At 66.5% G+C, this 57,111-nt stretch carries 50 protein-coding genes, 1 tRNA gene, 1 other RNA gene and 1 riboswitch (1 of these 53 only partly in view); of the genes, 29 read left to right on the top strand and 23 right to left on the bottom strand.

Annotated elements, in window-relative coordinates:
- The 8 genes from rpsA to gyrA all read right to left on the bottom strand — a co-directional run.
- A protein-coding gene (rpsA, locus tag BCO18175_RS38685) for a 30S ribosomal protein S1 (protein WP_174988934.1) crosses the window boundary here: on the bottom strand, positions 1-1,599 show its 5' portion. The gene continues 114 nt to the left of window position 1, outside the view; the window shows 1,599 of its 1,713 coding nt (coding positions 1-1,599); the start codon lies at positions 1,597-1,599; its stop codon lies off the left edge, out of view.
- 141 nt (positions 1,600-1,740) lie between these two features.
- Positions 1,741-2,427: a (d)CMP kinase gene (gene cmk, locus BCO18175_RS38680; RefSeq protein WP_039343267.1), complete on the bottom strand. Its 687-nt coding sequence runs from the start codon at positions 2,425-2,427 to the stop codon at positions 1,741-1,743.
- A gap of 13 nt (positions 2,428-2,440) precedes the next feature.
- Complete coding sequence (aroA, locus tag BCO18175_RS38675; protein WP_174988932.1) at positions 2,441-3,745, bottom strand: 3-phosphoshikimate 1-carboxyvinyltransferase; 1,305 nt, start codon at positions 3,743-3,745, stop codon at positions 2,441-2,443.
- A 13-nt stretch (positions 3,746-3,758) separates the two neighbouring features.
- Entirely contained in the window at positions 3,759-4,685 is a 927-nt protein-coding gene (locus tag BCO18175_RS38670; RefSeq protein WP_174918093.1) for a prephenate dehydrogenase, read from the bottom strand.
- Between the two features lie 191 nt (positions 4,686-4,876).
- Complete coding sequence (gene pheA, locus BCO18175_RS38665) at positions 4,877-5,959, bottom strand: prephenate dehydratase (RefSeq protein ID WP_166957487.1); 1,083 nt, start codon at positions 5,957-5,959, stop codon at positions 4,877-4,879.
- A 33-nt stretch (positions 5,960-5,992) separates the two neighbouring features.
- Complete coding sequence (gene serC / locus BCO18175_RS38660) at positions 5,993-7,075, bottom strand: 3-phosphoserine/phosphohydroxythreonine transaminase (RefSeq protein WP_174988930.1); 1,083 nt, start codon at positions 7,073-7,075, stop codon at positions 5,993-5,995.
- 155 nt (positions 7,076-7,230) lie between these two features.
- Positions 7,231-7,830, bottom strand: a complete 600-nt coding sequence (locus BCO18175_RS38655) for a DUF2059 domain-containing protein (RefSeq protein ID WP_059236858.1) — start codon at positions 7,828-7,830, stop codon at positions 7,231-7,233.
- 83 nt (positions 7,831-7,913) lie between these two features.
- Positions 7,914-10,517 carry a DNA gyrase subunit A gene (gene gyrA, locus BCO18175_RS38650; protein WP_174988929.1) on the bottom strand — a complete coding sequence of 868 codons (2,604 nt, stop codon included), beginning with the start codon at positions 10,515-10,517 and terminating at the stop codon, positions 7,914-7,916.
- Between the two features lie 541 nt (positions 10,518-11,058).
- Between gyrA and ompA the strand changes: the two genes are divergently transcribed.
- The 4 genes from ompA (at position 11,059) to ssrA (ending at position 13,700) form a co-directional block, all read left to right on the top strand.
- Positions 11,059-11,730: an outer membrane protein OmpA gene (ompA, locus tag BCO18175_RS38645; RefSeq protein ID WP_174918090.1), complete on the top strand. Its 672-nt coding sequence runs from the start codon at positions 11,059-11,061 to the stop codon at positions 11,728-11,730.
- Between the two features lie 154 nt (positions 11,731-11,884).
- On the top strand, positions 11,885-12,583 hold the full coding sequence (gene ubiG, locus BCO18175_RS38640) for a bifunctional 2-polyprenyl-6-hydroxyphenol methylase/3-demethylubiquinol 3-O-methyltransferase UbiG (RefSeq protein ID WP_011351326.1): 699 nt from the start codon (positions 11,885-11,887) through the stop codon (positions 12,581-12,583).
- A gap of 13 nt (positions 12,584-12,596) precedes the next feature.
- Positions 12,597-13,313, top strand: a complete 717-nt coding sequence (gph, locus tag BCO18175_RS38635) for a phosphoglycolate phosphatase (protein WP_174988927.1) — start codon at positions 12,597-12,599, stop codon at positions 13,311-13,313.
- A 17-nt stretch (positions 13,314-13,330) separates the two neighbouring features.
- Positions 13,331-13,700, top strand: a transfer-messenger RNA (tmRNA) gene (ssrA, locus tag BCO18175_RS38630).
- 275 nt (positions 13,701-13,975) lie between these two features.
- On the opposite strand, the gene BCO18175_RS38625 is transcribed toward ssrA, so the two are convergent.
- The 3 genes from BCO18175_RS38625 to BCO18175_RS38615 all read right to left on the bottom strand — a co-directional run bounded on the left by BCO18175_RS38625 (position 13,976) and on the right by BCO18175_RS38615 (position 16,186).
- On the bottom strand, positions 13,976-14,329 hold the full coding sequence (locus BCO18175_RS38625) for a DUF4148 domain-containing protein (protein WP_174988925.1): 354 nt from the start codon (positions 14,327-14,329) through the stop codon (positions 13,976-13,978).
- A gap of 379 nt (positions 14,330-14,708) precedes the next feature.
- Positions 14,709-14,978, bottom strand: coding sequence for a hypothetical protein (locus BCO18175_RS38620; RefSeq protein ID WP_174988947.1), 270 nt, complete (start codon positions 14,976-14,978; stop codon positions 14,709-14,711).
- A 101-nt stretch (positions 14,979-15,079) separates the two neighbouring features.
- Positions 15,080-16,186, bottom strand: coding sequence for a substrate-binding domain-containing protein (locus tag BCO18175_RS38615; protein WP_174988923.1), 1,107 nt, complete (start codon positions 16,184-16,186; stop codon positions 15,080-15,082).
- A gap of 129 nt (positions 16,187-16,315) precedes the next feature.
- On the opposite strand from BCO18175_RS38615, the gene BCO18175_RS38610 reads away from it, so the two are divergent.
- The 4 genes from BCO18175_RS38610 to BCO18175_RS38595 are packed head-to-tail and all read left to right on the top strand — an operon-like array spanning position 16,316 to position 21,618.
- Entirely contained in the window at positions 16,316-16,816 is a 501-nt protein-coding gene (locus BCO18175_RS38610; RefSeq protein WP_174988921.1) for an NAD(P)H-dependent oxidoreductase subunit E, read from the top strand.
- Entirely contained in the window at positions 16,813-18,390 is a 1,578-nt protein-coding gene (locus tag BCO18175_RS38605; RefSeq protein ID WP_174988919.1) for a formate dehydrogenase beta subunit, read from the top strand. Before BCO18175_RS38610 ends, BCO18175_RS38605 begins: the two co-directional genes overlap by 4 nt.
- A gap of 17 nt (positions 18,391-18,407) precedes the next feature.
- A complete protein-coding gene (gene fdhF, locus BCO18175_RS38600) occupies positions 18,408-21,359 on the top strand; it encodes a formate dehydrogenase subunit alpha (RefSeq protein ID WP_174988917.1) in 2,952 nt (983 codons plus the stop codon).
- Between the two features lie 7 nt (positions 21,360-21,366).
- The gene (locus BCO18175_RS38595) at positions 21,367-21,618 is read left to right on the top strand and encodes a formate dehydrogenase subunit delta (protein WP_174988915.1); all 252 of its coding nucleotides are present in this window, start codon (positions 21,367-21,369) and stop codon (positions 21,616-21,618) included.
- Between the two features lie 8 nt (positions 21,619-21,626).
- On the opposite strand, the gene BCO18175_RS38590 is transcribed toward BCO18175_RS38595, so the two are convergent.
- A complete protein-coding gene (locus BCO18175_RS38590) occupies positions 21,627-23,270 on the bottom strand; it encodes an FAD-dependent monooxygenase (RefSeq protein ID WP_174988913.1) in 1,644 nt (547 codons plus the stop codon).
- A 413-nt stretch (positions 23,271-23,683) separates the two neighbouring features.
- On the opposite strand from BCO18175_RS38590, the gene BCO18175_RS38585 reads away from it, so the two are divergent.
- Positions 23,684-25,522, top strand: a complete 1,839-nt coding sequence (locus BCO18175_RS38585) for a tetratricopeptide repeat protein (protein ID WP_438820532.1) — start codon at positions 23,684-23,686, stop codon at positions 25,520-25,522.
- An 83-nt stretch (positions 25,523-25,605) separates the two neighbouring features.
- Here the strand turns inward: BCO18175_RS38585 and BCO18175_RS38580 are convergent, their stop codons facing one another.
- Positions 25,606-26,901, bottom strand: coding sequence for an MFS transporter (locus BCO18175_RS38580; protein WP_174988909.1), 1,296 nt, complete (start codon positions 26,899-26,901; stop codon positions 25,606-25,608).
- Here BCO18175_RS38580 and BCO18175_RS41140 point away from each other — a divergent pair.
- Positions 26,900-27,301: a hypothetical protein gene (locus BCO18175_RS41140; RefSeq protein ID WP_438820531.1), complete on the top strand. Its 402-nt coding sequence runs from the start codon at positions 26,900-26,902 to the stop codon at positions 27,299-27,301. The two genes, BCO18175_RS38580 and BCO18175_RS41140, sit on opposite strands and share 2 nt — an antisense overlap.
- 78 nt (positions 27,302-27,379) lie before the next feature.
- Here the strand turns inward: BCO18175_RS41140 and BCO18175_RS38570 are convergent, their stop codons facing one another.
- Both BCO18175_RS38570 and BCO18175_RS38565 read right to left on the bottom strand, forming a co-directional pair.
- On the bottom strand, positions 27,380-28,072 hold the full coding sequence (locus BCO18175_RS38570; protein WP_174988892.1) for a DUF2968 domain-containing protein: 693 nt from the start codon (positions 28,070-28,072) through the stop codon (positions 27,380-27,382).
- 116 nt (positions 28,073-28,188) lie between these two features.
- A complete protein-coding gene (locus BCO18175_RS38565) occupies positions 28,189-29,379 on the bottom strand; it encodes a gamma-glutamyl-gamma-aminobutyrate hydrolase family protein (RefSeq protein WP_174918078.1) in 1,191 nt (396 codons plus the stop codon).
- Between the two features lie 280 nt (positions 29,380-29,659).
- On the opposite strand from BCO18175_RS38565, the gene BCO18175_RS38560 reads away from it, so the two are divergent.
- The 8 genes from BCO18175_RS38560 (at position 29,660) to BCO18175_RS38525 (ending at position 37,755) form a co-directional block, all read left to right on the top strand.
- The gene (locus BCO18175_RS38560; protein ID WP_174988890.1) at positions 29,660-30,340 is read left to right on the top strand and encodes a GntR family transcriptional regulator; all 681 of its coding nucleotides are present in this window, start codon (positions 29,660-29,662) and stop codon (positions 30,338-30,340) included.
- A 6-nt stretch (positions 30,341-30,346) separates the two neighbouring features.
- Positions 30,347-31,723 (top strand): amidase, encoded by a 1,377-nt coding sequence (locus tag BCO18175_RS38555; RefSeq protein WP_174988888.1) that lies wholly within the window; start codon positions 30,347-30,349, stop codon positions 31,721-31,723.
- A 139-nt stretch (positions 31,724-31,862) separates the two neighbouring features.
- Entirely contained in the window at positions 31,863-32,375 is a 513-nt protein-coding gene (locus BCO18175_RS38550; protein ID WP_085039729.1) for a disulfide bond formation protein B, read from the top strand.
- Between the two features lie 685 nt (positions 32,376-33,060).
- Positions 33,061-34,071 (top strand): xanthine dehydrogenase accessory protein XdhC, encoded by a 1,011-nt coding sequence (xdhC, locus tag BCO18175_RS38545; protein ID WP_174970242.1) that lies wholly within the window; start codon positions 33,061-33,063, stop codon positions 34,069-34,071.
- A gap of 18 nt (positions 34,072-34,089) precedes the next feature.
- Positions 34,090-35,115, top strand: a complete 1,026-nt coding sequence (locus BCO18175_RS38540; protein WP_174988886.1) for an adenosine deaminase — start codon at positions 34,090-34,092, stop codon at positions 35,113-35,115.
- Between the two features lie 27 nt (positions 35,116-35,142).
- Positions 35,143-35,496: a hypothetical protein gene (locus BCO18175_RS38535; RefSeq protein ID WP_174988885.1), complete on the top strand. Its 354-nt coding sequence runs from the start codon at positions 35,143-35,145 to the stop codon at positions 35,494-35,496.
- Positions 35,493-36,809 (top strand): guanine deaminase, encoded by a 1,317-nt coding sequence (guaD, locus tag BCO18175_RS38530; protein WP_174988883.1) that lies wholly within the window; start codon positions 35,493-35,495, stop codon positions 36,807-36,809. Before BCO18175_RS38535 ends, guaD begins: the two co-directional genes overlap by 4 nt.
- Positions 36,810-36,966: 157 nt before the next feature.
- Positions 36,967-37,104, top strand: a riboswitch (yybP-ykoY riboswitch).
- 78 nt (positions 37,105-37,182) lie between these two features.
- Positions 37,183-37,755, top strand: coding sequence for a TMEM165/GDT1 family protein (locus BCO18175_RS38525; RefSeq protein WP_046545165.1), 573 nt, complete (start codon positions 37,183-37,185; stop codon positions 37,753-37,755).
- A gap of 52 nt (positions 37,756-37,807) precedes the next feature.
- On the opposite strand, the gene BCO18175_RS38520 is transcribed toward BCO18175_RS38525, so the two are convergent.
- Positions 37,808-38,506, bottom strand: a complete 699-nt coding sequence (locus tag BCO18175_RS38520; protein ID WP_174988881.1) for a DUF4136 domain-containing protein — start codon at positions 38,504-38,506, stop codon at positions 37,808-37,810.
- 187 nt (positions 38,507-38,693) lie between these two features.
- Between BCO18175_RS38520 and pepN the strand changes: the two genes are divergently transcribed.
- The 7 genes from pepN (at position 38,694) to BCO18175_RS38485 (ending at position 46,566) form a co-directional block, all read left to right on the top strand.
- Complete coding sequence (gene pepN / locus BCO18175_RS38515) at positions 38,694-41,387, top strand: aminopeptidase N (RefSeq protein WP_174988879.1); 2,694 nt, start codon at positions 38,694-38,696, stop codon at positions 41,385-41,387.
- Positions 41,388-41,666: 279 nt separating this feature from the next.
- On the top strand, positions 41,667-42,680 hold the full coding sequence (locus BCO18175_RS38510; protein ID WP_174918068.1) for a class 1 fructose-bisphosphatase: 1,014 nt from the start codon (positions 41,667-41,669) through the stop codon (positions 42,678-42,680).
- Positions 42,681-42,887: 207 nt separating this feature from the next.
- Positions 42,888-42,963: transfer RNA gene (locus tag BCO18175_RS38505), tRNA-Thr, on the top strand.
- A 169-nt stretch (positions 42,964-43,132) separates the two neighbouring features.
- Positions 43,133-43,942 (top strand): helix-turn-helix transcriptional regulator, encoded by an 810-nt coding sequence (locus tag BCO18175_RS38500; protein WP_174988877.1) that lies wholly within the window; start codon positions 43,133-43,135, stop codon positions 43,940-43,942.
- Between the two features lie 164 nt (positions 43,943-44,106).
- Complete coding sequence (locus BCO18175_RS38495) at positions 44,107-45,840, top strand: FAD-dependent oxidoreductase (RefSeq protein WP_174988875.1); 1,734 nt, start codon at positions 44,107-44,109, stop codon at positions 45,838-45,840.
- The gene (locus tag BCO18175_RS38490; protein ID WP_174988873.1) at positions 45,837-46,049 is read left to right on the top strand and encodes a hypothetical protein; all 213 of its coding nucleotides are present in this window, start codon (positions 45,837-45,839) and stop codon (positions 46,047-46,049) included. Before BCO18175_RS38495 ends, BCO18175_RS38490 begins: the two co-directional genes overlap by 4 nt.
- Positions 46,050-46,311: 262 nt before the next feature.
- On the top strand, positions 46,312-46,566 hold the full coding sequence (locus BCO18175_RS38485) for a GlsB/YeaQ/YmgE family stress response membrane protein (protein ID WP_059235555.1): 255 nt from the start codon (positions 46,312-46,314) through the stop codon (positions 46,564-46,566).
- Positions 46,567-46,645: 79 nt separating this feature from the next.
- Here the strand turns inward: BCO18175_RS38485 and BCO18175_RS38480 are convergent, their stop codons facing one another.
- The 4 genes from BCO18175_RS38480 to BCO18175_RS38465 all read right to left on the bottom strand — a co-directional run bounded on the left by BCO18175_RS38480 (position 46,646) and on the right by BCO18175_RS38465 (position 51,269).
- Positions 46,646-47,128, bottom strand: coding sequence for a TlpA family protein disulfide reductase (locus tag BCO18175_RS38480; protein WP_174988871.1), 483 nt, complete (start codon positions 47,126-47,128; stop codon positions 46,646-46,648).
- The gene (locus BCO18175_RS38475) at positions 47,125-48,393 is read right to left on the bottom strand and encodes an exo-alpha-sialidase (protein ID WP_174988869.1); all 1,269 of its coding nucleotides are present in this window, start codon (positions 48,391-48,393) and stop codon (positions 47,125-47,127) included. The genes BCO18175_RS38480 and BCO18175_RS38475 overlap by 4 nt, the downstream gene beginning before the upstream one ends.
- The gene (locus BCO18175_RS38470) at positions 48,381-50,753 is read right to left on the bottom strand and encodes a TonB-dependent receptor (protein ID WP_174988867.1); all 2,373 of its coding nucleotides are present in this window, start codon (positions 50,751-50,753) and stop codon (positions 48,381-48,383) included. The genes BCO18175_RS38475 and BCO18175_RS38470 overlap by 13 nt, the downstream gene beginning before the upstream one ends.
- A gap of 126 nt (positions 50,754-50,879) precedes the next feature.
- Positions 50,880-51,269 carry a DUF2946 domain-containing protein gene (locus tag BCO18175_RS38465; RefSeq protein WP_174918061.1) on the bottom strand — a complete coding sequence of 130 codons (390 nt, stop codon included), beginning with the start codon at positions 51,267-51,269 and terminating at the stop codon, positions 50,880-50,882.
- Between the two features lie 197 nt (positions 51,270-51,466).
- Here BCO18175_RS38465 and BCO18175_RS38460 point away from each other — a divergent pair, with 197 nt between their 5' ends.
- Complete coding sequence (locus tag BCO18175_RS38460; RefSeq protein ID WP_006756195.1) at positions 51,467-51,613, top strand: hypothetical protein; 147 nt, start codon at positions 51,467-51,469, stop codon at positions 51,611-51,613.
- Between the two features lie 223 nt (positions 51,614-51,836).
- Complete coding sequence (locus BCO18175_RS38455) at positions 51,837-52,430, top strand: chorismate mutase (RefSeq protein WP_174970230.1); 594 nt, start codon at positions 51,837-51,839, stop codon at positions 52,428-52,430.
- A gap of 34 nt (positions 52,431-52,464) precedes the next feature.
- Here BCO18175_RS38455 and BCO18175_RS38450 read toward each other — a convergent pair whose 3' ends face one another.
- The gene (locus tag BCO18175_RS38450) at positions 52,465-53,604 is read right to left on the bottom strand and encodes an exonuclease domain-containing protein (RefSeq protein ID WP_174988865.1); all 1,140 of its coding nucleotides are present in this window, start codon (positions 53,602-53,604) and stop codon (positions 52,465-52,467) included.
- A 141-nt stretch (positions 53,605-53,745) separates the two neighbouring features.
- Positions 53,746-53,949 carry a cold-shock protein gene (locus BCO18175_RS38445; RefSeq protein WP_011351289.1) on the bottom strand — a complete coding sequence of 68 codons (204 nt, stop codon included), beginning with the start codon at positions 53,947-53,949 and terminating at the stop codon, positions 53,746-53,748.
- 392 nt (positions 53,950-54,341) lie between these two features.
- Between BCO18175_RS38445 and BCO18175_RS38440 the strand changes: the two genes are divergently transcribed.
- Together BCO18175_RS38440 and BCO18175_RS38435 are read left to right on the top strand one after the other, a co-directional pair.
- Complete coding sequence (locus BCO18175_RS38440) at positions 54,342-54,620, top strand: hypothetical protein (protein ID WP_174918058.1); 279 nt, start codon at positions 54,342-54,344, stop codon at positions 54,618-54,620.
- Between the two features lie 501 nt (positions 54,621-55,121).
- Positions 55,122-56,267 (top strand): porin, encoded by a 1,146-nt coding sequence (locus BCO18175_RS38435; protein ID WP_174988863.1) that lies wholly within the window; start codon positions 55,122-55,124, stop codon positions 56,265-56,267.
- Positions 56,268-56,350: 83 nt separating this feature from the next.
- On the opposite strand, the gene greB is transcribed toward BCO18175_RS38435, so the two are convergent.
- The gene (gene greB, locus BCO18175_RS38430) at positions 56,351-56,911 is read right to left on the bottom strand and encodes a transcription elongation factor GreB (RefSeq protein WP_174918056.1); all 561 of its coding nucleotides are present in this window, start codon (positions 56,909-56,911) and stop codon (positions 56,351-56,353) included.
- Positions 56,912-57,111 lie beyond the last annotated feature (200 nt).

The following is a 57,111-nucleotide window of genomic DNA, read 5'->3' as shown; positions in this document are numbered from 1 at the left end:
CGAATCCTTCGCCTTGATCGACAGGTTGATGCCGCGCGACTTGCGATCGATGTTGATCACCATCGCGTTGACCTTGTCGCCTTCCTTCAGCACGTTGCGTGCATCTTCGACGCGATCCTGTGCGATTTCCGATGCGCGCAGGTAGCCTTCGATGTCGCCCGTCAGCGTGACGACCGCACCCTTCGCATCGACCGACTTCACGACGCCGTCGACGATCGAGCCCTTGTCGTTCATTGCAACGTAGTTGCTGAACGGGTCGCCTTCGAGCTGCTTGATGCCGAGCGAAATACGCTCCTTCTCGACGTCGATACCGAGCACGATTGCTTCGACTTCGTCGCCCTTCTTGTACTTGCGAACGGCTTCTTCGCCGGTTTCGCTCCACGACAGGTCCGACAGGTGGACCAGGCCGTCGATGCCGCCCGGCAGACCGATGAACACGCCGAAGTCGGTGATCGACTTGATTGCGCCCGTGATCTTGTCGCCCTTCTTGAAGTTGCGGCTGAAGTCATCCCACGGATTCGGCTTGCACTGCTTCATGCCGAGGCTGATACGACGACGGTCTTCGTCGATCTCGAGGACCATGACTTCGACTTCGTCGCCCAGCTGGACAACCTTCGACGGAGCAACGTTCTTGTTGGTCCAGTCCATTTCCGATACGTGGACAAGGCCTTCGATGCCCGATTCCACTTCGACGAATGCGCCGTAGTCGGTGATGTTCGTGACCTTGCCGAACAGGCGCGTGCCCGACGGGTAACGGCGCGAGATGCCTTCCCACGGATCGTCGCCCAGTTGCTTGATGCCCAGCGAGACGCGGTTCTTCTCTTGGTCGAACTTGAGGATCTTCGCGGTGACTTCCTGGCCAACCGACAGGACTTCGCTCGGGTGACGCACACGACGCCATGCGATGTCGGTGATGTGCAGCAGGCCGTCGATGCCGCCGAGGTCGACGAACGCGCCGTAGTCGGTGATGTTCTTGACCACGCCGTTGACGATCGCGCCTTCCTTCAGGGTTTCGAGCAGCTTCGCGCGCTCTTCGCCTTGGGTTGCTTCGATCACTGCACGACGCGACAGCACGACGTTGTTACGCTTGCGATCGAGCTTGATCACGCGGAACTCGAGCGTCTTGCCTTCGTACGGGGTCGTGTCCTTGACCGGACGCGTGTCGACCAGCGAACCCGGCAGGAACGCGCGGATGCCGTTGACCATCACGGTCATGCCGCCCTTCACCTTGCCGGTGATCGTGCCGGTGACGAGTTCGTTGTTGTCGAGAGCCTTTTCCAGCGACAGCCACGATGCAAGGCGCTTCGCCTTGTCGCGCGACAGGATCGTGTCGCCGTAGCCGTTTTCGAGTGCGTCGATCGCGACGGACACGAAATCGCCCGACTGCACCTCAACCTCGCCCTGATCGTTCAGGAATTCCTCGATCGGAATGTAAGCCTCGGACTTCAGGCCTGCATTGACGACCACGAAGTTGTGGTCGACGCGCACGACTTCGGCGGAAATCACTTCGCCGGCGCGCATGTCTTGGCGGGTCAGCGACTCTTCGAACAGAGCCGCGAAAGATTCAGTATTCGGGTTGGAGGTTTGCAGGTCGGACATAAAAATCTGATTGTGCATGGATCGCTGTGCCACGCCGGCCGGAATGGCAGGCTGAAAGGGCCAGATCGAGGTCCACACTGGGTTAAGGGTTCGAAACACGCTCCGCACTTACACGCGGAGCACCTACCGCTACCCGCCTTCTCAGGCGGGCTGGCCGAGCGCCCGGTACCACTGCAGCACCTGATCGACGGCTTCATCGACCGACAGTGCCGACGTATCGAGCAGCTTGGCATCTGCTGCGGGCTTAAGCGGCGCGGCCGCGCGATTGCTGTCGCGCGCGTCACGTTCACGAAGATCCCGGAGCAAGTCATCTATATTAGCAGAAAAACCTTTTTGCATCAATTGCTTATGCCGTCTGGTCGCGCGTGCCTCCGCGCTGGCCGTCAGGAACACCTTCAGCACGGCGTCCGGGAAGATCACGGTGCCCATGTCGCGCCCGTCCGCAACGAGGCCCGGCGTCTTGCGGAACGCCCGCTGGCGCGCGACGAGCGCGGTGCGCACGGGCCCGTGCACGGCGATCGCCGACGCGCGGTTGCCGACCGCTTCGGCGCGGATATCGTTCGACACATCGACGCCGTCGAGCTGCGCGCAGCCTTCGCGGAACGTGATGTGGAGATCGTCGATCAGCTTCACCAGCGCGTCGATGTCCTCCGCCTCGATGCCGTAGCGCACGCTCGCGAGCGCGGCGAGCCGGTACAGCGCGCCGCTGTCGAGCAGGTGGAAGCCAAGATGCGCGGCGACGAGTGCGGCGACGGTGCCCTTGCCGGAAGCAGTCGGGCCGTCGATCGTGATGACGGGAGTCGGGTGAAAGGGTCGGGTCGATTTCATCAGAACAGTGGGGTCAGGCTTTGGCGAGCGCGGCGAAGCGGTCGAAATAGTCGGGGAACGTCTTGCCGACGCACTTCGGATCGTTGATCCGCACGGGCACGCCGCCCAGGCTGACGAGCGAGAAGCACATCGCCATCCGGTGATCGTCGTACGTGTCGATCGCCGCGTTCGGCGTGAGCTTTTCCGGCGGCGTGACGACGAGGTAGTCCGGGCCTTCCTCGACGATCGCGCCGACCTTGCGCAGCTCGGTCGCCATCGCGGCGATGCGGTCGGTTTCCTTCACGCGCCAGCTCGCGATGTTGCGCAGCGTGCTCGTGCCGTTCGCGAACAGCGCCGCAACCGCGATGGTCATCGCCGCATCGGGAATCAGGTTGAAATCCATGTCGATCGGCTCGAGCTTGCCGTGGTCGTGGCCGATGCCGCGCACGTCGATCCAGTCGTCGCCCATCGTCACGTTCGCGCCCATCTGCATCAGCGCGTTCGCGAAGCCGACGTCACCCTGGATGCTCGCGCGCCCCACGCCTTCGACGCGCAGCGGCCCGCCGCCAAGTGCGCCGGCCGCGAGGAAGTACGATGCGGACGACGCATCGCCCTCGACCATGATCCGCCCCGGCGAGCGGTAGCGGACGCCGGCCGGCACGACGAAACGCTGCCAGCCGTCGCGCTCGACGGTTACGCCGAAGCGCTCCATCAGCCGGATCGTGATGTCGATGTACGGCTTCGAGATCAGCTCGCCGTCGACCTCGACGACGATCTTGCCGTCCTTCGCCTTCACGAGCGGCAGCGTCATCAGCAGCGCCGTGAGGAACTGGCTCGACACGTCGCCGCGCACGCGGATCGGCGCGTCGACGGAAATATTCGCGGGCTTGATCCGCAGCGGCGGGTAGCCCTCGTTCAATTCGTAGTCGATCTGCGCGCCGATCTGACGCAGGCCGTCGACGAGGTCGCCGATCGGCCGCTCGTGCATGCGCGGCACGCCGTGCACGCGATAGTCGCCGCCGTTCACCGCGAGCGCGGCGGTCAGCGGCCGCACGGCCGTGCCCGCATTGCCGAGGAACAGGTCGGCCGTCTTCGCGGTGAAGGCGCCGCGCGTGCCCGCGACGACGCAGGTGTCGCCGTCGCGCGCGAGCTTCACGCCGAGCTTGCCGAGTGCGTCGAGCATCACGCGCGTGTCGTCGGAGTCGAGCAGGTTCGTGATCGTCGTTTCGCCTTCGGCAAGCGCCGCGAGCAGCAGCACGCGGTTCGAAATGCTCTTGGAGCCGGGCAGGCGCACGGTGCCCGATGCGCTGGAGTACGGGCCGAGATCGAGATAGTCCATGGGAATCGTCCTGTTATTTCTTGACCGGTTCGGCAGCGGGCGTGCCGCCACGCTCCTGCCATGCCTTGCGCGCGGCGCGCGAGCGCGTGAACACCGCTTCGAGCGCCGCGCCGTCGCCGGCGTCGATCGCCGCGCGCAGCCGCGTGAGCACGCGCGTGTAGCCGTCGAGCTCATCGAGCAGCGCCGCGCGGTTCGCGACGCACACGTCGCGCCACATCTCCGGGCTCGACGCCGCGATGCGCGTGAAATCGCGGAAGCCGCCCGCCGCGTACGAGAATTTCAGTTCCGCGTCGGCCTCGCCGAGAATCTGCTCGACGAGCGCGAACGACAGCACGTGCGGCAGGTGACTGATCGACGCAAACACGCGATCGTGCTGTTCGGTGCTCATCATGCGCACGTCGGCGCCGGTCGCGCGCCACATCGCGTCGATCCGCGCAACGGATTCGGGTGCGTTCTCCGGCAGCGGGCACAGCACGACGTTGCGGCCGACGTACAGATCCGGCAACGCGGCCTCGACGCCGCTCGATTCCCGACCGGCGATCGGATGGCCCGGCACGAACTGCGCGATACGTTCACCGAGCGCTGCGCGCGCGGCCGCGACGACATCGGACTTGGTGCTGCCGGCATCGGTGACGATCGTCGCCGCTTCAAGCCACGGCGCGATGCGCGCGAGTAACGGGCCCGTTTGCGCGACGGGCGCGGCCAGCAGCACGAGATCGGCGCCTGCCAGCGCGTCGCGCAATTGAGCATCGTCGTCGAGCGCCGCCGCGCGGTCGATCACGCCGAGCGCGAGCGCCCGCTCGACCGACGCACGAGAACGGCCCACGCCGACGATCTCGCCCGCGCCGCCCGGCGCGCGCTCGCGCAGCGCGCGGGCCAGCGATCCGCCAATCAGGCCGACGCCGAAGATGACCAGTTTGTTGAATGCAAAGCCTGACACGACAAGAGCCAAGTTACGCGCGCGGGACGACGCCCCGCACACGGAATTCCAGATTCCGGGCAACGGGCCCGCATCCGGCACAACCTGTACCGGACACCGCCCGAACCCGCCTTCGGCAGCACCGACCGGCCTGCCCTGCCCTGCCCGCCTGGCCGCTACGCCTGCTCGAACAGGCGACGGGCCGCCGCGCCTCAGCGTGCGCGCGGATACGAACCGAGTATCTTCAGGAACGCGGCCTTCTGGCCGAGTTCCGCGAGCGCGGCCGCAACTGCCGCATCGTCCCGGTGCCCTTCGATGTCGATGTAGAAGTAATACTCCCACGTGCCGACGCGCGCCGGACGCGACTCGAAGCGCGTCATGGACACGCCGTGCCGCGCGAGCGGCTCGAGCAGCTTGAACACGGCGCCCGGCTCGTTCTTCACCGACACGATCAGCGAAGTCTGGTCGTGACCGCTTTGACCGGCCGGCTGCTTGCCGACGATGACGAAGCGCGTGCGGTTGTGCGGATCGTCCTGGATCAGCGAGAACGCGATCTGCAAGCCGTAATGCGCGGCCGCGCGGTCGCCCGCGATCGCCGCGACGGTCGGATCGGCCGCCGCGAGACGCGCGGCCTCCGCATTGCTCGCCACGGCCTGCCGCTCGAGCTGCGGTGCATTCGCCGCGAGCCACTGCTGGCATTGCGCAAGCGCCTGCGCATGCGCGCAGACGCGCTTCACGCCATCGAGCGTGCCGCTCTGCGTCAGCAGGTTGTGATGGATCGGCAGCGCGAGCTCGCCACTGATCAGCAGTTGCGTCTGCAGCAGCAGGTCGAGCGTGCGCGACACGGCGCCTTCGGTCGAGTTCTCGACCGGTGCGATGCCGAACGCGGACGCGCCGGCCTCGACCGAGCGGAACACCTCGTCGATCGACGGGCACGGCAGCCCTTCGATCGACTGGCCGAAATACTCGAGCATCGCCTGTTCGCTGTACGTGCCGACCGGCCCGAGGAACGCGACGTGGATCGTCTGCTCGAGCGCGCGGCTCGCTGCCATGATCTCGCGCCAGATGGCGCTGATGTGCTCGCTCGCAAGCGGCCCCGCGCTCATGTCCTGCAGCCGCGCGATCACCTGCAGCTCGCGCTCCGGCCGGAACACCGGCGCGTTGAAATGCTTCTTGACCTCGCCCACTTCCAGCGCCACTGCGGCGCGCTGGTTCAGGAGCGCGATCAGCTGCGCGTCGATCGCATCGATGCGATCACGCAGCGGTTTCAGGCGGGAATTCAGTTCGTCGTCCATGCGTTTTGCCGTACTGTTTGAACAGCGCCGCCGTCAGGCGCCGCGCTGCTCGAAGTCCTTCATGTACTCGACGAGCGCTTTCACGCCCTCGAGCGGCACCGCGTTGTAGATCGACGCCCGCATGCCGCCGACGGACTTGTGGCCCTTCAGCTGCAGCAGCCCGCGCGCCTTTGCGCCGGCAAGGAAGTCTTCGTTGCGCGTTTCGTCGGCCAGGAAAAACGGCACGTTCATTCGCGAACGTACTGCCGGCTCGACCTTGTTCAGATAGAAACTGCTCGCATCGATCGTGTCGTAGAGCAGCTTCGCTTTTTCGATGTTGCGGGCCTCGATCGCCTCGAGGCCACCCTGCCGCTTCAGCCACTGGAATACCAGGCCCGCGATGTAGATCGCGTAGGTGGGCGGCGTGTTGTACAGCGAGTTGTTCGCGGCGATGGTCTTCCATTCGAACGCGGACGGGCAGATCGACAGCGCGCGGTCGAGCAGATCCTCGCGCACGATCACGAGCGTCACGCCGGCCATCCCGATGTTCTTCTGCGCACCGCCGAACAGCACGCCGTACTTCGCGACGTCCATCGGACGCGACAGGATGTGCGACGAGACATCCGCGACCAGCGGCACGTCACCGAGATCGGGAATCTCGAACGTCTCGACGCCGTCGATCGTCTCGTTGGTGCAAAGATGCACGTAGGCCGGATCATCCGACAACTGCCATTCGGCGCGCGCGGGCGCACGCGTGAAGCCGTCTTCCGTCTTGCCGGTTGCGGCGAGATGCGGCGTGCCGTATTTCTTCGCTTCGCTGAACGACTTCTGCGACCACGAGCCCGTCACGACGAAGTCGGCCGTCTTGCGCGACCCGAGCAGGTTCATCGGCACGATCGCGTTTTCAGCGATACCGCCGCCCTGCAGGAACAGGATCCGGTGACTGGCCGGCACGCCGAGCAGGTCGCGCAGGTCGGTCAGCGCGGCCTCGTGGATCGACATGAATTCCTTGCCGCGATGGCTCATCTCCATCACGCTCATGCCGCTGCCGTGCCAGTCGAGCATTTCGTCGGCAGCTTGCCGCAGCACTTCCTCGGGCATCGCCGCAGGGCCGGCGGAGAAATTAAAGACGCGCATCGTGAAAACCTCGGAGGGACGCGACCGGCTCGCCGCCGGCAGAACGCGCCAGAAAAGAAATGGCCGCTTGCGCTCGCGCGCAAACGGCCATTATCGCACTGTCGTCAGGCTCCCGCCAAACCCGGCCGAACGGCCGGGGGCATGCCCGGACGGCTTTACTTGCCCGGCTTGACTGCTGCGACTTCCTTGTCAGCCTGCGTGCGCGTTGCCTGGATAGCTTGCGGCATGTACTTCTGCATCAGGCCGTTGACCACGTCGCGACCGACCTGATCCTGAACCTGGATGAACTTGCGGCCCGTCGGGCTCTTGTAGAACGTCGTCAGATCCTTGATCTCCGACGTGCTGTAGTACTTCGCGTATGCGTCGTACTGAGCCGACATCGCGTCGTTCTGGAACTGTTGCGTACCGAACACCTTGCCTGCGCCGTCGACCAGCTTCGGCACCGAGTTCTTCTGCAGCGTCGGAACGGCAGCCTGCTTCTGCTTGTCGTTCAGCGTCTTGTTTTCCGACAGCGCGTCCGACAGGATCGCCGGGACGAGTTGCTTCGCCTGCATTTCGGCGCTGTTGCCGATTGCCGACACGAGCTTCGGCGCGTCGATCGCGTCGAGCAGATCCTTGATCGCTGCCTTCTTGTCGGCGTCGATCGGCGCAGCTGCCGCCGGAGCTGCCGGTGCGGAATTCGACAGCGCTTGCGCCATCGCGAACGTCGGCACCAGTGCAGCCAGCAGAACCAGTTGCTTGAATTGCTTTTGCATCATCACTCCCTTTTGGAAATATGAATGGTTGCTCGCCGGCCGCGGCGCTTCGCGCCCGCGGCGGCTAGAGTCTCATCCGTTCTTCAGGCTTCGCCGTCCGACGCCTCGTCGGCCTCGCCATCACCCTCCTCGGCCTCCGCGATCTGCTGCAGGCCAGAGAGCTTGGTACCCTCATCGAGACTGATGAGTGTAACACCTTGCGTGGCACGCCCCATCTCGCGAATCTCCGAGACACGGGTACGAATCAGCACGCCGGCCGTCGTGATCAGCATGATCTGATCCTCGGCATCGACGAGCGTCGCAGCCACGACCTTGCCGTTACGCTCGGACGTCTGGATCGCGATCATACCCTTCGTGCCGCGGCCGTGACGCGTGTACTCGGTGATCGGCGTGCGCTTGCCGTAGCCGTTCTCGGTCGCGGTGAGCACCGTCTGCTCCTCGCTGCCGGCAACCAGCAGCGCGATGACCTGCTGCCCGTCCTCGAGCTGCATGCCGCGCACGCCGCGCGCCTCGCGCCCCATCGGACGCACGTCGTTCTCGTCGAAGCGCACGGCCTTGCCGGAGTCGGAGAACAGCATCACGTCGTGCGCGCCGTCGGTGATCGACGCACCGATCAGGTAGTCGCCGTCGTCGAGGCCAACCGCGATGATGCCCTTCTTCATCGGACGGCTGAATGCCTCGAGCGGCGTCTTCTTCACGGTGCCGAGCGACGTTGCCATGAAGATGAACTTGTCGGCCGAGAATTCCTTGACCGGCAGCACGACGTTGATCTTCTCGCCATCCTGCAGCGGGAACATGTTGACGATCGGGCGGCCGCGCGAGTTGCGCGAGCCCTGCGGCACTTCATAGACCTTGACCCAGTACACGCGGCCGCGGTTCGAGAAGCACAGGATGTAATCGTGCGTGTTCGCGATGAACAGCGTCTCGATCCAGTCGTCTTCCTTCATCTGCGTCGCCTGCTTGCCGCGACCGCCGCGCTTCTGCGCACGGTACTCGGACAGCGGCTGCGACTTCACGTAGCCCGCATGCGACATCGTGACGACCATGTCCTGCGGCGTGATCAGATCTTCGGTGTTCAGCTCGGTCGCGTTCAGCTCGATCTTCGAGCGGCGCGCGTCGCCGAACTCGGCCTTCACCGAAACCAGTTCCTCGCCGATCATCGTCGTGATCCGCTCGGGGCGCGCGAGGATGTCCAGCAGGTCGGCGATCTGCGCCATCACTTCGCGGTACTCGCCGATGATCTTGTCCTGCTCGAGGCCGGTCAGGCGCTGCAGACGCATCTGCAGGATTTCCTGGGCCTGCGTGTCGGACAGGCGGTACAGCCCGTCGTTCTGCATGCCGAACGCCGGATTCAGGCCTTCCGGGCGGTACGCGGAACGGCCGCCGGCCGATGCATTCTCTGCCTCGGCGCGCGTCAGCATCTCGCGTACGAGCGACGAATCCCACGGCTTCGCCATCAACTCCGCCTTCGCGATCGGCGGCGTCGGCGCGGCCTTGATGATCGCGATGAACTCGTCGATGTTCGCGAGCGCGACCGCGAGACCTTCGAGCACGTGGCCACGTTCGCGGGCCTTGCGCAGTTCGTAGATCGTGCGGCGCGTCAGCACTTCGCGTCGATGCGACAGGAAGCACTGCAGGATTTCCTTCAGGTTCAGCAGCTTCGGCTGGCCGTCGACGAGCGCGACCATGTTCATGCCGAACGTGTCCTGGAGCTGCGTCGCCTTGTACAGGTTGTTCAGCACCACTTCCGGCACTTCACCGCGCTTGAGCTCGATCACGACACGCATGCCGCTCTTGTCGGACTCGTCGCGGATGTCGGAGATGCCTTCGAGCTTCTTCTCGTTGACGAGTTCGGCGATCCGTTCGAGCAGCGAACGCTTGTTCACCTGGTACGGCAACTCGTCGACGATGATCGCCATCCGCTGGCCGCGGTCGATCTCCTCGAAGTGCGTGGCCGCACGCATCACGACGCGCCCGCGCCCGGTGCGGTAGCCGTCGCGCACGCCGGCGACACCGTAGATGATGCCGGCCGTCGGGAAATCCGGCGCCGGGATGATCTCGATCAGCTCGTCGATCGTCGCTTCCGGGTTGCCCAGCAGGTGCTGGCATGCGTCGACGACTTCGTTCAGGTTGTGCGGCGGGATGTTGGTCGCCATGCCGACCGCAATACCCGACGAGCCGTTGATCAGCAGGTTCGGGATGCGCGACGGCAGGACCGACGGCTGCGTTTCGTTGCCGTCGTAGTTCGGCTCGAAATCGACCGTTTCCTTGTCGATGTCGGCGAGCAGCTCGTGACCGATCTTCGCCATGCGAATTTCGGTGTAACGCATCGCCGCGGCATTGTCGCCGTCGATCGAGCCGAAGTTGCCCTGCCCGTCGATCAGCATGTAGCGCAGCGAGAAGTCCTGCGCCATCCGCACGATCGTGTCGTAGACCGCGGTATCGCCGTGAGGGTGGTACTTACCGATCACGTCACCGACGATACGCGCCGATTTCTTGTACGCGCGGTTCCAGTCGTTGTTCAGTTCGTGCATCGCGAACAATACGCGCCGGTGCACGGGTTTCAGGCCATCGCGGACATCCGGGAGGGCACGTCCGACGATCACGCTCATCGCGTAATCGAGATACGAACGGCGCATTTCCTCCTCTAGGGAGGTGGGCAGGGTCTCTTTGGCGAATTGATCCATGTATCCGTATCGTTTCGGAGCGAAGACGGCGAACGCCTTTCGCGTGGGCGCTGCATGCGCAACGCAACGCAAGATTCTAACATGCGCCCATCAGCCGCCAATTCGCCTCCCCCTCTATATATAAATAGCGAAAATCGCAGCGGCAGCGAACCGGCCGGAATTGCACGCCGCAATGGCACCCGATTCGGCACCACAGGCGATCGCATCGCACTTGTTTTCCGCGCACGAGTAAACAAATGCATTCATGGGCGCAATTTCGCCGTCACGCTCTTGACAATCTCTAAAAGTTACGGCAGGCCGGTGTTGCGCATGCACCACAAACTTGAAGCGATCTTAGGGTGGGGAGGATTTTTTTTCGTAGGAAGGGAACGATATGGCAAAATGCCAACGCACTGAAAGTTAGACGCTGCTCGAAGTCTACACAGGAGCGGCGCCGCGTTTTTTGTGCCGCACCAATGTTATACTTCGAGCAATGTATGACTTGTCACCGTCAACAGGCTCGCAGTAAACCTGCGGTAATCTCAATTTCGAGAGGAGAAATATGAATAAACTTTCAAAGCTCGCGTTCATTGCAGCTACCGCAGTTATGGCTGCATCCGCTTCGGCACAGTCGGTGCCGGCGTCGCGTCAAGCCGTCAATGACAACTGGGTGAACGGCACGGGCGAATGGGTGTGGATGAACGGCACGAACGAGCTCTGCTGGCGTGATGCGTTCTGGACGCCGGCCACCGCCAACGCGAAGTGCGATGGCGCACTGGTCGCCCAGGCACCGCAGCCGCCGGTCGCTCCGGTCGTTGCTCCGGCCATCTCGAGCCAGAAGATCACGTATCAAGCCGACGCACTGTTCGACTTCGACAAGGCAACGCTCAAGCCGCTGGGCAAGCAAAAGCTGGACGAACTGGCTTCGAAGATCCAAGGCATGAACACGGAAGTGGTCGTCGCAACGGGCTACACGGACCGCATCGGTTCGGACAAGTACAACGACCGTCTGTCGCTGCGCCGTGCGCAAGCCGTGAAGTCGTACCTGGTCAGCAAGGGTGTGCCGGCCAACAAGATCTACACGGAAGGCAAGGGCAAGCGCAACCCGGTTACGACTGGCTGCAACCAGAAGAACCGCAAGCAACTCATCGCCTGCCTCGCACCGGATCGCCGCGTGGAAGTCGAAGTTGTTGGTACGCAAGAAGTCCAGAAGACGACCGTTCCGGCAAACTAAGCCGCGGTTTTCGACTGCTTCAAAGCCCCGCTCCGGCGGGGCTTTTTCTTTGACGCCCGTCCAGGCGCTCGCCGCTTCGCCGCTCGTCCGCTTCTTATATACTCGGGGCTGACGAACCGCAGTACCGCCCTCCTCCCGTAGCCCGTTTGCCGACATGACCAACGCCGATCCGCACGAACTCCAGAAATTCAGCGACCTCGCCCATCGGTGGTGGGATCCGAATGCCGAATTCAAGCCGCTGCACGACCTGAACCCGGTCCGGCTCGGCTGGATCGATGCGCATGCGCACCTCGCCGGCAAGCGCGCACTCGACATCGGCTGCGGCGGCGGCATCCTGTCCGAATCGATGGCCGGACTCGGCGCGCAGGTGAAAGGTATCGACCTGTCGACCGAAGCGCTCGGCGTCGCCGACCTGCACAGCCTCGAAAGCGGCATCACGGTCGACTACGAAGCCATCGCCGCCGAAGCGATCGCCGCACGTGAACCGGGCACCTACGATGTCGTCACGTGCATGGAGATGCTCGAGCACGTGCCGTCGCCCGGCGATATCGTCGCCGCGTGCGCGACGCTCGTGAAACCGGGTGGCTGGGTGTTCTTCTCGACGCTGAACCGCAACCTGAAGGCTTACCTGTTCGCCGTGATCGGCGCGGAGTACATCGCGCAAATGCTGCCGAAGGGCACGCACGACTACGCGCGCTTCATCCGTCCGTCGGAGCTGGCCGGCTTCGTGCGTGCGACCGATCTGCACATCGTGGAGATCAAGGGCATCACGTATCACCCGATCGGCAAGCGCTTCGCGCTGTCGAACGACACCGACATCAACTACCTCGTCGCGTGCCGCCGCGGCGCGTGACCTTCCAACCGGCATGACGACTCCCCTCTCGACCGCGCGGGCTGCACTCGACGAACCGCGCCTGCTGCACTGCGATGCCGTGCTGTTCGACCTGGACGGTACGCTCGCCGACACGGCCCCCGATCTCGCGGCGGCCGTCAACAAGATGCAACGCGTGCGCGACCTGCCCGAAACCCCGCTCGACGTGCTCCGGCCGCTGGCCTCGGCCGGCGCGCGCGGCCTGCTCGGCGGCGCGTTCGGCATCGATCCGCACACGCCCGGCTACGAAGCGATGCGCGACGAGTTCCTGGCCAACTACGCGACGGATCTGTGCGTGCATACGACGCTGTTCCCCGGCATCGGCGACGTGCTCGACGAACTCGATACGCGCGGCGTGCGCTGGGGCATCGTCACGAACAAGGCGATGCGGCTCACGGCACCGCTCGTCGACCTGCTCGGTCTTGCGCCGCGCGCCGCCTGCGTCGTCGGGGGCGACACAACGCCGCACCCGAAGCCGCACCCGGCCCCCCTGCTGCATGCGGCCGACCAGTTGACGCTCGCGCCCGCGCGCATCGTCTACGTCGGCGACGACCTGCGCGACATTCAGGCCGGCAGCGCCGCCGGCATGGCGACGGTCGCGGCCGCGTACGGCTACTGTGGCGACGGCGCAGCGCCGGCCGACTGGCAAGCGCAGCATCTTGTCGACACGACGCAGCAACTGCGCGAACTGCTGCGCGATGTTGGGCTATAATGTTAGATCTTATCCGCGGGGGCGACCTGGTTTCGACAGGGGTTGTGAAGCGGCTAGGGCATGTCGAGGACCCGTCACCTCGTTAATCAATGGGAAAATCGTAACTGCAAACGACGATACGTTCGCACTGGCAGCCTAACGGCCGCCGTCCTCTGCCTAGTTCACTGACGGGCTAGTGTCGCAAGACCGGTAGCAATACCGCCAGAGGTCATTTACGTCAGTTAAGCCCTGTCGGCGTCGCGACGCCAGGGTCGAAAACCTAGCGAATCGCCGTAGTGCAGCGTGTTCGTCCGCGTCGCTGCGGTTAAATCAAATGACTGAACTAAACATGTAGAACTAGTCGTGGAGCGCTTCTGGACGCGGGTTCGATTCCCGCCGCCTCCACCAAATTCCGCGCTCGCCGCACGAACCCCGCATGACGCAAGTCTGCGGGGTTTTTTGTTGCCGGCGAAACGCATGCGCCCCTCTCGCTCCGAAAAAGCGCCCAGCCACGGGCGGGCCGGGCGGAATGCCACCGGTGTTCCGGCGACAGGAGGTGACGGATGTCCTGCCGCGCCCGCGCAATCATCGATCGCGCCAGGCAGCGGCCAGCCCGGGAGCCGCAGTGCCGGGCGCGACGTGTCGTCGCACCCGGCGTTCGCGCACACCGGGCGATGCGCGGCTTAGCTGCCGCGATACAGCGACTTCATTTCTTCAGCGGTAGCCGGACGCACGCCCATTGCACGCGAACCCGATGCCGATGCGCCCTGTGCCTGTGCACCGTAACCGCTGGCGTCGACGCCTTGCGCTTGCGCCAGCGCAGCGCGCTGCTGCTCTGCAACACGCGCCGTTGCTGCCTGGATCGCTTCCGGATAATGCGGATCTTCGCCTCGAGCGGAGTTGTAACCTGCCTGCTGCAGCTGGACCAGTTCGGCGCGAACCTGCGCGCGGGTGATCGTCGAACCCGACTGGGCAAACGACACGACCGGGGCAACGAGAGCGGCAGCAACGACAACAGCTTGAACGAGCGACTTCATGATGACCTACCTCCAGATTTGTCTGTGTTCGCGGTGAACACCTTGTTCATCGCTGACAACCCGAAGTTTATGTAGGCGGATGCTTAAGAATAAGGCAGGTTTCTGGAAGACATCCTTCCTGATTTACGGGTTAACCCTAAATTGCCCGCGAGACCGGCGATACGCATACACCGGCGTCGCCCGGCGTCGAATCGCATGAAGATTCGCCGGAAAGCAAAAGCCCCGCGAAGCGGCAACGCTCCACGGGGCTCGGACAGAATCGGAATTGCACGGGACTTCGGCTGTCGCCGGTCGGCCAGTCGGGTCGGCTCGCGGGTGCAACACCCGCCAGTCGATCCGGCGCCGCGCGCCCCTCGTGCGAACGCGCCCGTCAGCCAGGTTATCGGCTATCCATCGGACACTTCAGGTTGCAGCCGTTCGGATCGCCCAAGTCGCCCTTGCGGCGCAAGGCTGACTTCTTGCCGCTCTGGTATTTCTGCGACGGCGAGGACGCCGCAAACGGCATCTGCGGATGCTCGTTCAAGCGAAACTGTTCACTCAGGATACCGCCGGGCACACCGGGGGAATTCTGCGCGAACGCAAACGGCGAAACAGCGGCCAGCAGCCCCGCGGTCAACGCTGCCGCGGCGAGGGGAACGGAAAATTTCATGGCGGGATGACGCTTGAACGGCGTGCTTGTTGGAACGTTGATCAAGCGGCAAGCGTAGCGCAAATCCCCCACTGCTGCATCGCGGTTCGATTGCGCCCGCGTTACCGGGAATTGCCGTCCGGCGCGCTCGCGCCGTCGCCGCCGGCCAGCCCCGTCGCGATGCTCGTCAGCGTTCCGCACGCAGCCGGATCGTAGCCGTCGAGATGCGCGACGCGCTCGACGAAGCGCGCGTCGCGCAGCAGTGCCAGTACGCCGGCCAGCGGCCGCGCGTCGAGCCGCGCGCGTTCGCACGCGAAGTAATAGTCTTCGTCGACGACCGGGATGAAATCGAGCCCGAAATGATGGGCGGCAGGCTCGACGCCGAAGCCGAGATCGGCCATCCCGCTCGCGACGAACGCCGCGATCGCCGAATGCGTGAGCTCGGCCGACGCGTAGCCGTCGATGCGTTCCGGATCGATGCCGATCGCCCGCAGCGCGAGATCCAGCAGCATGCGCGTGCCCGACCCCGGCTGGCGGTTGACGAAGCGGATGTCATTGCGCGCGAGATCCGCGAGCCCGCGAACCTGCTTCGGGTTGCCGCGCGGCACGAACAGCCCCTGCTGGCGCCGTGTCAGGTGGATCAGCACATGGCGCGTATCGTCGAGCCACGGCCGGTAGATCTGTGCGCACTGCGCGCGAAACGCGCCGCGCGGCAGATGGAAGCCGGCCAGGTCGCACTCGCCGCGGGCAAGCGCCTGCACGGCCTCGACGCTCTCGCGATACTTGATGTCGACAGCCGCCTGCGCATCGACGAGCGCGGAGACGAGCGTCGCGACCGCGTAGCCGTGCGACGCGTGGATGCGCACGGCGCCGTCGCGCTGGGCGAGCCGCCGGTTCAGGTCGCTCGCCACTTCGGCCGCCAGCGTGCGCAGGTTCCCGTCGAGCCGGCTGCGCGCGAGGCGCTGCGCATCGACGACCGCCTGCCCGAGCGCCGACAACGTCGAGCCCTTGCCGCGCGCGGTTTCGATCAGTTCCCCGCCGATGCACGCCTCCAGCGCACGCAACATGCCCCACGCGTGCCGGTAGGACAGCCCTTTCGCTTGCGCAGCCTGCGCAATGCTGCCCGTGTCGGCCACGAGTTCCAGCAACGGCGCGACGTCCGACAGGCTGGCCGCACGGCCTTCCGTGTCGCGTACGGTCAGATACGCGTCGCATTCGATTCGAATCAATTATGCACTCCGATTTCCTATTGCGACGGCCAAATCTTCCGCTTATCGTTGGTCAAAATCAATCAGATCGAAGTCACGATGCGCACTATATGAATTTCGAGCGCATATGAGACTTTGGAGGAGCACAAGATGTCCCCGAATTCCCAAGCGCCCGACGCGCTCGTCGAGCGCCATGCACGCGCCGGCCGGTCGCTCGTGGCGATCCTGCACGCGATCCAGGACGACGCGGGTTACGTGCCGCCGGGCTGCGTCGCGCCGCTCGCCAGGGCACTCAACCTGTCGCGCGCGGAAGTGCACGGCGTACTCACTTACTACCACCACTTCCGCACCGCGCCGCCCGCGCGCGTGACGATCCAGATGTGCCGCGCCGAAGCATGCCGCAGCATGGGCTGCGAAGCGCTGGCCGCGCATGCGGAAGCCCGCACGGGCTGCCGGTTCGACGCCGCGCACGGCGATGCCGCGGATACGCATGCACCCGGCGACGTCGCGCTCGAATCGGTCTACTGCCTCGGACTGTGTGCGCAGTCGCCGTCGCTGACGGTCAACGGCGTGCTGCATGCCAGGGTCACGCCGGAGAAATTCGACGCGCTGCTTGCCGACGCGGTCGCCCACACCCCGGAGGCCGCATGACGACCCGCATCTACGTCCCGCGCGATTCGTCCGCGCTGGCCCTCGGCGCCGACGCGCTCGCCGCCGCGATCGCGGCGGAAGCCGAACGGCGCAGCGTCGAGATCGAACTGGTCCGCAACGGTTCGCGCGGGCTGCTATGGCTCGAACCGCTCGTCGAAGTCGGCACGTCCGCGGGCCGTGTCGGCTATGCGAACCTGTCGGCCGCCGACGTGCCCGCCCTGTTCGACGCGAACTGGCTCGATGGCGGCACGCATCCGAGCGGCGTCGGCCTCGTCGACGCACTGCCCTATCTCGCGCGCCAGCAACGCCTCACGTTCGCACGCATCGGCCTGACCGATCCGCTGTCGATCGACGATTACCTGCAACACGAAGGCCTCGCCGGCCTGAAGAACGTACTCGCGCTCGACGGCGATGCCGTATGCGAATCGCTGATCGAATCCGGGTTGCGCGGCCGCGGTGGCGCGGCGTTCCCGGCCGGCATCAAGTGGCGCACGGTCCGGCACGCGAGCGCCACGCAGAAGTACATCGTCTGCAACGCCGACGAAGGCGATTCGGGCACCTTCTCCGACCGCCTGATCATGGAATGCGATCCGTACTGCCTGATCGAAGGGATGATCATCGCAGGCGTCGCGACCGGCGCAACGGTCGGCTACATCTACGTGCGCAGCGAATACCCGCACGCGATCGCCACGCTCGAAGCCGCGATCGTCCGTGCACGCGAAGCCGGCTGGCTCGGCGAGCACGTGCTCGGCTCCGCGCATGCGTTCGAGCTGCACGTCGCGAAAGGCGCGGGCTCGTACGTGTGCGGCGAGGAAACGGCGCTGCTCGAATCGCTCGAAGGCAAGCGCGGCGTCGTGCGCGCGAAACCGCCGCTGCCCGCGTTAGCCGGCCTGTACGGCCAGCCGACCGTCATCAACAACGTGATCACGCTCGCAACGGCGCCCGTGATCTTCGCGCGCGGCGCCGCGTTCTATCGCGACTACGGGATGGGCCGCTCGCGCGGCACGCTGCCGTTCCAGCTCGCGGGCAACATCCGTTACGGCGGCCTCGTCGAACTCGCGTTCGGCGTCACGCTGCGCGAACTGCTGTTCGACTTCGGCGGCGGCACGGCAAGCGGCCGGCCCGCACGCGCCGCGCAGGTCGGCGGCCCGCTCGGCACCTACCTGCCCGACCACCAGTGGGACGTGCCGCTCGACTACGAGGCGTATGCGGCGATCGGTGCGGTCGTCGGCCACGGCGGCATCGTGCTGCACGACGACACATCGAACCTCGCCGAGCTGGCCGAATACGCGATGAAGTTCTGCGCGATCGAGTCGTGCGGCAAGTGCACGCCATGCCGGATCGGTTCGACACGCGGCGTCGAGACGATCGCCCGCATCCGCCACGGCGATACGTCGGAGCGGCAGGTCACGCTGCTGCGCGACCTGTGCGACACGATGCTGGCCGGTTCGCTGTGCGCAATGGGCGGCATGACACCCTACCCGGTGCTGTCCGCGCTCGACCATTTCCCCGAAGATTTCGGGCTCGCTGCCGGCAAACATGCCGCGTCGGGTCCGGTCAAGGCTGCGGCCTGACCCAGAAGGAGCCCTGCATGTCCCTCGACACGAACAACGTCCGCCAAGGCGGTTGCGGCTCTGGCCAATGCGCGTGCAAGAGCGCCGCTCAGGCGCGTGCCCGCGATCCGTTCGACGATACCGACTACGGCACGCCGCAACGGTATGCCGATACCGACGTCACGCTCGAAATCGACGGCCAGCCGGTCACGGTGCCGGCCGGCACGTCGGTGATGCGCGCGGCGATCGAAGCCGGCGTCAACGTCCCGAAGCTCTGTGCGACCGATTCGCTCGAACCGTTCGGCTCGTGCCGCCTGTGCCTCGTCGAGATCGAAGGCCGGCGTGGTTATCCGGCATCGTGCACGACGCCTGCCGAAGCGGGCATGAAAGTGCGCACGCAGTCGGACCGACTGCAGTCGCTGCGGCGCAACGTGATGGAGCTGTACATCTCCGACCATCCGCTCGACTGCCTCACCTGCCCCGCCAACGGCGACTGCGAACTGCAGGACATGGCAGGCGTCGTCGGGCTGCGCGAAGTGCGTTACGGCTTCGATGGCGCGAATCATCTGCGTGACAAGAAAGACGAGTCGAATCCGTACTTCACGTACGACCCGTCGAAGTGCATCGTCTGCAACCGCTGCGTGCGCGCCTGCGAGGAAACGCAGGGCACCTTCGCGCTGACGATCGCCGCACGCGGCTTCGAATCGCGCGTCGCCGCGGGCGAAAGCGAATCGTTCATGGCGTCGGAATGCGTGTCGTGCGGCGCGTGCGTCGCCGCCTGCCCGACCGCCACGCTGCAGGAAAAATCCGTCGTGCAACTCGGGCAGGCCGAACACTCGGTCGTCACGACCTGCGCGTACTGCGGCGTGGGCTGCTCGTTCAAGGCCGAGATGAAGGGCACGCAGGTCGTGCGCATGACGCCGCACAAGAACGGCCTCGCGAACGAGGGCCACGCGTGCGTGAAGGGGCGCTTCGCGTGGGGCTATGCCACGCACAAGGACCGCATCACGAAGCCGATGATCCGCGAGAAGATCACCGACCCGTGGCGCGAAGTCAGCTGGGACGAAGCACTCACCTACGCGGCAACGCAATTCCGCAAGCTGCAGGACAAGTACGGCCGCGATTCCATCGGCGGCATTACGTCGTCGCGCTGCACGAACGAGGAAACCTACCTCGTACAGAAGCTGGTGCGCGCCGCGTTCGGCAACAACAACGTCGACACATGCGCACGCGTGTGCCACTCGCCGACGGGCTATGGCCTCAAGACGACGCTCGGCGAATCGGCCGGCACGCAGACGTTCGCGTCGGTCAGCCAGGCCGACGTGATCGTCGTGATGGGCGCGAACCCGACCGACGGCCACCCGGTGTTCGGCTCGCGGCTGAAGCGGCGCGTACGTGAAGGCGCGAAGCTGATCGTGATCGACCCGCGCCGCATCGACGTCGTCGACGGCCCGCACGTGAAGGCGACCCACCACCTGCAGTTGCGCCCCGGCACCAACGTCGCGATCGTCAACGCGCTCGCGCACGTGATTGTCACCGAAGGGCTCGTCGCCGACGCGTTCGTCGCCGAGCGCTGCGACACGCGCGCATTCGAGCAATGGCGCGACTTCGTCTCCCGTGCCGACAACTCGCCCGAGGCGACCGCCGAAGTAACGGGCGTGCCGGCCGAGCTGGTGCGCGAAGCCGCGCGCCTCTATGCGACGGGCGGCAATGCCGCGATCTATTACGGGCTGGGCGTGACCGAACACGCGCAGGGCTCGACGACGGTGATGGGCATCGCGAACCTCGCGATGGCGACCGGCAACATCGGCCGCGAAGGCGTCGGCGTCAATCCGCTGCGCGGCCAGAACAACGTGCAGGGCTCGTGCGACATGGGCTCGTTCCCGCACGAGCTGCCCGGCTACCGGCACATCGGCGACGAGATCGTGCGCACGCAGTTCGAGGCAGCGTGGTCGGCAAAGCTGCAGCCGGAACCGGGGCTGCGCATTCCGAACATGTTCGACGCGGCGCTCGACGGCAGCTTCAAGGGGCTTTACTGCCAGGGCGAGGACATCGTCCAGTCGGACCCGAATACGCAGCACGTCGCGGCCGCGCTGTCGGCAATGGAATGTATCGTCGTGCAGGACATCTTCCTGAACGAGACCGCGAAGTACGCGCACGTGCTGCTGCCCGGCTCGTCGTTCCTCGAGAAGGACGGCACGTTCACGAACGCGGAACGCCGCATCTCGCGCGTGCGCAAGGTGATGCCGCCGCTCGCGGGCTACGCGGACTGGGAAGTCACGTTGATGCTGTCGCGCGCGCTCGGCTACGAGATGGACTATGCGCATCCGTCGGAAATCATGGACGAGATCGCGCGGCTCACGCCGACCTTCTCGGGCGTGTCGTACGCGAAGCTCGACGCGCTCGGCAGCATCCAGTGGCCGTGCAACGAGCAGGCACCGGAAGGCACGCCGACGATGCACATCGACGCATTCGTACGCGGCAAGGGCAAGTTCGTGATCACGCAGTTCATTGCGTCGCCGGAGAAGGTCACGCAACGCTATCCGCTGATCCTGACGACGGGCCGCATCCTGTCGCAGTACAACGTCGGCGCGCAGACCCGACGCACCGAGAATGTCCGCTGGCACGAAGAGGATCGCCTCGAGATCCATCCGCACGACGCCGAGGATCGCGGGATCCGCAGCGGCGACTGGGTGGGTATCGAATCGCGCGCGGGGCAGACGGTGCTGCGTGCGCTCGTGACCGAACGCATGCAGCCTGGCGTCGTGTACACGACGTTCCACTTCCCCGAATCGGGTGCGAACGTGATCACGACGGACAGCTCGGACTGGGCCACGAACTGCCCGGAGTACAAGGTGACGGCCGTGCAGGTGCTGCCCGTCGCGCAGCCGTCCGACTGGCAGCAAGCCTACGCGCGCTTCAACGCGGAGCAGCTCGACCTGCTCGAACGGCGCGCAGCTGCGGCCGCCGGCGTGACGTCAGGCAAGTGAGGAAGCGATGGACAACGGACACCTGATCGACATGGCCAACCAGATCGGCGCATTCTTCGAATCAATGCCCGATCGCGACGAAGCGCTGACCGGCATCGCCGACCATATCCGGCGCTTCTGGGAGCCGCGAATGCGCCGTGCGTTGCTCTCAGCGCTCGACGATCCGTCGAGCGAGGCCGGGCAACGTGCGGCACCGATCGTGCGCGACGCGATCGCCGTGCACCGTGCGTCGCTCGTGCCCGCCGCGGCGACCGCCTGACCGCCCCGTCAAGCGGACCGCGACATGCCCGCGAACCAGCTTTCGCAGTGGCGCAGCAGCGCGTTCGCGTCGGTTGCCGTGCGCCCGCGCGCGGCAACGTAACCATCCGGCCGCAGCAGGTAAAACGACGGCCGCGAGCGGCCGTATTCCTGCGCAAGCCCGCCATCACCGCCTTCGGCATCGGTAACGCGCCAGACGCGCACCGCGTCCGGCATGATCCGTTCGAGCCCCTGCACGAGCGCCTGCGCATCGGCCGGCATCGTCGGCACGGCCCCGGCGCCGGCATTCGCCGGCTCTTCCAGCAGCAGCAACGTGAAGCTCGCCGGATCGTGCAGGTCGTATAGCCGCGCCGTTCCGGGTGCCTGACCGAGCGGCCCGTCGAGCACGCGCACGTGCGCGTCGGGTGCCCGTTCGCCTGCGCGCGGCCCGCCGTCGAGCACGCGCTCCAGCGTGAGCGGACTCTTCCGGTACTGCACGCCGAGCTCGCTGACCGAGCGCCGCACCGCGTCGCGCATCGGCCCGAACGACGCCAGCAGCGGCACGACATGATCGCGCAGCAGCTTCATCGCGCCACGCTCGGCTTCGACGATCTGCGTGACGAAGCCGGTCTGCCGCAACACGTCGCGCTCGATCGGATGGCGCTCCGCGTGATACGTGTCGAGCAACCGCTCGGGCGTGCCCGCGCCGAGCACGCGCGCGAGCTTCCAGCCGAGATTGAACGCTTCCTGGATGCCGGTGTTCATGCCCTGCGCTCCGGCCGGGCTGTGGACGTGCGCGGCGTCGCCCGCGAAGAACACGCGACCGTGACGCAGCCGGTCGATCATCCGGCTGTGCAGGTGAAAATAGGACGACCACGCGAGATCGCTCGGAGAGATCGACGCACCGGCACGGGCGCGCACGATCGCGTCGCATTCCGCCAGCGACGGAGTCGGCGCATCGGGCGACGCGTCGCTGCCGGGCGGCCGGTCGGCCACGAGCCGGTAACGGCCGCCTCCCATCGGAAACAGGCCGGCGATGCCTTCGGGCGTCGTGAACAGATGGATCTCTTCGTCCGGCCAGTCGGGTATTGCCGCGAAATCGGCGAGCAGGAATGTCTGTTCGAACGCATGCCCGGTGAAACCCAGGCCGAGCAGATGCCTGACCGTGCTGTGCGCGCCGTCGGCCGCGATCAGGTACGACGGTGCAAACGATTCGTCGCGGCCGTCGGCGCGGCGGATCGACACATCGAGCGACGCGCCGCCCGCATCGCACGCGGTCAGCGTCGCACCGCGCTCGACCGTCACGCCGAGCCGGGCCAGATGCTCGGCCAGCAGGCGCTCGGTGACGGTCTGATCGAGGAACAGCAGATATGGATAGCGCGTTTGCAGCGGATCGAAATCGAGCCGCGCGATCACGCGGCCGTCGGCATGCAGCGCGGCCGCATGCGCCCGATGGCCGAGCGCGAGAAACGGTTCGACCGCGCGATGTTGCTCCAGCAGTTCGAGCGTGCGCGCCTGGATGCCGATCGCGCGCGAATGCGGCGCGGGCGCAGCGAGCCGATCGATGATGCGCACCGGCACGCGGGCCCGCGCGAGGCTCATCGCCGCGGCAAGGCCGGTCGGCCCCGCGCCGACGATCAGCACGGGCGAGATATCGGGCAGTGTGTCAGCCATGAGAACCTCGATGACACGCGGTCTAGGGGGCTGTTTGCCTATGGAACGCGCATGCGTTGCCACGAGAACGGCCGCTCGCGAGGCGCGCGCCGCCGCGAATACTGACGTATTCGCAAGAAGCGCAACGCGGCGAGCGGCCGTTCTCGTGGCAACCCCAAATTAAAAAAATCCATGTCACGGGAAGGCCCGAAATCGCCCACATGGCGGCGTCGCTCGTCGCTTGTTTGGCGAGGCCAAACGGCGCTCCTCGCTTCTTGCCCTGCGAGCGATTTCGGGCCTTCGCATGCGCGTTCCATAGGTAAACAGCCCCCAGTCTACGCCGCTCCGCGTGACGGGGCCATATGCCGATCGGCCGATTCGCGGCACCGCCGCGCGGTGTGGGAAAATACGCGTTTTCCGTCAGTTTTCGCGTTATGGATTCCGCATTCGACCGGGCGTATGCCGCACACCGCGCGGGCCGCCTCGCCGAGGCCGAGCACGGCTATCGCAACGCGCTCGCCTCCAACCCCGCCGACGCCGACGCGCTGCATCTGTTCGGCGTGCTGCGGCACCAGCAGGGCCAGCACGCCGAGGCGGCCGATCTCGTCGGCCGCGCCGTCGCGCTGCGGCCGGACGATGCCGCGCTGCAGCTCAATCTCGGCAACGCGCTGAAGGCACTCGGCCGGCTCGACGAAGCGGTCGACCGTTTTCGCAACGCGCTGACGCTCGCGCCCGAATTTCCGCTCGCGCACTACAACCTCGGCAACGCGTATGCGGCACTGCAGCGCCACGACGATGCGATCGATGCATTTGGCCGCGCGCTCCGGCTCACGCCCGACGATGCGTCGATCCACAACAATCTCGGCAATGCGCTGAACGCGCTCGGCCGCCACGACGACGCGCTCGCCGCGTTTCATCGCGCGCTCGAGCTGCGGCCCGGGCATGCGGGGGCGCACAACAACCTCGCGATGGCGCTGAACGCAATGGGCCGCGCCAACGACGCGATCGCGCACTTCCAGGCCGCGATCGACGCGCAGCCGCGCTTCGTCGCCGCGCATTTCAATCTCGGCAACACGTTCGATGCGGTCGGCCGGCATGCCGAGGCGGCCGACGCGTTCGAAGCCGCGCTCGCGCTGCATCCGCCGTTTCCGCTCGCGCTGTTCGGGCTGGCGAACGCACTGAGCGCGCAGTCACGCCACCGCGACGCGTTGCCCTACTACGAGCGCGCCGTCGGCCTCGATCCGTCGTTCAGCCTGGCCTGGCTGAACCTCGGCAACGCACATCACGCGCTCGGTGCGCACGAGATGGCGCTGCGCGCATTCGACCAGGCACTGCGCGTCGCGCCCGATCTCACGCTGGCGCGGCTGCACCGCGCGGTCACGCTGCTCACACTGGGCGACTTCACGCGCGGCTTGCCCGCGTATGAAGCGCGCCACGACACGCCGGGCGCGACGCCGCTCGGCACGCTGCCGCGCTGGCAAGGCGAGCCGATTGCGTCGTGCACGCTGCTGATCCGCGCGGAACAGGGCTTCGGCGACACATTGCAGTTCGTCCGCTTCGTGCCGCTCGCCCGCGCACGCTGCGCGCGCGTCGTGCTCGAAGTCCAGCCGGAACTCGTTTCGCTGCTGGCGCCGGCCGCGTCGCGCTGGCGCGTGACGCTCGTTGCACAGGGCGCCGCGAAACCGCCTGCCGCGGATGTCGCGTGCACGCTGATGAGCCTGCCGTTCCTGCTCGGGCTTCAGACGGAGGACATCGTCGCGGGCTCGCGCTACCTCGACACCCCCGACGGCGCCGCCCGGCGCTTTCGCGGCTCGCTCGGCGGGCAATCGAAGCGCAAGTTCGGCCTCGCGTGGTCGGGGCGCCGGCAGGCGCAGGAAAACCGCTCGATGCCGTTCGACGCGCTCGCGCCGCTGCTCGCGCTGCCGGATATCGACTGGATCGTGCTGCAGCCGGCACTCGACGACGACGAGCGCGCGCGCGTCGATGCGCATCCGCGCCTGCATCGGCTCGACGGCCGGCTGAACGACTTCGCCGACACGGCCGCGCTGATCGAGCGGCTCGATGGCGTCGTCACGATCGATACGGCAGTCGCGCACCTTGCCGGCGCGCTCGGCAAGCCGCAATGGGTCATGCTGCCGTTCGCGCCCGACTGGCGCTGGTTCACCGGCAACGACTGCCCGTGGTATCCGCAGGCCAGACTCGCCCGCCAGCCCGCGCCGGGAGAATGGCTCGACGTGGCGGCCGCGGTCGCCGGCATGCTGCGCGAAGCTTGAACGCAGACGAAAAAAGGGAGCGCGCGCGCTCCCTTTTTCAATGCGATGCGTGCGGCCGGCGCCGCGCGACAAACGGGTGGCGCTCAGGCCGCCTTGTACTGGTTGCGCGCCTCGGACGTGCGATACAGCACGAGCGTCGCGATCAGTCCGCAAATCGCAGCAACGCTCAGCCACAGCCCCGGCGCGGCCTTGTTTCCGGTCTGATGAATCAGCAGCGTCGAGATCGCGGGCGTGAAGCCGCCGATCGTCGTCGCCAGGCTGTATGCGAGCGAGAAACCGGCCGTGCGCACATCGGCCGGCATGACTTCGGTCAGCGCGACGACCATCGCCCCGTTATACGACGCATACAGGAATGACAGCCACAGCTCGACCGCGAGCAGCCGCAGGAACGACGGATCGCCGACGAGCCACAACACGGCCGGATAGGCCGTCAGCAGCGTCAGCACGGTGAACGTGATCAGCACCGGGCGGCGACCGATGCGGTCCGACAACGCACCGGACAGCGGCAGCCACACGAGATTGGAGATCCCCACGCAGACGGTCACGACGAGCGCGTCGAGCGACGACAGGTGCAGCACTTCCTTGCCGAACGTCGGCGTATAGGCGGTGATCATGTAGAACGACACCGTCGTCATGATCACCATCCCCATGCCCGCCACCACGATGCGCCAGTTGTCGAGCATCGAACGCATGATCTCGCCCATCGTCGGACGATGACGCTTCGCGAGGAACTCGTCGGTTTCCTTCAGCGAACGACGGATCAGGAACAGGAACGGCACGATCAGGCAACCGATCAGGAACGGAATGCGCCAGCCCCACGCGGTCATCTCCTCGACCGGCAGCGCGCGGTTCAGCAGCACGCCGACGAACGCGGCGAACACGACGGCCACCTGCTGGCTGCCCGATTGCCACGACGTATAGAACCCCTTGTTCCCCTTCGTCGCGATCTCCGACAGGTAGACCGACACGCCGCCGAGCTCGACACCTGCCGAAAAGCCCTGCAGCAGCCGGCCGAGCAGCACGAGCACCGGCGCGAGGACGCCGATCGTCGCATAGCCGGGTATCGCGGCCACCGTGAGCGTGCCGAGCGCCATCAGCCCGAGCGTCAGGATCAGCCCCTTGCGCCGGCCGTGATGGTCGATGTACGCACCGAGCACGATCGCGCCGACCGGCCGCATCAGGAAGCCCGCACCGAACACCGACAGCGACAGCATCAGCGACGCGAATGCGTCGCCGCTCGGAAAGTAGGTTTTCGCGATGGCCGACGCGTAATAGCCGTAGACCATGAAGTCGTACATTTCCAGGAAGTTGCCGCTGACGACGCGGAACACGGTGCGGAATTTCGATTCCTGCGCGATGGCGTGTGACGCTGTGGACATGTTTTTCTCGCTCAGCTCGGATGGCGCGAATCCGCGCCGCATGGATCCGACGACGCACGCGGCGCCGGGCCGGCGCGCACGGGCATCGCTGCCCGCCGGCGGCGCGCCGCGCAACGACGCGCGCACCGGCATGGTTCGCGCATCATGCCACGCCAACCCGACATTTGCCTTGTGCCGCTCCTGCCGCTGCGGTCGCGGCGATCGGCTCGACGCGTCGCCGCGTGCATCCGGCCATACACGCGACACGCTCGACGATCCGCTCACGCTGATCGCGATGGAAAGCGCACTGCGCGCTACCCGGCCCGCCCGCGCAACGCACGCGCCCGCCGCCGGTTTCGACTGGACGGCGCAACTGTCCCAACGCCGCCTGACCGATACGCCAGACGCGTTCGCGCGCTGACGGCCGCCCCAAGAAAAAACCCGGCGAAGCTCGCTTCGCCGGGTTTTGCTCGTCTCTCTCCGTCCGTGCGACGAATCGTTACTTGTGCGCGGGCAGCCCCGTCTCGGTCTGCTTCTCGAGTTGTCGCACCTGTTCCTGCAAATCACGCAGTTGCATCTGCGCGGCCCGCTTCTCGATCTGCAACGCCTGTGCCTGCTCCTGCGCCGAACGCTGCCGCTGCGTGACTTCAGCCTGCTGGCTACGTGCAACGCTCAGGTCGGCCTGCAACTGCTGCGCACGATTCGCCTGCAGCGCGATCACGCGCTCGAGAAACGCCTTCTGCGCCTCCAGCTCGGTACGGCGGATTTCGATATCGGCAAGTTGTACGGTCTGCTGAACGAAGTTCGCGTACACCATCTCCGCGCGGCTCTTCTCCTGCGACCGGATCACGCGCCACAGGTGCTTGTCCTGGAACAGCGCGACGTAATACGTCATCTCGCGCGGATCGAACATCAGGCTCGCGCCGTAGCTGCCGTTGTACGTCGTGCGCATCTCGACGATCCGGCCATCGTGCAGCATCTGCGCCAGCTCGGCGACGTTGCCTTGCGCGGATGCATCCGTCGCGGCCGCGCCGGATGCCGCCGCGTCGCCGCGCAGGCTCGTGACCGCCGGACGCGTACCGGCGGCGGGCGCGGTCGCGTCGGCCGACCAGGCCGTGCCCGCTTGCGCGCAGGCAGCCAGCGCAATGATCCACGTGGCGCGTCGTGCAGGGGAGAAGTTTCGGAAAGCCAACGTCAGACTCCGGCGGACGGATCGGAACTCGCGATTATCGTTCAAAACGAAACGGCCGCATTCTCGAATTTATCGGGATGCGGCCGGCCTTCATACGATGCGAATAATGCGGCTTGCTACAGGCGGGTTTCGCGCGCCGCGCGCAGAAACGCATCGAGCAGCGGCGTGCAGTCGAGCAACTCCGAGCCGCCGGCACGATGGAACTCGGGGTGCCACTGCACGCCGACGACGAACGGCGAACGGCGATGACGAATGCCTTCGATGATCCCGTCGCCCGCCGACACGGCCTCGATGTTCAGATCGCGGCCAAGATCGCGGATCGCCTGATGGTGAATCGAGTTGACGATCGCTTCGCTGCGCCCGGGGAACATGCTCGCGAGCGTCGACGAATCCGGAAAGCGGATCGCATGACGATGCTGGTCGTAATGCTCGCTCACGTGCGCATTCGCGGTCGGCACATCGGTCGCGATGTCCTGGTACAGCGAACCGCCGAACGCGACGTTGATCAGCTGGCAGCCGCGGCACACGCCGAGAACGGGTTTGCCGGACTCGACGAACTCATGCAGCAGTTCGAGTTCATACATGTCGCGCACACGATCGCCCGGCCATTCGGGGCGGGCGTCAGATGCTGCGTAGGTTTGCGGCGATACGTCTGCGCCACCCTGCAGCAGCAGGCCGTCGAGATGCTTCGCGTAGTCGCGCAGACGGATGTTGCTCGGATGAATCATCCCCTGGTGACCGACGGTCGGGATCATGAACACGAGCACGTCGCGCGACATGACCCAGTGGGCGATCGATTCCTCGAGATACTGCAGTGTCTTGCCCCGCAGCCCCTTCGCGCCCGGCTCCGGATGGAAGATCCGCGCCGACACGCCGATGCGCAGCGTGCGCTGCGTGATGCGCTGGCCCGCACGATCGAACAGCCGGCGCGCGCGCGCGGCGATGATCCGGCCGAACACCGACCACGGCGTGTCGCTCTGCTTCAGGTAGGCCGGTGGCGCATTCTGCGCGCTCGCGGGCGGCGGGCGCGGCGTGTCGAAGTCGGGCTGCGCGCCGAACCCCGGCGGCGGTGCGCCATGCTTCGGCGGCGCGGCAGCGGCAGCGCCATCGATGGCGGCGCCCGTTGCACCGGGCGCACCCGGCTCGGACGCAGCCGTGACCGGCGACGCGCCGTCCGCGGCGACGTTCTGCGCGGCGGCCTGGGCTGCCGGCGCATCGGGCACCTTCGCTGGTGCGGGACGGGGGGAATCGGAAGAAACGGAGGAGGTGCCGGGCAGACCGGCCGGGGAAGGCGTGTTTTCGCTCATGACGATGGTCTGGTACGTCGCTCACGCGTATGGATAAACGAGGAATCATTATGCTTCAGTGCGCGATCGAGCGGCAAACCTGCAACATCCTGTCGATATTGTTGCAAGTCGGCGGCAAACTGCGTCGGGGAGCGTTCCTGCCCGCGCGCCGGCAACGCCGATGCTTCGCGACCGGTACTGGACACCAGTGATATATCACAATAATATCCAGGCATCGCCCACGCTTCCCGATCGCCCGCGCCATGATCGCGCCCCGCCCGGCCGCCGCACCGCCCTCCGCATGAATGCCCTGACCGACGTCACCCCCGACCGCCCCGCCGCGCCGGCGGCCAGCCTCGCCGATCGCGCGTACGCGCTGATCCAGCGAGACATCACCACGATGCGCCTGAAGCCCGGCGCCGCGCTCAACGAAGCCGACCTCGTCGCGCGCACCGGTATCGGCCGCACGCCGGTGCACCAGGCCGTGCATCGGCTCGTGCTCGAAGGGCTGCTGTCCGTGATGCCGCGCAAGGGATTGATGGTGCAACCGCTATCGCTCGACGACATCGTCGCGGTGATCGACGTGCGGCGCATCAACGAAGCGTACTGCGCGGAACTCGCCGCGCGCCATGCGACGCCCGACGATCTCGCACGCCTGGCCGCGCTGCTCGACGAAGGACAGGCGTGCGTCGACACGCACGACGTCGAAGGCATGATGGAACTCGACCGCGCGTTCCACCAGGCAATCGCCACGGCCGCGCGCAATGCGGTCCTCGCCGAGATCCTGCGCGCGCTGCACGAGCGCTCGCTGCGCTTCTGGTTCGTCACGCTGTCCGAACCTCACCATCTTGCCGACGTCCAGCACGAGCATCGCGCACTGTTCGACCGGCTGTCGGCACGCGACGCCGCCGGCGCGCGCGTGGCCGTCGAGAGCCATATCGATTCGTTCCGCTCCACGCTTCTTCAACATCTTCGCCCCTGAGCCGCCATGACCACTTTCACGCCCTTCCCCCCGCTCGCCCAGCTCGCCGCCGACCTCGCCGCCGGCCGGACCACGAGCCGCGCGCTCGTCGACACCGCGCTCGACCGGATCGCCGATCCGTCGGGCCAGGGCGCGGTCGTCTTCACCGAAGTCGATGCCGACAACGCGCGCGCGGCCGCCGACGCGCATGACCGGCTGCGCGCCGCGGGCACCGTGTTGTCGCCGCTCGCGGGCATTCCCGTGTCGGTCAAGGACCTGTTCGACGTTGCGGGCCAGGTGACGCGCGCGGGTTCGCGCGTGCTCGACGGCGCGCCGCCCGCACGCACCGATGCGGTCGCCGTTGCACGGCTCAAGCGCGCGGGCGCGGTGCTGGTCGGCCGCACCAACATGAGCGAGTTCGCGTTCTCCGGGCTCGGGCTGAATCCGCACTTCGGCCATCCGCGCTCGCCGTACCACCGCGACGTGCCGGGCGACGCGCGGATTTCCGGCGGCTCGTCGTCCGGCGCGGCCGCGTCCGTCGCCGACGGGATGGCCGCCGTCGCGCTCGGCACCGACACGGGCGGCTCGATCCGCATTCCGGCCGCGCTGTGCGGGCTGACGGGCTTCAAGCCGACCGCGAGCCGGATCCCGAAGCAAGGCGGCGTGCCGCTGTCGACGACGCTCGACTCGTTCGGCCCGATCGGCCTGACGGTCGCCTGCTGCGCGCTCGTCGACCGGATGCTCGCGGGCCTCGAACCGCACGTGCCGGCCGCCCGGCCGCTCGAAGGCGTGCGGCTCGGCGTGCTGACCAACCACGTGACCGACGGCGTCGATGCCGACGTCGCGGCCGCGCTCGACGCCGCGCTCAAGCATCTCGAAGCCGCCGGCGCGATCGTCACGGAGGTCCGCTTCCCGGCGCTCGACCGGCTGCCGGAGATCAACCGTTTCGGCTTCTCGCCGATCGAGGCGTACGCATGGCATCGCCCGCTGCTCGCGCAGCACCGCGACCAGTACGACCCGCGCGTACTCACGCGGATCCTGAAGGGCGAACCCGCGAGCGCGGCCGACTATCTCGACCTGCTCGCCGCGCGCACGGCGATGCTCGACGAAGCCGCCCACACGGTCTGGTCGCGCTTCGATGCGCTCGTCGCGCCGACGGTACCGGTCGTGCCGCCGCGCATCGCCGAACTCGAAGCGGACGACGCCGCGTTCACGCGCACCAACGCGCTGATCCTGCGCAACCCGAGCGCGTTCAACTTCCTCGACGCGTGCGCGCTGTCGCTGCCCTGCCATCCGCGCGACGCAGCACCGGTCGGCCTGATGCTCGCGGCCGCACCGCATCGCGACGACGCGCTGCTCGCGATCGGCCAGGCGGTCGAGGCCGTGCTGAACACGATCCGCTGACCGCAGCCAACCGACCGCCGGCGGACAGGACGCGCGGTGCGGCAGGTTGCCGCACGCGCGCTGTCAGTTTCGTGCCAGACCGTTCGCGCTAAAATCGCGCGATTGTTTTCCGGACCGACCCACGAGGAACCCCGCCGACATGAACGACTACACGCTCGCAATCCGCCGCGAACGCCGCCTGCTGATGCTGCTCGGATGGGTGTGCATCGCCCTGCTGGCCGGTGCGCTCTACCTGCAGTACGTGAAGAACGAAGATCCGTGCCCGCTGTGCATCATCCAGCGCTACTTCTTCTGCGCGATCGGGATCTTCGCGTTCCTGGCCGCCGGGATCCGCAACTGGCGCGGCGTCTGGGTGCTCGAGCTGCTGATCGCGATCGCCGCGGCCGGCGGCGTCGGCACGGCCGCCCGGCATCTGTCGATCCAGATGAATCCGGGCTTCAGCTGCGGCTTCGACACGCTGCAGCCGATCGTCGACAGTCTGCCGCCCGCGCAGTGGTTCCCCGGCATGTTCAAGGTCGCCGGGCTGTGCGAGACCGTCTATCCGCCGATCTTCGGCATCCTGCTGCCCGGCTGGGCGCTGATCGGCTTCGCAGTGATCCTGATCGCGGTCGTCGCGAGCCTCTGGCGCCATCGCCGCAAGCTCGTGGCCTGACCGGCCGGTTTCAACCGGCCTGCGCGCGGCCCGCTCGCCTCGGCCGCACACCGCCGGCCGTTGACCGCCCGGCCCCGGGGCGCTCGCCGGACCAACCCGGCGGGCCGTGCATTGCGGGCCGTGCCTGGACAGCCCCGCCCGGCCAGCCGCACCTGAGCGACCCCGCCTGGCCGGCCCCGCGTAAACACCTACCCCGCCGCCGCCCGGATCTCCGGGCGAACGGCACATCGCGCGACTTCCGCGCCCAGCCCCGCCACGCCTGCGATTCGGCCCGACGTGCACGCCTCGGTGCCCCGATCACACGCGGCGGGCCTATGATCGACATGATCGCCTCCTGATAGCCCGGATCACCGCCGCGCGATGTTCCCGTCGCCTTGCGGTGCTATCTTCGTGACTGGATGGCGATCTACGTGCGCGAGGCCAGGCGGTCTCACCACCCCTGCGTAACGCGCGCCCGATCCGCAATGTCGACTGGATTCATCATGACAACGCAAACCATCCGCATCCGTCATCCTCATGGCGTCCGCACATCCGGCGGTGCCGTCCGCGCGCGCCGTCGGCGTGCTGCCGCCGCACCGCATCGGCCGTGCGGCCGGCCCGCGCCGCTCCCGTCCGTCATCGTTGCCGCCACGCTCGCCAGCCCGCGCCGCGTGTCGTGCCGCGTCGTCGCGAACGGAGCGTGCTGATGGAAGCCTGGCTCGGCGATCTGCAGCAACTGCTCGCGCACGGCGAAGCGGCCGTGCTCGTGACGGTCGCGCACACCGACGGCTCCGCGCCGCGCGAAGCCGGCACCAAGATGCTCGTCACGCGCGACATGGCCCGCCATACGATCGGCGGCGGTCATCTGGAATGGAAGGCGATCGAGATCGCGCGGCATCTGCTGAAGGATGGCGCGCATGTGCCGCACGCGCGCCGGCTCGAACGGCTCGCGCTCGGCCCGAGCCTCGGCCAGTGCTGCGGCGGCGCCGTGGTGCTCGCGTTCGAGCGGCTCGATGTGGGCGATCTCGGCTGGATCATGTCGCTCGCGAAGCGTGTCGCGGCCGGCGCCGCGACCGTGCGTAGCGTATCATTCGGCCCCTCGCCGGGCGCGCCGCTGTTGAGCGAGCCCGAATCGGAAGCCGCGCGTGCCGACTGCCTGCTGTGGGAAACCGGCGGTGTGTCGCTGATGACCGAAACGATCGCGCCGTATGCGTTCCCCGTCGTGCTGTTCGGCGCCGGGCACATCGGCACCGCGCTCGTGAAGGTGCTGGCGACGCTGCCGTGCCACGTGCGCTGGATCGACGGGCCCGATGCGGTGTTCCCGCCGGCCGACGCACTTGCCGGCATCGGCAACCTCGCGATCGAAGCGGCCGCTGCCCCGGCCGACGCGGTCGACGCCGCACCGCCGCAGTCCTACTTCGTCGTGATGACGCACGACCACGCACTCGATTTCGTGCTGGCCGAGCGCATCCTGCGGCGCGGCGACTATGCGTACTTCGGGATGACCGGCTCGCACGCGAAACGCGTGCAGTTCGATCATCGCCTCGCAGCCATCGGCATCGACCCGGCCCAGGTCGCGCGGATGCGCTGCCCGATCGGTGTCGAAGGCATCATCGACAAGGCGCCCGAAGTGATCGCAATCTCGGTGGCCGCGCAGTTGCTGCAGGCCGTCGAAGCGAACGCGAATGCGGCAGCGCAGGCTTCCCCTACCTACTGACCGACCAAGAACGACGCCATGACCCCGACATTCAAGGACAAGATTGCCCGCGCGCCGAAAGCGGAGCTGCACATCCATATCGAAGGCTCGCTCGAGCCCGAACTGATTTTTGCGCTCGCGCAGCGCAACGGCGTGAAGCTCGCGTACGACTCGATCGACGCGCTGCGCGCCGCGTACGCATTCACCGACCTGCAGTCGTTCCTCGACATCTATTACGCAGGCGCGAGCGTGCTGCTGACCGAGCAGGATTTCTACGACATGACGGCCGCGTACTGCGAACGCGCGCTCGCCGACAACGTCGTCCACACCGAGCTGTTCTTCGATCCGCAGACGCACACCGAGCGTGGCGTGCCGATCGAGACGGTCGTCGCGGGCATCGAGCGGGCACTCGCCGATGCCGAACAACGCGGGCTGTCGAGCAAGCTGATTCTGTGTTTCCTGCGCCACCTGTCCGAAGAGGACGCGCTCGCGACGTTCGAATCCGCGCTGCCGCTGTTCGAGCGCTATCGCCATCGCCTGATCGGCGTGGGCCTCGACTCGTCCGAGCTCGGCCATCCGCCGACCAAGTTCGCACGCGTGTTCGAGAAGGCGCGTGCGCTCGGGCTGAAGCTCGTCGCGCATGCGGGCGAGGAAGGCCCGCCCGCGTACATCTATGAAGCGCTCGACGTGCTGAAGGTCGACCGGATCGACCATGGCGTGCGCAGCATCGAGGACGCGGCACTGGTCGAACGTCTCGCGAAAACGCGCACGGCGCTCACCGTCTGCCCGCTGTCGAATCTCAAGCTGTGCGTGTTCGACGACATGGCGAAGCACACGCTGAAGGCGCTGCTCGATCGCGGCGTCGCGGTGACGATCAACTCCGACGATCCGGCCTATTTCGGCGGCTACGTCAACGAAAACTACTTCGCGACGGCCGAAGGGCTGCAACTCACGGATGCCGAAGTCCATGCGGTGATCCGCAACGGCTTCGAGGCGTCGTTCATCGATCCGGCGCAGCGCGACGCACTGTACGCGCGCCTCGACGCGTACTGGCAGGCCGCGTGACGGCCGGCATCGAGGAACGCCAGACAGATGAAACACGGCAACGGCAACGGCATCCGCTTCGCGACCACCGGCCCGGCCTTGCGCCGGGACGATCGCGTACGTGAGCGCGCGGCGGCGGCGCCGTTCGTCGTCGCTCGCGCGCGTCTGCCGTCGCGGTTTGCCATTCGGTTCGCTGCCGCACCGGTCGCGAGCGCAACGGCTGCGAGGCCCGCCGGCAACCACTCGCTGGCGGCTTCGGCCGCCACGTTCGCCCGCGCAATCGCATCCGGTCGTACCGCACGCAGCGTGCTGCAACCGCTCGCGAAGCGCCGCCCCGCCCTCACGCGGCGTCGCTCGTTTTCTTCTGTTCGCCTTACCTTGATGCAGGACCATTCGTCATGACGCAAACCGCTTTTCGTTCCCAGCTGCTGACCTTCAACGGCGACCCGGCCCAATCGAGCCAGGCCGCGAACTACGAGACCGACGGCCTCCTGATCGTCGACGACGGCAAGGTCGTCGCGGCCGGCCCGTACGCGCAGCTCGCCACGACGCTCGCGCGCGACGCGATCGTCCACGACTTGCGCGACAAGCTGATCGTGCCCGGCTTCATCGACACGCACATCCACTATCCGCAGACCGACATGATCGCGTCGCCGGCGCCGGGCCTGCTGCCGTGGCTGGACAAGTACACGTTCCCGACCGAGCGCCAGTTCGGCGATCCCGAGCACGCTCGCGAAGTCGCCGACTTCTTCGTCGACGAACTGCTCGCCTGCGGCACGACGAGCGCGCTCGTCTACTGCACGGTACACAAGCAGTCGGCCGATGCGCTGTTCGCGGCGAGCGACGCGCGCGACCTGCGGATGATCGCGGGCAAGGTACTAATGGACCGCAACTGCCCCGAATTCCTGCGCGATACCGCGCAATCGGGTTACGACGACAGTGCCGAGCTGATCGGCCGCTGGCACGGCAAGGGCCGCCAGATGTACGCGCTCACGCCGCGCTTTGCACCCACGTCGACCGAGGCGCAACTGGAAGCGTGCAGCGAACTCGCCCGCCGCAATCCGGACGTGTTCGTGCAGAGCCACGTCGCGGAGAACGTCGACGAGGTGAAATGGGTGGCCGAGCTGTTCCCCGGCCATCGCAGCTATCTCGACATCTACGATCGCTACGGGCTGCTGCGTCCGCGCGCGGTGTACGGCCACTGCATCCACCTCGACGACGAGGACCGCCGCCGGATGGCCGAGACACGCACCGTCGTCGCGCACTGCCCGACGTCGAACTTCTTCCTCGGCAGCGGGCTGTTCGATTTCGACAAGGCCGGTGAATACGACGTGCCCGTCACGCTCGCGACCGACGTCGGCGGCGGCACGTCGTTCTCGATGCTGCAGACGATGAACGAAGCGCACAAGGTCGCGCGGCTGTCGGGCCATCACCTGACCGCGACGCGGATGTTCTGGCTCGCGACGGCCGGCGCCGCGCAGGCACTCGACCTCACCGATACGGTCGGCACGCTCGCGCCGCGTACCGAGGCCGACTTCGTCGTGCTCGATCCGCAGGCCACGCCGCTGCTCGCGCGCCGTACGAAGCGCGCGGATTCGCTCGAGGAATTGCTGTTCGCGTTCGCGCTGCTCGGCGACGACCGCGCGGTGTACCGCACCTACGCGGCCGGCAAGCTCGTCCACGAGCGCGGCGCGGCACGCCGCGCCGCCGCGTAACGGCCTGCCGGGGGCTCGTCCCGGCAGGCGCCGGCATCCGCCGTCGCGCCCGCTGGGCCAGCCATACCACCGGCAATGGCTGTACGCCGATCCCGCCCCGACGCCACGCACCGCGCCGCCCGACCGCTTTCCCGCGCGCGACGCGCCGTGCTAGAATTCGCCGCTCATTGGGGAGTAGCCGCTCCGCTCGATGTCCCGCGCCCCCGGCGCGCATCGTGACGGAGGCGTCCGTCAACAGACTTGGCCGTACGGCCATGGCGGACGCAGCCACCTAGGCCTGGCGAGACCGATGGTTCACAGTGCGCCGCATCAGGGCCCGGCGCGCCGTGGATCGTCGCTCGCACGCACAACATCGGCCCGTGGAACCCCATACGTGTCCCAAGCCTTCCTGATCTCCACCGGCGCCGTCGCCCTCGCTGAAATCGGCGACAAGACCCAACTGCTTTCCCTCGTACTGGCCGCGCGCTATCGCAAGCCGGTGCCAATCATTCTTGGCGTGCTCGTCGCGACGCTCGTGAACCACGGTTTCGCCGGCGCGCTCGGCGAATGGCTTGGCGTGCTCGTCACGCCGTCGATCATGCGCTGGGCGCTCGCGTTCTCGTTCATCGCGATGGGGTTGTGGATTCTCGTGCCGGACAAGCTCGATGCCGACGAAGCCAATGCCAACCGTTCGCGGCTCGGCGTGTTCGGTGCGACCCTCGTCGCGTTCTTCCTCGCTGAAATGGGCGACAAGACGCAGATCGCGACCGTCGCGCTGGCCGCGCGCTTCCAGGACTACATCGGCGTGGTGGCCGGCACGACGTTCGGGATGATGCTCGCGAACGTGCCCGCGATCCTGCTGGGCGACCGCTTTGCGCACCGCCTGCCGACGAAGCTCGTGCACGCGATCGCGGCCGTGCTGTTCGTCGTGCTCGGCGCGCTGGCGCTGCTGGGTATCGGGGTCTGACGGAAGGGAATGGCCGGCGCGGCCGAGCGGCCGCGCCGAGAGCGATACCGCGTTACTTCGCAGCGGCGGCGCCCGAAGCGGGCGCCGCCGGCACCACGCGCTCGTTGGCGGCCGGCGCCGCCGGGCCACCGCGCTTGTCGACCGGCAGCCGGACCGAGCGGACCGCGCCGTTCGACAGCGGGAAATCGGCGAGCGCGCTGCGCGCGAGGAACGGCATCGCGTACAGCAGCGTGCCGTTGTCACCGGTCGTGCGCGCGGACACGTTGTACACCTCCTTGCCCGTCGCGCGCTCGGTGATGCGGATGCCGAGCGTGTAGTCGAACACCTGGTACGTCTGCGCGACATAGCCGGCCGGCATCGGCCCCCAGGGGCCCCACGGGCCCCACGGCCCGCGCCGCCAGTACGGCCCGGGCGTGAACCACGGATCGTAATAGACCGGCTGCGGCACCGTCACGAGATCGCTGCCGACCGCATAGGTCAGCCCGACGAGATACCGCGCCTGCGCCTGCGGCACCTGCCGGAACGCATACGTGGACAGCTCGTTCGCGACGATCGGCTCGTAGGTCGACTGCTCGATGCTGTTCTTCTGCGCATCGGTGCGCGTGAACGCATAGGTGCGTGTCGCGTCGCTGCCGCTCCAGTCGGAGAAGGCCGTGACCTGGGTCGTCACGTAGCTGGTACAGCCGGTCAGCAGCGCCACGCACAGCACCGCCGCCCAGCCCGCACCGCGTTGAATCCATTCGCGTTTCATGTTGATCCTCTTCGATCCGTCACCCGTTCGTCGCACCGCGCGAACCGTAACGGGATGCCGATAATACGCGGACTCCCGGAACCGGTAAAAAGTTCGCCCGGCACGCGGCCGCCAGCCTTTGTACAATGGCCCGGTTCGCCCGGCTCGTGCCACGGGCCCGTCCCCCACTCCACCGATCTCGACGACCATGTCCGACAACGCCTCTTCCACCGTGATCCGCCGCGCCGACTACACGCCGCCGGCCTTCCTCATCGATTCCGTCGCGCTCGAATTCGATCTCGCGCCGGCCCGTACGATCGTCAGGAATACGATGCGCGTGCGCCGCAATCCGGACGCCGCGCCCGCGCCGCACCTGGAGCTGATGGGCGAAGCGCTCGAATTCCTCGGCGCACACCTGGATGGCGCGCCGCATGGCGCCGTGCGTGCGCACGAGCACGGGCTGACCGTCGAGAATGTTCCCGATGCATTCGAGCTGACGCTCGAAAGCGCGTGCGCACCCGACCAGAATACGACGCTGTCGGGCCTCTATGTGTCGAGCGGCAACTTCTTCACGCAGTGCGAAGCCGAAGGTTTCCGCCGCATCACCTACTTCCTCGATCGCCCGGACGTGATGGCGTCGTACACGGTGACGCTGCGCGCCGACAAGGCCGCGTACCCGGTGCTGCTGTCGAACGGCAACCTCGTCGATTCCGGCGACCTGCCCGACGGCCGCCACTTCGCGAAGTGGGAAGACCCGTTCCGCAAGCCGAGCTACCTGTTCGCACTCGTCGCGGGCAAGCTCGTCGCGATCGAGGAAAAGATCACGTCCGGCTCGGGCAAGGAAAAGCTGCTGCAGGTGTGGGTCGAGCCCGCCGACCTCGACAAGACGCGCCATGCGATGGATTCGCTGATCCACTCGATCCGCTGGGACGAGAAGCGCTTCGGCCTCGAGCTCGATCTCGACCGCTTCATGATCGTCGCGGTCGGCGACTTCAACATGGGCGCGATGGAGAACAAGGGGCTCAACATCTTCAACACGAAGTACGTGCTCGCGAACCCCGAGACCGCGACCGACACCGACTTCGCGAACATCGAATCGGTGGTCGGCCACGAGTACTTCCACAACTGGACCGGCAACCGCGTGACCTGCCGCGACTGGTTCCAGCTGAGCCTGAAGGAAGGCCTGACGGTATTCCGCGACCAGGAATTCTCGGCCGACATGGCCGCGGGCGACGACATCGAATCCGCGGCCCGCGCGGTCAAGCGCATCGAGGACGTACGCGTGCTGCGCCAGCTGCAGTTCGCCGAGGACGCGGGCCCGATGGCGCACCCGGTGCGCCCGGAGAGCTACGTCGAGATCAACAACTTCTACACGATGACCGTCTACGAGAAAGGCTCGGAAGTCGTGCGGATGTACCAGACGCTGTTCGGCCGCGACGGCTTCCGCAAGGGGATGGACCTGTACTTCAAGCGCCACGACGGGCACGCCGTGACCTGCGACGACTTCCGTCACGCGATGGCCGACGCGAACGGACGTGACCTCGCACAGTTCGAGCGCTGGTACAGCCAGGCCGGCACGCCGCGCGTGTCGGTGCGCACCGCGTACGACGCAGCCGCGCGCCGCTATACGGTCACGCTCGCGCAGGGCTACGGCGACGCGTCGCCGGCCGCGCGCGAAACGCAGCAGGGGCCGCTGCTGATTCCGTTCGCGATCGGCCTGATCGGCCGCGACGGCCGCGACCTGCCGCTGCGTCTCGACGGCGAAGCCGCCGCGGCGGGCACGACGCGCGTGCTCGACTTCACCGACACCGAGCAGACCTTCACGTTCGTCGACGTGCCGGAACAACCGCTGCCGTCGCTGCTGCGCAACTTCTCTTCCCCGGTGATCGTCGAGTACGACTACAGCGACGACGACCTCGCGTTCCTGCTCGCGCACGACAGCGATCCGTTCAACCGCTGGGAGGCCGGCCAGCGCCTCGCGACGCGCGCGCTGCTGACGCTCGCCGCGCGGGCCGCCGCGAACGAGCCGCTCACGCTCGGCGAGAACTTCGTCGCCGCATTCCGCCGCGTGCTGACCGACGCAACGCTGTCGCCGGCGTTCCGCGAACTCGCGCTGACGCTGCCGTCGGAAACCTACCTGGCCGATCAGATGGCCGAAGCCGATCCGGCTGCCGTGCATCGCGCGCGCCAGTTCGTGCGCCGCCGGCTCGCCACCGAACTGCGCGCCGACTGGCTCGCCGCATACGAACAGCACCAGACGCCCGGCGCCTACGAACCGACGCCGGAGGCCTCCGGCCGCCGCGCGCTGAAGAACCTCGCGCTCGCGTATCTCGCCGAACTCGAGGATCCGGCCGATGCCGTGCGCCTCGCGACCGCGCAATACGATGCGGCGAACAACATGACCGATCGCGCGGCTGCGCTCGGCGCGCTGCTGTCCGCCGCGGCCGCCGGCGCGAGCGAACCGGCCGAGCGCGCGCTCGCCGACTTCTACCAGCGCTTCGAGAAGGAAGCGCTCGTGATCGACAAGTGGTTCGCGATGCAGGCGGCGCAACGCGGTACGCCCGCGCAGCCGACGCTCGCGAAGGTTCGCAAGCTGCTCGCGCACCCCGCGTTCAACCTGAAGAATCCGAACCGCGCACGCTCGCTGATCTTCAGCTTCTGCGCGGCCAACCCCGCGCAGTTCCACGCGGCGGACGGCTCGGGTTACGCGTTCTGGGCCGAACAGGTGCTCGCGCTCGACGCGATCAACCCGCAGGTCGCGGCGCGCCTCGCCCGCTCGCTCGAACTGTGGCGCCGCTTCACACCCGCGCTGCGCGACCGGATGCGCGAAGCGCTCGAGCAGGTCGCCGCCGGTGCGAAATCGCGCGACGTGCGCGAGATCGTCGAAAAGGCGCTCGCGTAACGCCATCGCCCGCATCGCGCCTGCGCGATACAGCCGGTGCCGCACGTCGCGGCACCGGCTTTTTTATTGTGCGAATACTGCTGGAACCGGGCACAATCGCGGGGTCTGACCGCGGCGCCTGCCGCCGCTGCAAAGCGCGTCGCGCCGGTTTCCACCACCGGAAACCGGGCCGGCCCGGCCGCCCGGCCATGTAACCGGACGAAAAAACCCGGCGGCACGGGAGGCACGACGGGTAAAATTGCGGCCATTCAAGGATTCTTTGGCCTTCTGGAGTCTGTCATGTCCATTGCCCGCCGCACCACGCTGTCGAAGTTCCTGATCGAACAGCAACGTGAGACCAACAACCTCCCCGCCGACCTGCGCCTGCTGATCGAAGTCGTCGCACGCGCGTGCAAGGCGATCAGCTACAACGTGTCGAAGGGCGCGCTCGGCGAAGCGCTCGGCACCGCCGGCAGCGAGAATGTCCAGGGCGAAGTGCAGAAGAAGCTCGACATCCTGTCGAACGAGATCCTGCTCGACGCGAACGAATGGGGTGGCAACCTCGCCGCGATGGCGTCGGAAGAAATGGAAACGTTCTTCCCGATCCCGGCGAACTACCCGCGCGGCGAATACCTGCTCGTGTTCGATCCGCTCGACGGCTCGTCGAACATCGACGTGAACGTGTCGATCGGCACGATCTTCTCGGTGCTGCGCTGCCCGGACGGCAAGCAGGCAACCGAAGAATCGTTCCTGCAGCCCGGCACGCAGCAGGTCGCGGCCGGCTACGCCGTGTACGGCCCGCAGACGGTGTTCGTGCTGACGACCGGCAACGGCGTGAACTGCTTCACGCTCGACCGCGAAGTCGGCTCGTGGGTGCTCACGCAGAGCAACATGCAGATCCCGGCCGACACGCGCGAATACGCGATCAACGCATCGAACGCGCGCCACTGGTACGACCCGGTCAAGCGCTATGTCGACGAACTGAACGCCGGCAAGGACGGCCCGCGCGGCGACAACTTCAACATGCGCTGGATCGCATCGATGGTTGCCGACGTGCACCGGATCCTGAACCGCGGCGGCATCTTCATGTACCCGGCCGACAAGCGCACGCCCGATCGTCCGGGCAAGCTGCGCCTGATGTACGAAGCGAACCCGATGTCGTTCATCGTCGAACAGGCGGGCGGCGCCGCGACGACCGGCACGCAGCGCCTCATGGAAGTGCAACCGACGGGCCTGCATCAGCGCGTCCCGGTGTTCCTCGGTTCGAAGAACGAAGTCGAGCGCGTGACCGGCTACCACCAGGAAAACGAATAAATTTGCACTGCAGCACTAGACAGTGTCGCGCGACGTACGTACAATCGCGCCTCTCGATGTGACCCCAACGGGTCGTATCGCAGTGAAACGAAGCGGGAAGTTTGCCGAGTCGATGAGTTTCGCGAAACAGCAGCAGCAAGCTGAAAAAAATTCGCAAAACCTATTGCCAAGGTCTCAGATTTCACCTTATAATTTCGTTTCTCTGATGCCGGTGTAGCTCAGTTGGTAGAGCAGCGCATTCGTAATGCGAAGGTCGTAGGTTCGACTCCTATCTCCGGCACCAAGTTATAAAGGGCTGACAAGCATTGCTTGTCAGCCCTTTTCTCATTCCGGGCACCGAATCGTGTGCCGCTCCTTCTGCCCGCGTCCGCTCTGCTTGCGGGCATCACCCGACTCCCGCGCCGCACCCCGCCGATTACAATCGACGGATCACCCCGCCCTTTCCGAGCATCATGCGCACCTGGCGTCTCGAGCGACCGAACCTCACCGGGCAACTGGACGTATCGCGTGCGACGCGCCTCGTCGCAGCGATCGGCGACAGCGAACCGAACGCATTCGCGGCCGAAGTGCTGAAGCTGTTCGACGGCGCGCTGTCGGTCACGCAATGCACGATCTTCGCGTACGAGTTCGGCAACCGCCCGCGCACGCTATCCGTCGCCGACCATCGCGGCGGCCGTTACCTGCGCGACGTCGCCGACACCTACGCGCGGCACTTCTACGCGCTCGACGGCAACCAGACGATCGTGTCGAGCGCGCATCGCGGCACGCGTCGCCACGACCTGCTGCTGCACCAGCAGGCCGGCGACGAGATCGATCATGAAGCGTATCGCGCGGCCTGCTACCGCGGCCCCGACGTGTCCGACCGGCTGTCGTTGCTGATGCAGCCCAACGATGCGAGCTGGCTGTCGATCAATTTGTACCGCGCGCATCGCAGCGGCGCATTCCAGCCGCGTGAGATCGCGGAGATCGAGGCGCTTGCGCCACTGATCGCGCAGGCCGCGAAGCATCACTACGCACTCGCCGGTGCGGCGCAGATCGGTATCCCGCAACAGATGCTCGCACGGCTGCGCAGCGCATGCCCGGCGCTGTCCAAGCGCGAACTCGACGTGCTGCGCGGCGTGCTCGAAGGCCAGACCGCGCACGAGATCGGCGAAATGATCGGCGTGAAGACGTCGAGCGTCGTCACGTACCAGAAGCGCGCGTACCGGCGCCTGGGCATCTCGAGCCAGCGCCAGCTGTTCGCGCTCTGCCTGCAGCCCTGAACCGAACCGGCCCGTGACGACCGAATCGGGGTAAATCCCGGTCGGCTTGCTGTACCCGGAATGGGGACAGCGGAGTTCCGCCCGGCTTCCATACTGCGTCGACAGCCTGCACGCGTTGCCCCGGCGCGCGTGCACGTCGAACCGCACTCCCCTGGAAGCCAACGATGGATATCGACTTCAAGCCCTACCCGTTCGTCGCCGAGCGCCATCCCCCGCATCTGCCGGCCTGCGACGACGGTATCGATACGCACCGGCATCGCGTGGCGATCGTCGGCGGCGGCCCCGTCGGCCTGGCCGTCGCGCTCGGCCTCGCGAACCACGGCATCCGCAGCGTGCTGATCGAAGCCGACGACGCGGTCTGCCACGGCAGCCGCGCCATCTGCATCTCGCGGCGCAGCCTCGAGATCATCGAGCGGCTCGGCGCACTCGACGACTTCCTGCGCACGGGGCTGCCGTGGACCGGCGGACGCAGCTTCTACCGTCGCGACGAAGTGCTGCATTTCACGATGCCGCAGGACGAAAACCAGAAGCTGCCGCCGATGGTGAATCTCGCGCAGTACCACATCGAGCAGTTCCTGCTCGACGCCGCGCTGCGCCGCCCCGAACTCATCGAGATCCGCTGGCAGGCGAAAGTCACCGGTGTTACCCGGCAACCGGACGGTGTGCGCCTCGACGTCGACACGCCGCTCGGCGGCTACGCGCTCGACGCCGACTGGGTCGTCGCGTGCGACGGCGGACGCAGCACGATGCGCGACGCGCTCGGCCTGTCGCTCCAGGGCACGAGCTACGAGGGCCGCTACGTGATCGTCGACATCGCGCTCGACAGCGACCGGCCGACCGAACGGCTCGCGTACTTCGATCCGTCGTCGAACCCGGGCTCGACGGTGCTCGTCCACAAGCAGCCCGACAACGTGTGGCGGATCGACTACCAGTTGCGCGACGATGAGGATCCCGAAGCGGCCGTGAAGCCGGGGAACGTGATCCCGCGCGTGCAGGACCTGCTCGACATGATGGGTGAGCGCGGCGACTGGTCGCCGATCTGGATCACGATCTACAAGGCGAACGCGCTGACGCTCGAACGCTACCGGCACGGCCGCGTGCTGTTCTGCGGCGACGCCGCGCATCTCGTGCCGATCTTCGGCGTGCGCGGCGCGAATTCGGGCATCGACGATGCCGACAACCTTGCATGGAAGCTCGCGTACGTGATTCGCGGCCTTGTATCGGACGCGCTGCTCGACAGCTACTCGGACGAACGCGTGTTCGCGACACACGAGAACCTGCGCTACGGCACGAAGAGCACCGAGTTCATGGCGCCGCCGTCGTTTGCCTTCGAACTGATGCGCAAGGCCGTGCTGTCGCTCGCGGTCCGGCATCCGGCGCTGCGTTCGCTGATCAATCCGCGCCAGACGACCGCCATCGCCTATGCGACATCGTCGCTCAACGCAGCCGAACGCGACACGTTTGCTGCCGGCCCCGCGCCCGGCACGGTGCTCGCCGAATGCCCGCTGATGCTGTACGAGGCGCACGGCAGCGACATGCGCCACGGCCACCTGACCGATCTCGTCGCCCCGCGCTTCACCGCGTTCTGCTTCACGTCCGACGGCGTGCCCGATCCGACGCTCGTCGATCTCGAACGGCGCCTGCAGGCTGCACGGATACCGTTCGCGCTCGTCACGCTCGCACGGCATGCGGCACCGCGGCAACCGGCCTGCGGCGGCCACGACGACGACGGCCGGCTGTTCGACATGTACGGCGCGCGCGACGGCACCGCCTATCTCGTGCGGCCGGACGGTCACGTACTCGGCCGCTGGCACGACGCTCGCGCCGGCGACGTGAGCGCTGCACTCGAACGCGCCCTTTGTCCGTGCGCGTCAACCGATCCTCAGGAGACCGCATGATGACGGATACCGAACGCGACACCCTCTACACCGACCTGTGCCGCACGATGACGCGGATCGGCGAAGCCGATGCGTCGCTCTTTCTCGCCCGCTTCGCCCTGCTGTCGATCGAGGCGATCGGCGATGCAGTGACCGTCGCACGTCTGATCGCGGACGCCAGCGACGGATTGCCCGACGCCGGCATTCAGGCGCCAATACACGAAGGATGACGCTCAGGGCCGACCGACGTCATCGGCGGCCATTCATTACAGATACATTTCATCGCGCATCGTCCGCGCGCGAGCCTCGCCGTACGCAGACGAATTCCCTGGAAAATCCCGTTAAGGGTGCATAACATTACTTAACGATTCCGACCCGTCTATCGCGTTACATTGCGTGGGCGGCGCGGCGGGTCGCGATGCCGCCTTCATTCAGCTTGCGGCGACACAGCCGACGTCCGGTCATTCGACACAACACAAGGAGAGAATCACCATGACTCATGGCTTGATTATGTGGCTCATCATCGGCGCGATCGCCGGCTGGCTTGCCGGCTTGCTCGTCAAGGGCGGCGGCTTCGGGCTGATCGTCGACATCATCGTCGGGATCGTCGGCGCAGTGATCGGCGGCTGGCTCGCCGGGATACTCGGCATCAGCGTCGGCAGCGGCTTCATCGGTTCGGTGATCGTCGCGGTCGTCGGGGCTGTGATCCTGCTGTTCGTGATCCGGCTATTCAAGCGAGCGGCCTGACGCTTCTCTCCACGCGCCTTCGGGCGCGTTTTCGCATCAGGCCGGCGCGCGACCCGTTCGCCGCGCGCCGCCGGCCCGTTCAGCGCTTCGCGCGCTGCAACCAGCCGTCGAGCACGTCGGCCGTCAGCAATCCGCTGCGCGCTTCGCGTACGCCATCGCGCCCGATCCACACGGTGCGCGGCATCTCCCCTCGCCATCCCGCATCGAGCACCGCCCGCAGACGCTCGGGCATCGGCTCCGCGTTCGCGTACTGCGCGACCTGTGGCGGCAAGTTCATCTGCGCGAGCGCCTGCGAAATCGCCGCACCATTGTCGTCGTATGCATCCATCGCAACCATCGCGAGCTGCACGTCCGGATGACGGCGCTGCCACGCGACCAGATGCGCGGCGTTCTCGCGACAGTATCCGCAATCGAGCGACCAGATCTCGACCGCCAGCGGCCGCTCGTGCGCGGTCGCATACAGGTGCGCGACGTCGGCCGCGCGCAGCGGCTGAAGCTCGCCGCCGGCCCACGCCGGCACGCTCGCGAGCACGATGCCCAGCAATGCAATCAGCCGCTTCATTTCACCTCCTCCACTGCGATCAGCCGATAGCCGTCGTTACGCGTGCGCCACGACAGATAGATTCGCCCTGCATCGTCGAGCAATTGCGGGTTGTCGCTTGCACCCGACGTCGCTGCGATCACGCGCGGTGCCGACCAGCGCTCGCCGCGATCGTCCGACCGGCGCAGCTTGATCTGCATCGTGTCGCCGTCGAACGCCTTCCATGCGAGCCACACGACATCGCCGCGCGCGACGAGCGCCGCATGCGACGCCTGCTCACCGGGCGCGGCGGGATTCGCGCCGAATGCCCACGGCGTGCCGCGCGGCTCGCCATCGGCGCCGATGCGCGAATAGAACACGTCAGCCCGACCGTCGACCACGCCGAACCAGGCGAGATGGCGCGTGCCGTCCGGTGTGATCGCCAGCGCCGGCCCGTGCTCGGGGCACGCCTCGACGTGCCAGTTCGAGAACGTCGCGCGCACCGGTACGACCTGCTCCGACGCAGTTACAGGCAATACGGCGAGCGCATGATCGCGGATCTGCCCCGGAAACACGTTGCGCCACGCGGCCTCGATACGTCCGGCCGAATCGATCGCCATTGCGATGCGGCAGCATTCACACGTGTGGTCGGTCACCTTGCGTTCGGCTTCGAACGACGCGCCGCCGTCGCGCGATACCGCATAGTAGACAGCCGCGCCTTCGTACGCCTGCCCCGCCGCCTTCGCCGCAACGAGATCGCGCTTGTCGATCCACGCGATCGCGATATTGCCGGCCGGATCGACGGCCATCATGTCGAAGCGGTGCGTGATGGCCTGCCGGTCGCGATGCACGGTCACGGGCACGCTCCAGGTCGCGCCACCATCGAGCGATCGCGCGAAGCGCACCATGCCCGTGTACGGCGCATCGAGCGGCATCGACCACGACACGTACACCGCACGCCCGTCCGGACTCGTCGCGATCTTCGGGCGATTCTCGGCGCTCGTGTAGATCGGCTCCGGCATCGCGTTGACGGTGACGGGCACGGACAGCGTGCGGCCCGCGTCGTCGGAGTGCGCGACGATGACGTGCGCGCCCTCGACCCACGCGACCCATAGCCGATGATGCGTGTCGAATGCGGCCCCCGTCGCGAGCGGCTGCTTCTGCTGCGCGGGCGCGGCCTGCATGCCCATGTGCGCGGCGTGCGAATCAGCGGCCTTCGGCACGTCGTGCGCATCGTGCGCACCGGCTGGCGACAGCAACGCGAACCACAGCGCGCCGCCTGCCGCGAGCGATCTCACAGCGACCATTTCAGTTCTCCATAGAAAGTACGGCCCGGATACGGGTGGAACACGTAGTAGCGGCGGTCCGTCAGGTTGTCGATGCCGACCGACGTGGTCCAGTGCCGGTCGAGGCGGTAGCGCGCCTTCAGGTCGACGACCGTGAACGAGCTCGTGCCGCCGTAGACGTCCGGGTTCACGTCGCTGTTGTCGAGCGTGTTGAACTGGCGGCCCGAGTAGCGCACGCCGACGCTCGCAAGCCAGTGCTCGTCGAAGCGATACGACGCGAGCAGGTTCGCACGCATGCGCGGAATCCGCGGAAAGCGCGAGCCGACATACGCGGGATTCGCCGCATCGGCGAGGATCTGCGCATTGCTCGCCGACACGTTCGCGTCGAGACTGAGCCCGCGCAGCCCGACGTTCTCGCCGCTGAACGCGAGTTCGACGCCGCGCACGCGCACGCGATCGACGTTCGAGATGTTGGTCACCGTCGTCGCGCCCGACACCGTCGTCTGGCTGTAGATCGAATCGCGCAGATCGCTCTGGAATACGCTGGCGCGCACGACGCCGACGCCCACGTCGCGTTCGGCCGTGAAGTCCCAGTCGATCGCCTTTTCCGGCCGCAGGTTCGGGTTGTTGTTGACGATCGCGTTGTTCGAGATCGTGCCCTGGAACAGTTCGCCGACCGTCGGGAAACGCGTGCCGGTCGCAAACGACAGCCGGAAGCGCCAGACGTCGGTCGCATCCCATTGCAACGCGACCTTCGGCGACAGCGCATTCGCGCTGCGGTCCGCATAGCCGAGCGTGCCGCTCGCGTTGCCGAGCGCGCCGCCGTACGCATCCCAACGCTCGTAGCGCAGCCCCAGCGTCGCGAGCCAGCCCGGCGCGAAGCGCCACGCGTCCTGCCCGAACAGCGCCTGCGTACGCGTATCGCCGCGATAGATGCTCGACAGTGACGTGGTCGGCCCGGCCAGCCAGTCGGCCGTGTTGTACGTGACGTTGCGCAGGAAGTAGTTGTCGTAGTGGTAACCGAACGTGAACGTATGGCCCTTCACTTCCGGCGCCTCGGCCTTCAGGTCGAGCGTGCGCCAGCCGGTGCCGTCGCCCTGGAACAGCGTGCCTGCGCCGCCCTGCACGGTTGACGCCGAGCGCTGCACGTCGCGCGACACGTCGTACGCGGACACGACGCCCGACAGGCGCCAGCCGGAATCGAGCCGGCCGTTCAGGCCGAGCGCGTACAGCCAGTTTTCCTGGTCGCCGCGCTGCGGCGCGAATGCGTTCGGCGCGACGGTCATGTTCTGGCCACCGATCGACACGTTGCCGCCGTAGACCGGATTGCCGGCCGCATCGCGCAGGAAGGTCTCGCCGTGCTGCCGGTAATGGTTCTCCCAATGCCCGAGCGTGAGCGTCGCATCGACGTGGTCGGTGAACGCATAGCCCATCCGGACCGTCTCGTTGAGCTGCTCGGTCCGCTCGATCGTCTGCGCGCCGACGATCGTCCGCGGCCGACCGTTGGGCCCGATGTCGGTCGCAGCGCCCGTCACCGGCACGGCGGCGCCGAGCTTCGGGTTGTACGCCGAATTGGGGCTCGCGTACTGCATCGGCTGACCGTTGTTCTCGAGCCGGTCGAGCGACAGCGCGAACCAGAACCGGCCGACGCGGTTCGCGATCCGCGCGGTCTGGTGATTGCCGCCGAAGCTGTCCGCGAATCCGTAGCCGTCGTGGTAGCGCTGCGTAAAGAACTGCGTCGACAGCGACGCCTCGAGCTTTTCCGGGCGGCGCGTCGTGAGCAGCACGGTGGAGCCGATCGAGTTGCCCGGATACAGCGCGGAAAAGGGGCCATAGAGCACGTCGACGCGCGCGATATCGTCAGGCGGAATCAGCGACCAGCGCGGCGGGTACGCGTAGCTCGAGCCGAGCAGGTTCGACAGCAGCACGCCGTCGGCGTAGACGAGCCCGCGCGCGCTCTGCAGTTCGTTGAAGTCGCGGCCGGCGAACACGCTGTTGCGGTCGCCGATATAGCGCTTGCGGACCATCAGGTTCGGCGCGTACTTCAGCGCGTCCTCGGTGGTGACGTTGGTGTGCGACTCGATCTGCTCGCGCGTGATCGACGTGACAACGGCCGGCGTGTCCGGATCGACCGGTTGCCGCTGCGCGGTCACGCTGACGGCGGTCAGCGTTTCGCCCGCCGGCGCCGGCGGCGCGGTTGCGACGGCCGCAGCGGCCGAAGCGGGTGCGGCGGCATCGGCGGGACGCTCGACGCCACCGCTCGCGGTGGCGCCACGCGCATCGTCCGTCGAGGCCGCATGGGCGGCAGGCCACGCGAAAGCAGCCGCGCATGCGAGCGCGAGCCGGCCACGCGACGACCGCGCGGCGAAGGAGGAGGACATGAGTGAATTCCTGAAAACGTGATCGGACGCCGCCCGTCACGAGCGCGCGCGCCGCGCACGAACGGCGCGGCACGCGGCCGGGCCGCGGGCGGCACGCGCGCCAACGGGGCGCGCGAACGACATCAATCAGATCGGAGCGTTTTCAGGCGGGGCGCGAGGCTGCGCGAGGCGGATGCCCTTGCGGGGACAATCGGGAATGACGGGGGCGGCTGCACGATAGGCGAACGTCCGCACGAAGCCCGGCAGCGCAGGCAGGCTCGACCCGAGCGCCATATTCGCCGCGAAGCCGGGGCAGTACACGCAGTGCGGCACGCCGGCATGGTCGAACGACGACGTATCGCGATCGCCGCCCGCCTGCGCGAGCACGACCTGGCGGGCGCCCGCTGCACTGCACAACTCGAGCGTGAGCTCGCCGGAGCCGCTCGAAGCAAGACGCGCATAGCCGATGACGGGCGACAGTACGTTCAGTACCAGCGCCAGCCATACGAGGCCGATCCATCGCGTCGTTCGTCTCATCTCGGTCCAGAAAAAGTGCGCGCAAGTATAGCAAGCGGCCCGATCGCTGCCGGTTCGGCACGATGCAATAGTCGGCATCGCAGCGCGCGTCGGAGCGCATGTGCCGTTAATACAACAGAGACAAAATCTAACGATTCGACACTGGCATAAATCCAAGCGCGAGGTTGATAATCATTGAACCTGCTGGAGAAATGACCATGGACGAAAGACCCACTCGCATGCCACCGCCCGAGCAAGTGATGAGCCCGGATCCGGAACCCGTCGGCGTGGAATTCCTCGCCGAATTGCCCGACCACGTGCGGGCATTCTTCGACGAGCAGCACAAGCTGTACTCGCCGAAGTGAACGCCTGTTCGGTTCTGTAACCGCCACGTGTCGATCATCGCTATCGTGCGGTTCATCACTGCGCATCGCGCGCAATTCGCCTCGCACCCGGGCCGCAACAGCCTGACGGTGCCGGATCAGCTCGCCTGCTGATTCTCCGGTCGCTGCGCTACGCCGCGCGACTGTCTTCGTCTATCCTTCTGTTTTTCCACTTCCGGCCTGCCCGGCTCTCCCGACCGTTCCGATGAAGCAAGCCATTCGTGCCAGCCTCGCTGTCGCCGCGCTCGGCGTCGCCCTCTTTTCGTCCCCGCGCATTGCCAATGCAGACGGCGACGACACCGCCCTCACCAACATCGTCGCACTCGCGTCGCAGCGCCTTGCGCTCGCCGAACCGGTCGCTCGCTGGAAATGGGCGAATCACAAAGCAATCGAGGACCGGCCGCGCGAAGCGGAACTGCTCGCATCGGTCGAGAAGCGCGCGGCACAGGCCGGTGTCGATCCCGCGTTCGCGCGAACGTTCTTCGAGGATCAGATCAGCGCGAGCAAGGATGTGCAGAACGCGCTGTTCGCAACCTGGCGCGCGACGCAGCCGCCAGAAGGCACGCCACCCGATCTCGCGGCCAGCACGCGCCCGGCGCTCGACCGGCTGACGCAGAAAATGCTCGCGGGGCTCGCGCAGGTTGCACCGCTGCGCGATGCGCCTGATTGCCAGGCGCGGCTCGCGCGCAGCATCGCGAACTGGAAAACGCTCACGCGCTACGACTCCAAGCAAACGCAGGCACTCGACACCGCGCTGTCGCACGTCTGCTCGGCCGGCGGCGCAAGCGCGATCGGCTGACGGCAGCGGGCGCGGTTCGCGCGGCCGCGCTGGATTAACCCGCTTGCCCCGCAGGGGTGAGCGCGGCGAGCGGGATCAGTTGCAGGCCGCGCGCAAGATGCGTCTGAAGCAAGCGATGGGTGAAGGGTTCGAACACGCCCTCCGTCCCGTCGGCCGCGAGTCGCGCGGCCGCGTCGAGCGATTCCGCCGCGCCGAGATAACGCCAGCCATCGATCACGTGAAACAGGCGGCGCTCGCCACTCGCCTCGAAGGCAACGGCACCTTCGAACGGCCAGGGCGCACCGCCGGCACGAACCGTGTCGGCCGCGGGGCGCCGGTTGTACGACGGGCGTAGCCGGGCGATCCATTGCGCTTCGGCGAGCATCGCCCCCAGCTCGTTGCCCGTCTCGCGCCATTCGACCCGCCGTACCTGCTGTGCCAGCCGCATTTCCTTCGACGAACGGCGCTCGCCCGTCAGCAGCGCGCGCAGCCGCTGCCGCACACGTACGCTGCGACCGACATACAGCGGCGCGTCTTCTTCCCCGAACAACGCGTACGCGCCACACCCGGCCGGGGCGGTATCGAGCCAGGCTTCGGTCAGGTCGCCGCCCAGACGGAAGTGCCGCGTCGTGCGTGCGATCTGGTCACGCAGCCGCTCGAGCGGCACGATGTCGTGCAACAGGCGCCAGAACTGCCACAGGAGGTCGGCATCCGCCAGCGCCCGGTGGCGCGCGGCCGGCACGAGGCCATGACGTTCGATCAACGCGTCGAGCCCGTGCCGCGCTTCACGCGGGAACAGCGCACGCGACAGCCGCACGGTACACAACACATCGGGGTTGAACGCGAAGCCGGCGCGCTCGAATTCGGCCCGCAGGAAGCCGCGATCGAAGCTCGCGTTGTGCGCGACGAAAAGCTTGCCGTCGAGCCGCTCGAACAACACGGTCGCCAGTGACGCAAACGACGGCGCGTCGCGCACCATCTCGTCCGAAATGCCCGTCAGTTGCTGGATGAACGGCGGAATCGGCTGGCCCGGATTGACGAGCGTCGTCCACGTCGACACACCGAGCGGGCCGATTTCGACCACGCCGATTTCGGTGATGCGGTGTTCGGCGGGCGAACCGCCAGTGGTTTCAAGGTCGACGAAAACGAGCGGCTGTTCGCTGGCGGGATCGGACGGACGGGGGGAATCAGACATGAAAAGACTGGGAAACGATGCTTCCGTGAGTATGCACCGGCATCCCGGTTCGCGGCCAGCCCGAACCGGAATGTTCCGCCCCCGGAAAGCAAAAAGCCCCCGCAATGCGGGGGCCGGACGTGATCGGCAATGCGTGGCGCGTCAGACCGCCTGGATATTCGCTGCCTGCTTGCCTTTCGGCCCGACTTTCACGTCGAACGAAACACGCTGGTTTTCCTTCAGCGTCTTGAAGCCGTCCATCTTGATTTCGGAAAAGTGTGCAAACAAATCTTCACCGCCATTGTCCGACGTAATAAAGCCAAAACCTTTAGCATCGTTAAACCATTTCACGATACCGGTATCCATGTCTTCGTTCCCCACTCGATTAGATCAAAAAAGCTATTTTTATAGCCGTTTCCCGAAATCCCGAAACATTGCGCCAGCACCCGCACCAGCACGCCGCCCGAGGACGGAGTGCTGACTTTATAAATTGGACAATCCGGGTGCGTCAAGGAAATTTTTGACGAACGTTTTATCAAAAAAGCGCTAATACCATTGGAATCGGTACACCATCGCCTTTTATTAATTGATTCGCATCAAAAACCTGTCAATATTACCGGGATCAAAGCATTGATAATCTTTCCCGTGAAATTCCTACCGGGGACAAATCGGCTCGGTAAATTCCTCGGGTTTTTTCGGGTTGCGGAAATCCGGGGACATTGAGATGCTCACTCAACGTCGGAAGGAAGGAGAAGGTCATGTGGCTGGACGGAATCAAGCGCTTCGCGAGCCGGCTCGGACGCGTACGCCGCAAGTCCCGCGCCCTGGCCGAATCCGCGTCCTCGCGCGAAGCGCCATGCGACACCGAATTCGATCCGACCTGGCACGGCGATCACTGGCAGAACCTGCTCGCATCGCCTCTCGATGCCCGTCACTACGTGATGGAAGACTGGACCTACACTCCGCCCCCCAATGAAGCCAGGGAGGCCGCGCCCGCGGCCAAGCGCAAGCACAAGCGGCGCTCGTACGCGCAATAGCACGCGCAGAGGCGGGGCAAAAAAAAAGCGCGACTGGGAAGTCGCGCCGACAAAGGTTTGGAGATCTTTTCCGTCAACGAAAAAGTCTGCTTCGGAAAGCAGAGATCGCAGTATAACGAGAGAACAACCTTTCATTATCCATGCTCCACACAAACCTCTATTGCCGATGTGTCAATAATCGCGCTATGGCCGCCCCCGCCTCCTGCTGATTACCTGTCGCAATCGCGCAACGCCCGTTACGTAGTCCTGATCTCCATTTTTCTTCGCTGCACCGCCGCAAACCCTTGATGGGCAATCGTTTGCGCTGCCCCGACGATATTTGCGGATTCCAAAATATATTATTGCTTAAAGCGTAATCCTCCCCCGCTCCACGCACTCCGTACACTGCAGATGGCTTTTTGATAAGCGCACCGCCGCTCTGCCGGACCGGCCGCAGCGTCAAGCAAAACATGCCAGTCCGCCGCAGGTTCGATCGACATCATCCTGTTTGGAGACAGATCCATGAAAAAAACCCTGATCGTCACCGCGTTGTCGGGTGTATTCGTTACGGCAGCCCATGCCCAAAGCAGCGTGACGCTCTATGGCCTGATCGACGCTGGCATCACCTACACGAACAACCAGGGCGGCCACAGCGCCTGGCAGGAAACGAGCGGTTCGGTCAACGGCAGCCGCTGGGGCTTGCGCGGCACCGAAGATCTCGGCGGCGGCCTGAAAGCGATCTTCACGCTGGAAAATGGTTTCGGTATCAATAACGGCGCGCTGAAGCAGAACGGCCGCGAATTCGGCCGACAAGCGTTTGTCGGCCTCGCACACAACAGCTACGGTTCGCTGACGCTGGGCCGGCAGTACGACAGCGTCGTCGACTATCTCGGGCCGCTGTCGCTGACCGGTACCCAGTACGGCGGCACGCAGTTCGCTCACCCGTTCGACAACGACAACCTGAACAACTCGTTCCGGATCAACAACTCGGTCAAGTACCAGAGCGCGAACTACGGCGGCCTCAAGTTCGGTGCGTTGTACGGGTTCTCGAACTCGACGGCTTTCGCGAACAACCGCGCGTATAGCGGCGGCGTGTCGTACAGCTACCTGGGCTTCAACTTCGCCGCGGCCTACTTGCAGCTGAACAGCGACGTGAACGCGCTTGCGCAGGCAGCGTCCGATCCGGGCGCGGTGACCGGCGACTGGACCTTCGCATCGCGCGTGCAGCGCACCTGGGGCGCCGGCCTGAATTACGGGTTCGGCCCTGCCACGGTCGGCTTCGTGTTCACGCAGACGCGCCTGACCGGCATCCGCGCGATCAGCGCGGGGCAGTCCGGCGTGTCCGGCGGCATCACGGGCCTCGGCGGAACCGCGCGCTTCAGCAACTACGAACTCAACGGCCGCTACGCGCTGACGCCGGCACTGTCGCTCGCCGGCTCGTACACGTACACGCAGGGCCGCCTGGCCGGCGACAAGCCGACGTGGCACCAGTTCAACCTGCAAGCCGACTATGCGCTGTCGAAGCGCACCGACGTCTACCTGCAGGGCGAGTTCCAGAAGGTCAACAACGACGGCCTCAACCTCGGCGCCAACATCAACGGGCTGGGCGCCGCGTCATCGACCAACAAGCAGATCGCGGTCACGGCCGGCATGCGCCATCGCTTCTGAGCGACCGGCGCATCCGCTGCACGCCGGATGACGAAGCGCCCCATCGGGGCGCTTTTTCTTTGCCGGGCCGTGCCGGGTGTCGCTCAGGCGCCAGGCGCCGGGTAACGAACGTCGAGCACGTCGATCGGCTGCGGGCCGGCCGGCGTCATCAGCATCACGGTATCGCCGATCTTCGCCTTGATCAGCGCACGCGCGACCGGCGAAATCCAGCTGACGCAGCCGCGATCGAGATCGACCTCGTCGATCCCGACGATCGTGATCGTGTGATCCTCGCCGTCCGGCGTCTCGTAATCGACCGTTGCACCGAAAAACACCTGGTCGACATTCTCCTGCCGGCTCGCATCGACGACTTCGGCCAGATCGAGCCGCTTCGTCAGGAAGCGGATGCGGCGATCGATTTCGCGAAGCCGCCGCTTGCCGTAGATGTAGTCGCCGTTCTCCGACCGGTCGCCGTTCGACGCGGCCCAGGACACGAGCCGCACGACCTCCGGACGCTCGACGTCGATCAGGTTCAGCAGTTCGTCCCTCAGCCGCTTGTGGCCGGCGGGCGTGATGTAGTTCTTCGCACCCGCCGGGATCGCCGGCTGGGCCTGGTCGAGATCGTCGTCGTCCCCGTCCGACTCTTTGACAAACGCCTTGTTCATGATGCAGATTCAACATGGATGACTGATGCTCCAAGGGTACACGAAGGGCGCCCCGGCAAGGTCATGCACCTAATTCGCGAATAAGGCTTCCCTTTTTATACAACCCTGCTATAATTTCGCTTCTGCGTGCGGCTGTAGCTCAGTTGGATAGAGTACTTGGCTACGAACCAAGGGGTCGTGGGTTCGAATCCTGCCAGCCG

Source organism: Burkholderia lata, assembly GCF_902499335.1.
GTDB classification, from domain to species: Bacteria; Pseudomonadota; Gammaproteobacteria; order Burkholderiales; family Burkholderiaceae; genus Burkholderia; species Burkholderia lata_B.
This window is presented reverse-complemented; position numbering and strand designations above follow the sequence as displayed.

Coding starts and splice junctions, on each gene's coding strand:
- aroA (WP_174988932.1), bottom strand. CDS start 3,745: ATGGACTATCTCGATCTCGGCCCGTACTCCAGCGCATCGGGCACCGTG.
- BCO18175_RS38470 (WP_174988867.1), bottom strand. CDS start 50,753: ATGTCCTCCTCCTTCGCCGCGCGGTCGTCGCGTGGCCGGCTCGCGCTC.
- xdhC (WP_174970242.1), top strand. CDS start 33,061: ATGGAAGCCTGGCTCGGCGATCTGCAGCAACTGCTCGCGCACGGCGAA.
- gph (WP_174988927.1), top strand. CDS start 12,597: ATGACGACTCCCCTCTCGACCGCGCGGGCTGCACTCGACGAACCGCGC.
- BCO18175_RS38445 (WP_011351289.1), bottom strand. CDS start 53,949: ATGGATACCGGTATCGTGAAATGGTTTAACGATGCTAAAGGTTTTGGC.
- BCO18175_RS38565 (WP_174918078.1), bottom strand. CDS start 29,379: ATGAGCGAAAACACGCCTTCCCCGGCCGGTCTGCCCGGCACCTCCTCC.
- BCO18175_RS38585 (WP_438820532.1), top strand. CDS start 23,684: ATGGATTCCGCATTCGACCGGGCGTATGCCGCACACCGCGCGGGCCGC.
- BCO18175_RS38500 (WP_174988877.1), top strand. CDS start 43,133: ATGCGCACCTGGCGTCTCGAGCGACCGAACCTCACCGGGCAACTGGAC.
- BCO18175_RS38510 (WP_174918068.1), top strand. CDS start 41,667: ATGTCCATTGCCCGCCGCACCACGCTGTCGAAGTTCCTGATCGAACAG.
- BCO18175_RS38540 (WP_174988886.1), top strand. CDS start 34,090: ATGACCCCGACATTCAAGGACAAGATTGCCCGCGCGCCGAAAGCGGAG.
- fdhF (WP_174988917.1), top strand. CDS start 18,408: ATGTCCCTCGACACGAACAACGTCCGCCAAGGCGGTTGCGGCTCTGGC.
- BCO18175_RS38590 (WP_174988913.1), bottom strand. CDS start 23,270: ATGGCTGACACACTGCCCGATATCTCGCCCGTGCTGATCGTCGGCGCG.
- BCO18175_RS38655 (WP_059236858.1), bottom strand. CDS start 7,830: ATGCAAAAGCAATTCAAGCAACTGGTTCTGCTGGCTGCACTGGTGCCG.
- BCO18175_RS38535 (WP_174988885.1), top strand. CDS start 35,143: ATGAAACACGGCAACGGCAACGGCATCCGCTTCGCGACCACCGGCCCG.
- pepN (WP_174988879.1), top strand. CDS start 38,694: ATGTCCGACAACGCCTCTTCCACCGTGATCCGCCGCGCCGACTACACG.
- BCO18175_RS38610 (WP_174988921.1), top strand. CDS start 16,316: ATGTCCCCGAATTCCCAAGCGCCCGACGCGCTCGTCGAGCGCCATGCA.
- pheA (WP_166957487.1), bottom strand. CDS start 5,959: ATGGACGACGAACTGAATTCCCGCCTGAAACCGCTGCGTGATCGCATC.
- BCO18175_RS38595 (WP_174988915.1), top strand. CDS start 21,367: ATGGACAACGGACACCTGATCGACATGGCCAACCAGATCGGCGCATTC.
- BCO18175_RS38450 (WP_174988865.1), bottom strand. CDS start 53,604: ATGTCTGATTCCCCCCGTCCGTCCGATCCCGCCAGCGAACAGCCGCTC.
- BCO18175_RS38460 (WP_006756195.1), top strand. CDS start 51,467: ATGGACGAAAGACCCACTCGCATGCCACCGCCCGAGCAAGTGATGAGC.
- greB (WP_174918056.1), bottom strand. CDS start 56,911: ATGAACAAGGCGTTTGTCAAAGAGTCGGACGGGGACGACGACGATCTC.
- cmk (WP_039343267.1), bottom strand. CDS start 2,427: ATGAAATCGACCCGACCCTTTCACCCGACTCCCGTCATCACGATCGAC.
- serC (WP_174988930.1), bottom strand. CDS start 7,075: ATGCGCGTCTTTAATTTCTCCGCCGGCCCTGCGGCGATGCCCGAGGAA.
- gyrA (WP_174988929.1), bottom strand. CDS start 10,517: ATGGATCAATTCGCCAAAGAGACCCTGCCCACCTCCCTAGAGGAGGAA.
- BCO18175_RS38520 (WP_174988881.1), bottom strand. CDS start 38,506: ATGAAACGCGAATGGATTCAACGCGGTGCGGGCTGGGCGGCGGTGCTG.
- BCO18175_RS38620 (WP_174988947.1), bottom strand. CDS start 14,978: ATGAAATTTTCCGTTCCCCTCGCCGCGGCAGCGTTGACCGCGGGGCTG.
- BCO18175_RS38475 (WP_174988869.1), bottom strand. CDS start 48,393: ATGGTCGCTGTGAGATCGCTCGCGGCAGGCGGCGCGCTGTGGTTCGCG.
- BCO18175_RS38550 (WP_085039729.1), top strand. CDS start 31,863: ATGAACGACTACACGCTCGCAATCCGCCGCGAACGCCGCCTGCTGATG.
- BCO18175_RS38560 (WP_174988890.1), top strand. CDS start 29,660: ATGAATGCCCTGACCGACGTCACCCCCGACCGCCCCGCCGCGCCGGCG.
- ompA (WP_174918090.1), top strand. CDS start 11,059: ATGAATAAACTTTCAAAGCTCGCGTTCATTGCAGCTACCGCAGTTATG.
- BCO18175_RS38435 (WP_174988863.1), top strand. CDS start 55,122: ATGAAAAAAACCCTGATCGTCACCGCGTTGTCGGGTGTATTCGTTACG.
- BCO18175_RS38455 (WP_174970230.1), top strand. CDS start 51,837: ATGAAGCAAGCCATTCGTGCCAGCCTCGCTGTCGCCGCGCTCGGCGTC.
- BCO18175_RS38465 (WP_174918061.1), bottom strand. CDS start 51,269: ATGAGACGAACGACGCGATGGATCGGCCTCGTATGGCTGGCGCTGGTA.
- BCO18175_RS38440 (WP_174918058.1), top strand. CDS start 54,342: ATGTGGCTGGACGGAATCAAGCGCTTCGCGAGCCGGCTCGGACGCGTA.
- BCO18175_RS38555 (WP_174988888.1), top strand. CDS start 30,347: ATGACCACTTTCACGCCCTTCCCCCCGCTCGCCCAGCTCGCCGCCGAC.
- ubiG (WP_011351326.1), top strand. CDS start 11,885: ATGACCAACGCCGATCCGCACGAACTCCAGAAATTCAGCGACCTCGCC.
- BCO18175_RS38495 (WP_174988875.1), top strand. CDS start 44,107: ATGGATATCGACTTCAAGCCCTACCCGTTCGTCGCCGAGCGCCATCCC.
- BCO18175_RS38480 (WP_174988871.1), bottom strand. CDS start 47,128: ATGAAGCGGCTGATTGCATTGCTGGGCATCGTGCTCGCGAGCGTGCCG.
- BCO18175_RS38580 (WP_174988909.1), bottom strand. CDS start 26,901: ATGTCCACAGCGTCACACGCCATCGCGCAGGAATCGAAATTCCGCACC.
- BCO18175_RS38605 (WP_174988919.1), top strand. CDS start 16,813: ATGACGACCCGCATCTACGTCCCGCGCGATTCGTCCGCGCTGGCCCTC.
- BCO18175_RS38485 (WP_059235555.1), top strand. CDS start 46,312: ATGACTCATGGCTTGATTATGTGGCTCATCATCGGCGCGATCGCCGGC.
- BCO18175_RS38490 (WP_174988873.1), top strand. CDS start 45,837: ATGATGACGGATACCGAACGCGACACCCTCTACACCGACCTGTGCCGC.
- BCO18175_RS41140 (WP_438820531.1), top strand. CDS start 26,900: ATGTTTTTCTCGCTCAGCTCGGATGGCGCGAATCCGCGCCGCATGGAT.
- BCO18175_RS38625 (WP_174988925.1), bottom strand. CDS start 14,329: ATGAAGTCGCTCGTTCAAGCTGTTGTCGTTGCTGCCGCTCTCGTTGCC.
- guaD (WP_174988883.1), top strand. CDS start 35,493: ATGACGCAAACCGCTTTTCGTTCCCAGCTGCTGACCTTCAACGGCGAC.